At 67.5% G+C, this 56,462-nt stretch carries 55 protein-coding genes, 1 pseudogene and 1 riboswitch (2 of these 57 cut by a window edge); of the genes and pseudogenes, 15 read left to right on the plus strand and 41 right to left on the minus strand.

Annotated elements, in window-relative coordinates:
• The 3 genes in view from ACLBYA_RS12920 to ACLBYA_RS12930 are tightly spaced (at most 12 nt apart) and all read left to right on the plus strand, a layout consistent with a single transcriptional unit that may run on beyond the window.
• Positions 1 to 107: the 3' portion of an ABC transporter permease gene (locus ACLBYA_RS12920; protein ID WP_447709806.1), read on the plus strand. Its footprint begins 832 nt before the window's first position; the window shows 107 of its 939 coding nt (coding positions 833–939); its start codon lies off the left edge, out of view; its stop codon occupies positions 105 to 107.
• 2 nt (positions 108 to 109) lie between these two features.
• A complete protein-coding gene (locus ACLBYA_RS12925; RefSeq protein WP_447709903.1) occupies positions 110 to 1,099 on the plus strand; it encodes an ABC transporter permease in 990 nt (329 codons plus the stop codon).
• 12 nt (positions 1,100 to 1,111) lie between these two features.
• Positions 1,112 to 2,878 carry an ABC transporter substrate-binding protein gene (locus tag ACLBYA_RS12930; protein WP_447709807.1) on the plus strand — a complete coding sequence of 589 codons (1,767 nt, stop codon included), beginning with the start codon at positions 1,112 to 1,114 and terminating at the stop codon, positions 2,876 to 2,878.
• A gap of 12 nt (positions 2,879 to 2,890) precedes the next feature.
• On the opposite strand, the gene ACLBYA_RS12935 is transcribed toward ACLBYA_RS12930, so the two are convergent.
• From ACLBYA_RS12935 to lepA, 8 genes and pseudogenes are all read right to left on the minus strand, one after another.
• The gene (locus tag ACLBYA_RS12935) at positions 2,891 to 3,430 is read right to left on the minus strand and encodes a class I SAM-dependent methyltransferase (protein WP_447709808.1); all 540 of its coding nucleotides are present in this window, start codon (positions 3,428 to 3,430) and stop codon (positions 2,891 to 2,893) included.
• 115 nt (positions 3,431 to 3,545) lie between these two features.
• Positions 3,546 to 4,766: an acyl-CoA dehydrogenase family protein gene (locus ACLBYA_RS12940; protein ID WP_447709809.1), complete on the minus strand. Its 1,221-nt coding sequence runs from the start codon at positions 4,764 to 4,766 to the stop codon at positions 3,546 to 3,548.
• A gap of 10 nt (positions 4,767 to 4,776) precedes the next feature.
• Entirely contained in the window at positions 4,777 to 5,736 is a 960-nt protein-coding gene (locus ACLBYA_RS12945; RefSeq protein WP_447709810.1) for a GNAT family N-acetyltransferase, read from the minus strand.
• A gap of 8 nt (positions 5,737 to 5,744) precedes the next feature.
• Positions 5,745 to 7,292 carry an APC family permease gene (locus tag ACLBYA_RS12950; protein WP_447709811.1) on the minus strand — a complete coding sequence of 516 codons (1,548 nt, stop codon included), beginning with the start codon at positions 7,290 to 7,292 and terminating at the stop codon, positions 5,745 to 5,747.
• Positions 7,293 to 7,396: 104 nt separating this feature from the next.
• Positions 7,397 to 8,782, minus strand: a complete 1,386-nt coding sequence (locus ACLBYA_RS12955) for an LLM class flavin-dependent oxidoreductase (protein ID WP_447709812.1) — start codon at positions 8,780 to 8,782, stop codon at positions 7,397 to 7,399.
• Complete coding sequence (locus ACLBYA_RS12960) at positions 8,779 to 10,071, minus strand: NtaA/DmoA family FMN-dependent monooxygenase (protein ID WP_447709813.1); 1,293 nt, start codon at positions 10,069 to 10,071, stop codon at positions 8,779 to 8,781. The genes ACLBYA_RS12955 and ACLBYA_RS12960 overlap by 4 nt, the downstream gene beginning before the upstream one ends.
• 87 nt (positions 10,072 to 10,158) lie before the next feature.
• Positions 10,159 to 10,872, minus strand: a complete 714-nt coding sequence (locus ACLBYA_RS12965; RefSeq protein ID WP_447709904.1) for a sensor domain-containing protein — start codon at positions 10,870 to 10,872, stop codon at positions 10,159 to 10,161.
• Positions 10,873 to 10,925: 53 nt separating this feature from the next.
• Positions 10,926 to 12,846: pseudogene (gene lepA / locus ACLBYA_RS12970) on the minus strand (translation elongation factor 4).
• Positions 12,847 to 12,867: 21 nt separating this feature from the next.
• Here lepA and ACLBYA_RS12975 point away from each other — a divergent pair.
• A complete protein-coding gene (locus tag ACLBYA_RS12975) occupies positions 12,868 to 13,443 on the plus strand; it encodes a type II toxin-antitoxin system PemK/MazF family toxin (RefSeq protein ID WP_447709814.1) in 576 nt (191 codons plus the stop codon).
• Positions 13,444 to 13,449: 6 nt separating this feature from the next.
• On the opposite strand, the gene ACLBYA_RS12980 is transcribed toward ACLBYA_RS12975, so the two are convergent.
• Together ACLBYA_RS12980 and ACLBYA_RS12985 are read right to left on the minus strand one after the other, a co-directional pair.
• Complete coding sequence (locus ACLBYA_RS12980) at positions 13,450 to 14,544, minus strand: LLM class flavin-dependent oxidoreductase (RefSeq protein WP_447709815.1); 1,095 nt, start codon at positions 14,542 to 14,544, stop codon at positions 13,450 to 13,452.
• Positions 14,541 to 15,650 (minus strand): LLM class flavin-dependent oxidoreductase, encoded by a 1,110-nt coding sequence (locus ACLBYA_RS12985; protein ID WP_447709816.1) that lies wholly within the window; start codon positions 15,648 to 15,650, stop codon positions 14,541 to 14,543. The genes ACLBYA_RS12980 and ACLBYA_RS12985 overlap by 4 nt, the downstream gene beginning before the upstream one ends.
• A 227-nt stretch (positions 15,651 to 15,877) precedes the next feature.
• On the opposite strand from ACLBYA_RS12985, the gene ACLBYA_RS12990 reads away from it, so the two are divergent.
• From ACLBYA_RS12990 to ACLBYA_RS13005, 4 genes are read left to right on the plus strand one after another with little or no spacing between them, the layout of a single operon-like run.
• Entirely contained in the window at positions 15,878 to 16,879 is a 1,002-nt protein-coding gene (locus ACLBYA_RS12990) for a methionine ABC transporter ATP-binding protein (RefSeq protein WP_447709817.1), read from the plus strand.
• On the plus strand, positions 16,876 to 17,559 hold the full coding sequence (locus tag ACLBYA_RS12995; RefSeq protein WP_447709818.1) for a methionine ABC transporter permease: 684 nt from the start codon (positions 16,876 to 16,878) through the stop codon (positions 17,557 to 17,559). Before ACLBYA_RS12990 ends, ACLBYA_RS12995 begins: the two co-directional genes overlap by 4 nt.
• Before the next feature lie 15 nt (positions 17,560 to 17,574).
• The gene (locus tag ACLBYA_RS13000) at positions 17,575 to 18,498 is read left to right on the plus strand and encodes a MetQ/NlpA family ABC transporter substrate-binding protein (RefSeq protein WP_447709819.1); all 924 of its coding nucleotides are present in this window, start codon (positions 17,575 to 17,577) and stop codon (positions 18,496 to 18,498) included.
• Positions 18,495 to 19,904: an NtaA/DmoA family FMN-dependent monooxygenase gene (locus tag ACLBYA_RS13005; protein ID WP_447709820.1), complete on the plus strand. Its 1,410-nt coding sequence runs from the start codon at positions 18,495 to 18,497 to the stop codon at positions 19,902 to 19,904. The genes ACLBYA_RS13000 and ACLBYA_RS13005 overlap by 4 nt, the downstream gene beginning before the upstream one ends.
• A 1-nt stretch (position 19,905) precedes the next feature.
• Here the strand turns inward: ACLBYA_RS13005 and ACLBYA_RS13010 are convergent, their stop codons facing one another.
• From ACLBYA_RS13010 to ACLBYA_RS13035, 6 genes are all read right to left on the minus strand, one after another.
• A complete protein-coding gene (locus tag ACLBYA_RS13010) occupies positions 19,906 to 20,664 on the minus strand; it encodes an ABC transporter ATP-binding protein (RefSeq protein WP_447709821.1) in 759 nt (252 codons plus the stop codon).
• Positions 20,661 to 21,680: a FecCD family ABC transporter permease gene (locus tag ACLBYA_RS13015; protein WP_447709822.1), complete on the minus strand. Its 1,020-nt coding sequence runs from the start codon at positions 21,678 to 21,680 to the stop codon at positions 20,661 to 20,663. Before ACLBYA_RS13015 ends, ACLBYA_RS13010 begins: the two co-directional genes overlap by 4 nt.
• A gap of 2 nt (positions 21,681 to 21,682) precedes the next feature.
• Positions 21,683 to 22,687 carry an ABC transporter substrate-binding protein gene (locus tag ACLBYA_RS13020; protein WP_447709823.1) on the minus strand — a complete coding sequence of 335 codons (1,005 nt, stop codon included), beginning with the start codon at positions 22,685 to 22,687 and terminating at the stop codon, positions 21,683 to 21,685.
• Positions 22,684 to 23,679 (minus strand): ABC transporter substrate-binding protein, encoded by a 996-nt coding sequence (locus tag ACLBYA_RS13025; protein ID WP_447709905.1) that lies wholly within the window; start codon positions 23,677 to 23,679, stop codon positions 22,684 to 22,686. Before ACLBYA_RS13025 ends, ACLBYA_RS13020 begins: the two co-directional genes overlap by 4 nt.
• 60 nt (positions 23,680 to 23,739) lie before the next feature.
• A riboswitch (cobalamin riboswitch) is annotated at positions 23,740 to 23,870 on the minus strand.
• Entirely contained in the window at positions 23,848 to 24,453 is a 606-nt protein-coding gene (locus ACLBYA_RS13030; protein WP_447709824.1) for a GNAT family N-acetyltransferase, read from the minus strand. Its footprint overlaps the riboswitch before it by 23 nt.
• 11 nt (positions 24,454 to 24,464) lie before the next feature.
• Positions 24,465 to 24,893 carry a CBS domain-containing protein gene (locus ACLBYA_RS13035; RefSeq protein ID WP_447709825.1) on the minus strand — a complete coding sequence of 143 codons (429 nt, stop codon included), beginning with the start codon at positions 24,891 to 24,893 and terminating at the stop codon, positions 24,465 to 24,467.
• Positions 24,894 to 25,003: 110 nt separating this feature from the next.
• On the opposite strand from ACLBYA_RS13035, the gene ACLBYA_RS13040 reads away from it, so the two are divergent.
• The gene (locus ACLBYA_RS13040) at positions 25,004 to 25,864 is read left to right on the plus strand and encodes a ribonuclease Z (RefSeq protein WP_447709826.1); all 861 of its coding nucleotides are present in this window, start codon (positions 25,004 to 25,006) and stop codon (positions 25,862 to 25,864) included.
• Here the strand turns inward: ACLBYA_RS13040 and ACLBYA_RS13045 are convergent.
• Genes ACLBYA_RS13045 through ACLBYA_RS13055 form a run of 3 tightly spaced genes read right to left on the minus strand, consistent with a single transcriptional unit; the run spans position 25,848 to position 29,329 of the window.
• Positions 25,848 to 26,687, minus strand: coding sequence for a transglutaminase family protein (locus ACLBYA_RS13045; RefSeq protein WP_447709827.1), 840 nt, complete (start codon positions 26,685 to 26,687; stop codon positions 25,848 to 25,850). The genes ACLBYA_RS13040 and ACLBYA_RS13045 overlap by 17 nt on opposite strands.
• Entirely contained in the window at positions 26,688 to 27,665 is a 978-nt protein-coding gene (locus tag ACLBYA_RS13050) for an alpha-E domain-containing protein (protein ID WP_447709828.1), read from the minus strand.
• Positions 27,665 to 29,329 carry a circularly permuted type 2 ATP-grasp protein gene (locus ACLBYA_RS13055; protein ID WP_447709906.1) on the minus strand — a complete coding sequence of 555 codons (1,665 nt, stop codon included), beginning with the start codon at positions 29,327 to 29,329 and terminating at the stop codon, positions 27,665 to 27,667. The genes ACLBYA_RS13050 and ACLBYA_RS13055 overlap by 1 nt, the downstream gene beginning before the upstream one ends.
• Before the next feature lie 185 nt (positions 29,330 to 29,514).
• Between ACLBYA_RS13055 and rpsT the strand changes: the two genes are divergently transcribed.
• On the plus strand, positions 29,515 to 29,775 hold the full coding sequence (gene rpsT, locus ACLBYA_RS13060; RefSeq protein WP_447709829.1) for a 30S ribosomal protein S20: 261 nt from the start codon (positions 29,515 to 29,517) through the stop codon (positions 29,773 to 29,775).
• Between the two features lie 89 nt (positions 29,776 to 29,864).
• On the opposite strand, the gene holA is transcribed toward rpsT, so the two are convergent.
• The 6 genes from holA to ACLBYA_RS13090 form a co-directional block, all read right to left on the minus strand.
• The gene (gene holA, locus ACLBYA_RS13065) at positions 29,865 to 30,809 is read right to left on the minus strand and encodes a DNA polymerase III subunit delta (RefSeq protein ID WP_447709907.1); all 945 of its coding nucleotides are present in this window, start codon (positions 30,807 to 30,809) and stop codon (positions 29,865 to 29,867) included.
• 24 nt (positions 30,810 to 30,833) lie between these two features.
• The gene (locus ACLBYA_RS13070) at positions 30,834 to 32,339 is read right to left on the minus strand and encodes a ComEC/Rec2 family competence protein (RefSeq protein WP_447709830.1); all 1,506 of its coding nucleotides are present in this window, start codon (positions 32,337 to 32,339) and stop codon (positions 30,834 to 30,836) included.
• Positions 32,336 to 33,145: a ComEA family DNA-binding protein gene (locus ACLBYA_RS13075; RefSeq protein ID WP_447709831.1), complete on the minus strand. Its 810-nt coding sequence runs from the start codon at positions 33,143 to 33,145 to the stop codon at positions 32,336 to 32,338. Before ACLBYA_RS13075 ends, ACLBYA_RS13070 begins: the two co-directional genes overlap by 4 nt.
• A 90-nt stretch (positions 33,146 to 33,235) precedes the next feature.
• The gene (locus tag ACLBYA_RS13080; RefSeq protein WP_447709832.1) at positions 33,236 to 33,523 is read right to left on the minus strand and encodes a DUF6841 family protein; all 288 of its coding nucleotides are present in this window, start codon (positions 33,521 to 33,523) and stop codon (positions 33,236 to 33,238) included.
• A complete protein-coding gene (locus ACLBYA_RS13085) occupies positions 33,498 to 33,665 on the minus strand; it encodes a hypothetical protein (protein WP_447709833.1) in 168 nt (55 codons plus the stop codon). The genes ACLBYA_RS13080 and ACLBYA_RS13085 overlap by 26 nt, the downstream gene beginning before the upstream one ends.
• The gene (locus ACLBYA_RS13090) at positions 33,662 to 34,330 is read right to left on the minus strand and encodes a TetR/AcrR family transcriptional regulator (protein WP_447709834.1); all 669 of its coding nucleotides are present in this window, start codon (positions 34,328 to 34,330) and stop codon (positions 33,662 to 33,664) included. The genes ACLBYA_RS13085 and ACLBYA_RS13090 overlap by 4 nt, the downstream gene beginning before the upstream one ends.
• A 76-nt stretch (positions 34,331 to 34,406) precedes the next feature.
• Here ACLBYA_RS13090 and ACLBYA_RS13095 point away from each other — a divergent pair, with 76 nt between their 5' ends.
• Positions 34,407 to 35,486, plus strand: coding sequence for an NAD(P)H-dependent amine dehydrogenase family protein (locus ACLBYA_RS13095; RefSeq protein WP_447709835.1), 1,080 nt, complete (start codon positions 34,407 to 34,409; stop codon positions 35,484 to 35,486).
• Here ACLBYA_RS13095 and ACLBYA_RS13100 read toward each other — a convergent pair.
• The 8 genes from ACLBYA_RS13100 to ACLBYA_RS13135 are packed head-to-tail and all read right to left on the minus strand — an operon-like array spanning position 35,470 to position 42,331.
• On the minus strand, positions 35,470 to 36,306 hold the full coding sequence (locus ACLBYA_RS13100) for a DegV family protein (protein WP_447709836.1): 837 nt from the start codon (positions 36,304 to 36,306) through the stop codon (positions 35,470 to 35,472). The two genes, ACLBYA_RS13095 and ACLBYA_RS13100, sit on opposite strands and share 17 nt — an antisense overlap.
• Positions 36,303 to 37,046: a diglucosylglycerate octanoyltransferase gene (octT, locus tag ACLBYA_RS13105; protein ID WP_447709837.1), complete on the minus strand. Its 744-nt coding sequence runs from the start codon at positions 37,044 to 37,046 to the stop codon at positions 36,303 to 36,305. Before octT ends, ACLBYA_RS13100 begins: the two co-directional genes overlap by 4 nt.
• Positions 37,036 to 37,692, minus strand: coding sequence for a glucosyl-3-phosphoglycerate phosphatase (gene gpgP / locus ACLBYA_RS13110; RefSeq protein ID WP_447709838.1), 657 nt, complete (start codon positions 37,690 to 37,692; stop codon positions 37,036 to 37,038). Before gpgP ends, octT begins: the two co-directional genes overlap by 11 nt.
• On the minus strand, positions 37,689 to 38,057 hold the full coding sequence (gene rsfS / locus ACLBYA_RS13115) for a ribosome silencing factor (protein WP_447709839.1): 369 nt from the start codon (positions 38,055 to 38,057) through the stop codon (positions 37,689 to 37,691). The genes gpgP and rsfS overlap by 4 nt, the downstream gene beginning before the upstream one ends.
• Complete coding sequence (gene nadD / locus ACLBYA_RS13120; protein ID WP_447709908.1) at positions 38,054 to 38,668, minus strand: nicotinate-nucleotide adenylyltransferase; 615 nt, start codon at positions 38,666 to 38,668, stop codon at positions 38,054 to 38,056. The genes rsfS and nadD overlap by 4 nt, the downstream gene beginning before the upstream one ends.
• 51 nt (positions 38,669 to 38,719) lie before the next feature.
• Positions 38,720 to 40,174: a vWA domain-containing protein gene (locus ACLBYA_RS13125; protein WP_447709909.1), complete on the minus strand. Its 1,455-nt coding sequence runs from the start codon at positions 40,172 to 40,174 to the stop codon at positions 38,720 to 38,722.
• Positions 40,171 to 41,070 (minus strand): AAA family ATPase, encoded by a 900-nt coding sequence (locus ACLBYA_RS13130; RefSeq protein WP_447709840.1) that lies wholly within the window; start codon positions 41,068 to 41,070, stop codon positions 40,171 to 40,173. Before ACLBYA_RS13130 ends, ACLBYA_RS13125 begins: the two co-directional genes overlap by 4 nt.
• 22 nt (positions 41,071 to 41,092) lie before the next feature.
• Positions 41,093 to 42,331 carry a glutamate-5-semialdehyde dehydrogenase gene (locus ACLBYA_RS13135; RefSeq protein ID WP_447709841.1) on the minus strand — a complete coding sequence of 413 codons (1,239 nt, stop codon included), beginning with the start codon at positions 42,329 to 42,331 and terminating at the stop codon, positions 41,093 to 41,095.
• Positions 42,332 to 42,387: 56 nt separating this feature from the next.
• Between ACLBYA_RS13135 and ACLBYA_RS13140 the strand changes: the two genes are divergently transcribed.
• On the plus strand, positions 42,388 to 43,206 hold the full coding sequence (locus tag ACLBYA_RS13140; RefSeq protein ID WP_447709842.1) for a ribokinase: 819 nt from the start codon (positions 42,388 to 42,390) through the stop codon (positions 43,204 to 43,206).
• A 32-nt stretch (positions 43,207 to 43,238) separates the two neighbouring features.
• The gene (locus ACLBYA_RS13145; protein ID WP_447709843.1) at positions 43,239 to 44,051 is read left to right on the plus strand and encodes an enoyl-CoA hydratase/isomerase family protein; all 813 of its coding nucleotides are present in this window, start codon (positions 43,239 to 43,241) and stop codon (positions 44,049 to 44,051) included.
• On the opposite strand, the gene ACLBYA_RS13150 is transcribed toward ACLBYA_RS13145, so the two are convergent.
• The 3 genes from ACLBYA_RS13150 to ACLBYA_RS13160 all read right to left on the minus strand — a co-directional run bounded on the left by ACLBYA_RS13150 (position 44,046) and on the right by ACLBYA_RS13160 (position 49,589).
• On the minus strand, positions 44,046 to 46,511 hold the full coding sequence (locus tag ACLBYA_RS13150; RefSeq protein WP_447709844.1) for a S15 peptidase family protein: 2,466 nt from the start codon (positions 46,509 to 46,511) through the stop codon (positions 44,046 to 44,048). The two genes, ACLBYA_RS13145 and ACLBYA_RS13150, sit on opposite strands and share 6 nt — an antisense overlap.
• A gap of 69 nt (positions 46,512 to 46,580) precedes the next feature.
• Positions 46,581 to 48,629 carry an NAD(+) synthase gene (locus ACLBYA_RS13155; RefSeq protein ID WP_447709845.1) on the minus strand — a complete coding sequence of 683 codons (2,049 nt, stop codon included), beginning with the start codon at positions 48,627 to 48,629 and terminating at the stop codon, positions 46,581 to 46,583.
• Between the two features lie 15 nt (positions 48,630 to 48,644).
• Positions 48,645 to 49,589: a phosphotransferase gene (locus tag ACLBYA_RS13160; protein ID WP_447709846.1), complete on the minus strand. Its 945-nt coding sequence runs from the start codon at positions 49,587 to 49,589 to the stop codon at positions 48,645 to 48,647.
• A gap of 38 nt (positions 49,590 to 49,627) precedes the next feature.
• Here ACLBYA_RS13160 and ACLBYA_RS13165 point away from each other — a divergent pair, with 38 nt between their 5' ends.
• Positions 49,628 to 50,464 carry an SIR2 family NAD-dependent protein deacylase gene (locus tag ACLBYA_RS13165; protein WP_447709847.1) on the plus strand — a complete coding sequence of 279 codons (837 nt, stop codon included), beginning with the start codon at positions 49,628 to 49,630 and terminating at the stop codon, positions 50,462 to 50,464.
• On the opposite strand, the gene ACLBYA_RS13170 is transcribed toward ACLBYA_RS13165, so the two are convergent.
• Positions 50,461 to 51,726, minus strand: a complete 1,266-nt coding sequence (locus ACLBYA_RS13170; RefSeq protein ID WP_447709848.1) for a cytochrome P450 — start codon at positions 51,724 to 51,726, stop codon at positions 50,461 to 50,463. The genes ACLBYA_RS13165 and ACLBYA_RS13170 overlap by 4 nt on opposite strands.
• A 75-nt stretch (positions 51,727 to 51,801) precedes the next feature.
• Between ACLBYA_RS13170 and ACLBYA_RS13175 the strand changes: the two genes are divergently transcribed.
• Positions 51,802 to 52,428 (plus strand): TetR/AcrR family transcriptional regulator, encoded by a 627-nt coding sequence (locus ACLBYA_RS13175; protein WP_447709910.1) that lies wholly within the window; start codon positions 51,802 to 51,804, stop codon positions 52,426 to 52,428.
• 13 nt (positions 52,429 to 52,441) lie between these two features.
• On the opposite strand, the gene ACLBYA_RS13180 is transcribed toward ACLBYA_RS13175, so the two are convergent.
• The 4 genes from ACLBYA_RS13180 to obgE form a co-directional block, all read right to left on the minus strand.
• A complete protein-coding gene (locus tag ACLBYA_RS13180) occupies positions 52,442 to 53,734 on the minus strand; it encodes a protoporphyrinogen/coproporphyrinogen oxidase (protein ID WP_447709849.1) in 1,293 nt (430 codons plus the stop codon).
• A gap of 3 nt (positions 53,735 to 53,737) precedes the next feature.
• The gene (locus ACLBYA_RS13185) at positions 53,738 to 54,361 is read right to left on the minus strand and encodes a PIG-L deacetylase family protein (protein WP_447709850.1); all 624 of its coding nucleotides are present in this window, start codon (positions 54,359 to 54,361) and stop codon (positions 53,738 to 53,740) included.
• Between the two features lie 234 nt (positions 54,362 to 54,595).
• Positions 54,596 to 55,708: a glutamate 5-kinase gene (gene proB, locus ACLBYA_RS13190; protein WP_447709851.1), complete on the minus strand. Its 1,113-nt coding sequence runs from the start codon at positions 55,706 to 55,708 to the stop codon at positions 54,596 to 54,598.
• Positions 55,709 to 55,769: 61 nt separating this feature from the next.
• Positions 55,770 to 56,462, minus strand: the final stretch of a protein-coding gene (obgE, locus tag ACLBYA_RS13195) for a GTPase ObgE (RefSeq protein ID WP_447709852.1). Its footprint extends 747 nt past the window's final position; only the last 693 of its 1,440 coding nucleotides appear in the window; its start codon lies beyond the right edge, outside the window; its stop codon occupies positions 55,770 to 55,772.

Below are 56,462 nucleotides of genomic sequence, written 5' to 3' on the forward strand. Positions count from 1 at the left end.
CGCTGATGCTGATCGCCCCTGCGGCGGCACTGTTCATCACCGTCCTCGGGTTCAACATCCTGAGCACCAGCCTGCGCAGCCGGTTCGACCCGGGATCGGTGGGGTGACGATGCTGCAAACCCACTTTGTCGCCGCCCGGCTGGCCCGGATGGCGCTGACCGTGTTCGCCGTCGTGCTGGTCACCTTCGGCCTGACCAAGGTCGCCTATCAGAATCCCGGCCGGATGCTGGCCCCGGAGAACGCCTCCGAGGAGACCGTCGAAACCATCACCAAGAGCCTGCACCTCGACGAACCCTGGTACGTCCAGTTGTGGCACTACGTGGTGACCGGCCCGGAAATCAAGGGCACCCCCACCGGCCTGCTGAACTGGCCGCCGAGCCTTGGCTATTCCTACCGCGAACAGCGGCCGGTGACCGGCCTGATCCTGGAGAAGCTGCCGGCCACCGTCAGCCTTGCGGTCGGCGCGCTGGTGGCCTGGATCCTGCTGTCGTTGCTGTTCGGTGTGTACGCCGCGCGTAGGCCCGGCGGCTGGTTCGACACCGTCACCTCGGGCATCTCGTACCTGTTCCTGTCGGTCCCGACCTTCGTCACCGGTGTGATCCTGCTCTTCGTCCTCTACTACCAACTGTCGCTGGCCGGGGTGAAGTTCTTCCCGAGCGGCGGCTACGTCGCGCTGACGGAGTCACCGACAGAATGGGCACGACATCTGCTGCTGCCCTGGCTGACGCTGGTGATCGCCCAGGTGGGTCTGTTCCAGCGAGTGGTGCGTGCCTCGGTGCTGGAGGTGGCCGGCAAGGACTACATCCGCACCGCGCGCGCCAAAGGCGTCGGCCCGAACGGCGTGTATTTCAACCACGCGCTGTCGGCGGCGCTCAATCCGATCCTTACCCTCGGAGCCATCGAGTTCGCCACCATCCTCGGCGGCGCGATCATCACCGAGCAGATCTTCGGTCTCGACGGAGTCGGCCGGTTGGCGGTCAGTGCCGCGAACAACGGCGACGCCCCCGTCGTCATCGGCTGCACGTTGCTCGGCGCCGTCATCTTCGTCGTCGCCACCTCGGTCGTCGACATCATCACCCACGCCCGTAGTGGCAAGTAGCAAGGAGCACATATGAGAACTTCGAAGCGGGCGCTCATCGCGCTGGCCGGGACGGCTGCGCTGATCCTGGCGGCCTGCGGCACCGGTCAGGACTCCGCGGCGCCCACCGACCCCACCCAGTTGTCCGGCGGCACACTGAAGGTGGCGTCCGTCGGCGATGTCGACGCCCTCGACCCCCTGATCGCCTACTCCGCCGAGTCGTGGCAGGTCATCCGCGCCACCACCCGCCAGCTGGTCACCTATGCCGGCAATCCGGAGAGCATCGGTGACGACACCGAGGTGGTACCGGACCTGGCACAGAGCTGGGATATCAGCCCCGACCGCAAGACCTATACGTTCCACCTGCGCGACGACGTCAACTTCTCGGGGGCCAGCACCCGACCGATCACCGCGCAGGACTTCGTCTACGCGGTCAAGCGGTTCCCCGATCCCAACGCCCAGGTCAGTGCCATCACCTACTACAACGCGCTGTTCGAGGGCTTCACCGAATACTCCGACGAGTTCGCCAAGGTCCCCACCGGCGACCTGGCCGCGGTGAACCAGTTCATCGACACTCATGACATCAGTGGACTCAAGGCGTTGGACGACAAGACATTACAGCTGACTCTGACCCAGCCTGCCAGCGATATCCTGGACATCCTGACGCTGAACTTCGTCACCCCTCTGCCGCAGGAGGTGGTGTCGAAGTATTTCGCCGACAGCCTGGAGTTCCGCCAGAACTACGTCTCCAGCGGGCCATACTTCATCGAGTCCTACGACCCGGGCAAGCAGTTGACGCTGGCCAAGGTGCCCGACTACAACGCCGAAGGTGATCCGCGAAAGGCCTACGCCGACAAGATCGTCTTCGACACCACGGTCGCCTCGGCCGACGCCGCGAGCCAGCAGCTGCAGACCGGCACCGCCGATATCGGACTCTACGTCCGCGCCTACCCGGCCAACGTCATCGCCCAGTACAAGCAGACCGATCCCGATCACCTGCACAAGTCGGCCAGTGGGTCGGCGATCTTCGTCAGCTGGAACAACCCGGCGGAGCCGAAAACGCCGGCGCAGGAAGCGTTCAAGGACCTCCGAGTCCGCCAGGCCTTCAACTACGCCCTGAACCGGGCCGATGTGGTGCGCGGGCTCGGCGGCCCGGATTCGGCGATCCCCAGCAACGAGATTTTGACGTCGACCATCGTCGGCTACAACGACAAGAACCCCTACCCCACCCCGGACGACAAGGGCGACCCGGACAAGGCGCGCGCGCTGTTGGCCCAGGCGGGCAAGTCGGACCTGACGGTCAATGTCGCCTACCGCACCACCCCGGAGTTCGAGAAGATCGCCACCTCGGTCCAGGCCGCGGCGGAGCGGGCCGGCATCACAGTGCGGCTGACCCCGATCCCCGGTGACGGCTGGGGTGCGTTCAGTTCCTTCCTGGCCGACCAGTCGAAGCTGGATCAGTGGGACCTCGCGATCACCAACTGGACCCCGGACTGGCAGGGCAACAGCGCCCGGATGACGCTCGGCGGCTGGCTGGACTCCGAGTTCGCCCCGGGTGGCACCTGGAATGGTGTGACCTACGACAACCCTGCGCTCAACGCGGCGGTGACGCGGGCGTTCGCCGCCGAGGACCCGACGGCGGATTGGCAGGAGGCCAACAAGATCGCCACCGAGGATCTGGCCTGGTTCCCGCTGATCGAGCGGGTGAAGTCGGTGCCCACATCGGACAGGGTGACCAACTGGACCTGGCAGTCGCTGGGCAACAGCGGCGACATCACCAATATCGCGGTCACCGGGTAGTCCCGAACTGGGTCAGCGGGCAGGCCTGCGTGCCAGCACCCAGGCCTGCCCGCCGCCCTCCCCTGCCGCGATCACATCGAGCTCGGCGAAGGCCAGCTCAAGCTCGCCGGCCGCGGCCCGGAATCGACCAGCCGCGGCGCCGACCTCGCTGAGCACACACACCGCCAGCAGCCCACCGGGCTTGAGCCGGGCCATCATCGGGCCGTACAGGGCAGGGTCACGGAACTTGTGACACAGCAGCACCTCCACGGGATCGCTCGGCGGTAGCCCACCATCGAGATCGAAGGTGTCGAATCGTGCTGTGACGCCGGCTTTTCCGGCCAGTCCGCGAGCCGCGGCGATGGCGGTCGTCGATACGTCGACACCATGTACGCGCAGCCCGCGCCGCGCCAGCCACACCGATGCCGCACCGGTACCGCAGGCGATCTCCAGGGCGGAACCGACGATGGGGAACCGAGCCTCGTGTGCTGCGAACACCGCGGGCAGTGCTGGGGGCGCCGGCACCGTAGCGTTGTACACCGCATCCCAGCGGTCACGGTCCTGCGCGCTCACCGGCCCAGCCTATGCCCACGGACACATCAGGCCCGAACACAATGTCGCCCTGACAACACCGAAGAGCTCTCTGTGGGCATGACGGCGCTGTCAGGGCGACATCAGAACGGACTGGCTAGTTCCCCTGCCCGCCGCGGCCGAGCGCCGCCAAGTTGGAGACCGGGTCCTTGCCATTGATCAGGTAGTCGCCCAGGATGCGGGCTTTGTAGACGCGTGGATTATGGGACGCCAGCGTGCGGGCGTTACGCCAGTGCCGATCCAGTCCGCGCTGTTCGGACACCCCGGAGGCGCCCAGCGCGTCGAAAATCGCCGTGGTGGCGCGCAGCGCGGCGGCGATGATGACAAGCTGCGCCTGGATGACGGCGACCTCGGCGTCGACGAGCCGGCGCGCGGCATTCGCCCCGTCGCTGTGGATGCGATCCAGCGCGGCACCGGCCTGGGACAGCGCCGCCTCGGCGGCGAACGCATCGGCGGAGACCTCCCCGATGACGGCGAGCAGCTGGGCATCCTCGGACGGCACCGGCGTCAAGCCCTGCGGGTAGTTGCGCTTGCGTCCGGTCAGCGCCGACGAACCGTCGCGCAGCGCGGCCCGGATGATGCCGGACAGCGCCGAGAGCATCGCGGTCTGGTAGAAGTGCCCCTGGTACGCAAAGCGTTCCGCGGCAGGGAAGACGTCTCCGGAATCGGCGCGGGCGCTGTCGTAGCGCGCGCTACCACTTGCCGTCGTGCGCTGACCGAACCCGTCCCAGTCGTCGATCAGCGATACCCCCGGGTCGTCGGCCCGCACCAGCGCGGTGAGCAGTTCACCGTCGTCGCCGCGGCCGAGGACATCGAGCCAGTCGGCGTAGAGGCTGCCGGTGGCATAGAACTTTGCGCCGGTGACACGGAAATGGTCATCCTCGGCCGTCACCGTGCTGACCAGGTTGGCCAGGGTGACATTGTTCGCCTCGGTCCAACCGCCGCCGACGAATTGTCCGTCCAGGAACCGGGCGATCCAGACGTCATTGGTCTCCGATACCGGTGCATTGAGCCGGTCCTCGACGAAGGCCAGGTGGTTGCGCCAGATGTGGGCGACGTTGGAGTCGGCGGCGCCGAGGTCGGCCAACAACAGGAAGGTCTGTTGTAGTGAGGCACCGAATCCGCCGCGCGAGAAGGGGATCCGCAAGGTCCCGAACCCCGCCTCGTTGAGCAGCTTGACCTGCTCGTGTGGGAATACCCGGTCCCGTTCGCGTTCGCGATTGCCTTCGGCGATCTTGTCGAAGACGGGTTGGAACCGGGCTCGGAGGTCGTCCAGATCCGCGGTGGGCGTGCTCAGATAGGTTGTGACGGTGCTCATGTGATTCCTGTCAGGAGTCGATGCGGTACGCGGACTGGCGCTCCACAGCCCGGTAGCCGAGCCGTTCGTAGAGCAGGTGCGCATTGCTGCGGTTGTGGATGTCGGTTCCCAGCGACGCCAGCGTCAGGCCGCGGCGCAGGGCGGCCAACCAGACCTTGCGCAGCAGGAACTCGGCGATCCCCCGCTTGCGGTGATCGCTGCGCACCCCGATGTAGTCCGTGTGGGCCGACTGTTCCTGTCGCCCGTTGTCCAGGTAGGTATAGGTGGAGCCCAGCACGTAGCCCACCACCCGACCGTCTCCGGTCACCGCGGCGTTGCTGAAATCCGGTGTGAAAGAACGGCTCGCGATGTGATGGGCGAAGATCTCCGGTGTTTTGGACATGTTGCCGAAGTGCTCGAGGAAGGTGTCGTACTGCAGCTTGCGCACCTGCTCGAGCAGGCCGCGCTGCACCACCTCGGCCCAGGTGAGCAGGGTCAGACCGTCTAGGGTGGCCACCTCCAGTGCGCGAGGATCCTCGGTGATCAACGACTTCCGGGTTCTGATGAACTGACCCTCCGGTCGCGCACCACGCCGGATGAGCGCGTCGATGGCGGACTGCTGGTCGGCGCCGATGAAAGTACGCAGATACGCCCCCGGAAGGGCCACACTTTCGGCCGTGAAGCGGCGCACCGTGTCGGCGACGACACCGTCGAGCACCGAGGCGGGGGCCGCCGGGTCGAAGACGAAATCGGCGACGATCTCGGGTTCTGATCCGTGCGGTTGGTGCAACGCCGAGTATCCGCGCACCAGACCGACCTCGTCCCGAACCACCCATACTGCCTGCGGGAAGGCACCGGCGAGTTGTTCGGCGATATCGCGGGAGTCGGCGGCGAACTTACGTCCGCCGAGACCTCGTGTGGTGGCGAGGAAATCGGCCAGTTGCGGATGGTGCAGTGCGGTCGCGGATTCGACTGTCCATGAATCGGTCACGACGGTCACTACGCCACCGGTTCCTTGTCGCGGCGGGCCTGTGGATCACCGTCGATGTCGGGGTCGGCATCATCCTGGTGTTCGAGCACATCGACGATGCCCTCCTCGACCAGGCGCTGCTGCTCGGACTCCGACAGCGTCTGGATGGTGCCGACCCGCTTGGCCACCTCGGGATCGGTGACCTTGAGGTACCAGTACCAGAGCAGGCCGACCAGCAGGATGCCACCGAAGATGAAGGGCAGGATGTTGAACGGGAACTCGGGCACCGGGTAGAAGTTGCTGAAGATGACGTAACCCAGTGCCAGCGTCGCCGCGGCGGACACGATCAGACGCAGCGGGGTCAGCGCCTTGATCTTGTACAGCCAGATCGGCGTAGCGATCACCACGAGCAGGTAGCTGATCAGAAAGCCCCAGGTGGCCACGTAGCCGCCGTACACCTCGAAAACCAGCCGGCCGGCCGAGCTGATGGTGGCGACCACCGCGAAGATGAATGCGAGCACGCCGATGAAGACGACGCCGACCCACGGGGTGCGGTGCACCGGATGCACTTTGGCGAAGACCTTGGGCAGGGCACCTTCGTGGGCGAAGGTGAACAGCGAGCGCGCGGCCGCGGTGGTGACCGCGGTGACGAACACGATGAACGCGATCGCGACGGCGCCGCTCATCACGTGGTTGATCCACGCAACCCCGGAGGCGTCGGCGAGCTGCGGCAGCACCGCCTCGTCGCCGTTGATGCCGTCGAAGAACAGCACCTGCGGATAGGTCGCGATGATGTAGAGCACGCCGAGCAGCAGCACGACCCGCAGCAACGAACGGGCAATGGTGTTGTGCGCGTCCTTGGCTTCGGCACCCAGCGACGCGACACTCTCGAACCCGGCGTAGGAGCCCACCGCCGACACGGCGGCGATGAAGGTGGCGCTGGTGGTCAGGTGGCCCAGATCCCACTGCTCCCAGTCGATCCGCCAGCCGTAGCTGGCATAAGAGGCGACGATGATGACGAGAATGGTGGCAACCGCGATGATCTCGAAGATCAGCTCGTAACGGGCGGCCAGTGCGGCGCCACGGTAGGGCAGGTAGACACCGATACCGACGATCACGGCGACCAGCAGCAGTTTGAACCAGGTTGCCTGCGAACCGACGCCGAAGGATTCCAGGAAGGAGTCGAGGTAGAGCACCCCACCGAGGGTTCCGGTGACGGCGAAGCCGATATAGCCGACCAGCAGACTGAACCCGGCCGCGTACGCGAAGCCCGGGCCCAGGCCGTTACCGGTGTAGGTGCCCAGTGACCCGGAGGACACCGTGCGCTTGGCCTGGAAGCTGATCGTGGTGGCGATGAGGACGACGATGACCAGACCGATGATCACCGCCCAGGCTGCGCCCTTCCCGGCGGCCAGGAACAGCATGAACGGAACCGATGCCACCGCAACGCTGGGCGCCGCCGCTGCCAACCCCTGAGCGAAGACCCCCCAGAAGCCCAGCGCATCACGTTCGAGTCCTTGATCTTCGGTTTTGGATAACGATCGACCCCCCAGTTCGACCGATTCAGGTGTGGACATGGCGCCCGCCTTCCTACCCTGTGCGGCATGGATTCGCCTGCCGCACAGTCGTTCTAATCTCGAATTGATGTGGTGGTAACAATGCCTGAGAACTGTCTCAGGCGTCAGCTATCGGATCGGCGCGATTCTTTCGCCAACCGGAAGCCGGCGCCGGGATGATCGTCGGGCAGCAACGCGGAGTGCCCGAACAGCCTCTCGCGCAGGGTGGTCGGCCCGCCGGCATCCCGCGCCCGGCCGCGGCGACGCAGTTCCGGGATCAGGTAGTCGGCGACATCGGCGAAGCTGCCGGGTGTGACGTGATAGGCGATGTTGAACCCGTCGACCCCGGTGCGCTCGGCGTAGGCCTCCAGATCGTCGGCCACCGTCTGCGCCGACCCGACGAACAGGGAGCCGCCGAAACCACCGAGCCCGCCGGCGTAGTCGCGCAGGGTGATTCGCTGACGCTCGCTGCCGTTGACGGCAGCCAGGATGGATCGGCTGGCATCGGTGTCGAACTGCTCGATCGGGCGGTCGACTCCGTACTGCGACCAGTCCACACCGCTGAGCGCCGACAACAGCACCAGCCCGGATTCCAGGTCGTGGTACCGGGACAGCTCGGCGGCCTTGGCCTGGGCCGCCGAATCGGTACTGTCGACCACGATTTCCACCGATGTCAGGAACTTGATCGACTCCGGTCTGCGGCCGTGGCCGACGGCACGCCTGCGGATATCGTCGATATTGGCGCGGAGCGCTTCGGGGCGCGGATCGCTGGCGAAGACCAGTTCGGCATTGCGCGCGGCGAACTCGCGGCCCGCCGTGGAGGTGCCCGCCTGGAACAGGACCGGGGTGCGTTGTGGCGAGGGTTCGACCAGATGCGCTCCGGGGACCTGGAAGTACCTGCCCTCATGCGCGATCGCGTGGACCTTGGTCGGGTCGGTGTAGATACCGCGGTCACGATCGGCCTGGACGGCATCGTCCTCCCAGGACCCTTCCCACAGCTTGTAGGCGACCTCCAGGAATTCACCGGCGATGGCGTACCGCTCGTCATGCGGGATCTGGCGGTCGCGGCCGATGATGTTGCGGGCCGCACTGTCCAGCAGCGAGGTCACGATGTTCCAGCCGATCCGGCCACCGGTCAGGTGATCGAGGGTGCTGAATTTACGGGCCAGCAGATACGGGCTCTCGTACGTGGTCGACACGGTGATGCCGAAACCCAGGTGTGTCGTCGCGGCGGCCATCGCCGACACCGCCAGCAGCGGATCGGTGACCGGTGTCTGGACGCCGTGTGCCAGTGCGGCATCGGCATTGCCACCGAACACGTCGAGTTGGCCCACCGCATCGGCGATGAACAGCGCGTCGAAACCGCCGGTATCGAGCAACTGTGCCAGTTCCACCCAGTACCGCAGGTCGGTGTAGCGCGAGGTCTGATCTGCGGGATGACGCCACAGGCCGAAGTTGCCGTGCGAGGGCACCGACATGGTGAAACCCGCCAGGACGAACGGCGAGCTCACAGCGGAACCTCAAGCCCCAGATGCGATCGCAGCGTGCTCCCCGTGTACTCGTGCCGGAACAGGCCGCGCTTGCGCAGCACCGGGACGACCTGCTCGACGAACAACTCCTCCTGCCCGGGCAGACCGCTGTCGCGGAGCACGAACCCATCGGCGGCACCACGGGTGAACCAGTCCTCGATCTCATCGGCGATGCGTTCCGGTGTGCCGACAACCGATGCACCCCAACCGTTGACCGTCTTGTACAGGAATTCGCGGACGGTCGGATTGCCGTCGGTGGCCAATGCCCGATAGCCGGCCAGTGCGGTCTGGTGGGTTTCGGTGCGCTCCGGGAACGCCGAGGCCGGCACCGGGCCGTCGAGGTCGGCGCCCGTCACGTCGACGTCGACCTCCAACAGCCAGCCGGCCTGATATTCGGGGCTGAAGTACCGGTACTCGTCGCGTTCGGCGCGGCGAGCCTCGTCCTCGGTGGAACCGATCACGTAGCGCAGCGACGGGGTGATCAGCGGGGCCGTGGCACGACCGAGTGCGCGTGCCTCGGCGTGGATCTGTCGGTAGAACTCCTTCCCGCGCGCCGCGGTGGCATGGCTGGTGAAGATGACCTCGGCATGGGTGGCCGCGAATGTCCGTCCCGTGGTGGAGGACCCGGCTTGGAAGATGACCGGCTGACCCTGTGACGACCGGGCGGAACCGATCGGACCCTTGATGTCGAAGTAGCGACCGTGGTACTCGGGTACCACGATCTTGCTGACATCGTTGAACACTCCGGTGGCACGGTCGGCGATGATGGTGTCCGCCGACCAGGAGTGCCACAGTTTCTTGACGACCTCGATGGCCTCCTCGGCGATCTGGTAGCGCTCGTCGTGATCGACGACACCGCGGGCACTGAAATTGTCGGCAGCCGCCTGAGCGAAGCTGGTCACCAGATTCCACCCTGCCCGCCCCAGGCTCAGATGGTCCAGTGAAAGAAGTTGCCGAGCAAGGTGATACGGGTGTGCCAACGTTGCCGAGCCGGTGACCACCAGCCCGATCCGCTCGGTGACCGATGACAGTGCCGCGGTGGTGGTCAGTGGTTCGAAGTCCTCGGTGGTCTTGTACGCCCACGTTGCCGGCGGACCGTAGTTGAGGCCGTCGGCGAAGAACAGGGCGTCGAAGGTGCCGGCCTCGGCGATCCTGGCACGGTCGATCAGCCGTCGCCGCACCCCGGCGACGCTGTTGTCGGCGTCAGGGTGCCGCCAAGGTCCCGCCGAGCGGGTGTTGCCGAATGCCAGCAGATGTACTTCACGAGTCACCGAGGGGACGGTACTGACGGCCGGATCGGTTGAAACGGTTTAAACGCGTTGAGACTCAAAGGGAATAGCGTCCGAGGACCTTCCCGGTCACTTCTCTGCGGCGTTCTCCACCATCTTCGCGGCGATCTCGGCTGCTTCGTCACCCGCGCCGTAGCTGCATGCCCAGACCTCGACGGTGACGTTCGAGACGAACGACAGCGCGTGCTGGCACTCCCAGCCGTTCGCGTCATCCTGCGCGGTGATCTGGGTGAGCACCGTGTCGGTGGCGGTCACATCCTGGATCTGCCAGGTGTAGGTGTCGGTGCCGTCGTCGATGCCGATGGAGGTACCGGCACAGTTCTCCCACATCGCCTGCGAGTCGTCGAAGAACTGTTGCGCATCGTCGGCGGACGGGTAGAGCACCGCGGTCTGCTCGACCCAGTGTGCGTTGTCCTCGTCGGGCTCGCGCGACACCTGGTCGCGCACCGCGGTGTATCCGCTGTCCCCGTACACCGGCTGTTCGGCGCCGAAGATCGCCCCGAGGCAGTCCGGGTTGTCGACATCGCGGGAGTGGTCGACCATCTGGTCGAGCTCGCCGCTCACCTCGATGGTGGACGACCCCATGATGTCGTTGATGTCCTCGATGTAGACCAGCACGTCGTCGAGGTCGCCCTCGGCCAGCGGCGGCACATCGAGCTGTGTGGCGTCCGGGTCGCGGACGGCCTGGCCGCTGATGGTGCTGCTGCAGCCGGTCAGCAGCGCGCAGCCGATCGCCACGGCGACAAGGGCATGGCGGGCACGCGGCGATCCGGCGGTCTTCACCGCGTCATTCTGACCGATGCCGTCCGCGAGTGCGCGGTTATCCCCCGCCACGGTCACTTCTTTGCTTTGTCCGCGGCCGCGTCGGTGGACAGCGCGGCGACGAAGGCCTCCTGCGGAACCTCGACGCGCCCGATCGTCTTCATCCGCTTCTTGCCCTCTTTCTGCTTCTCCAGCAGCTTGCGCTTACGGGTGATGTCACCGCCGTAGCACTTGGACAGCACGTCCTTGCGGATGGCCCGGATGTTCTCGCGGGCAATGATTCTCGATCCGATGGCAGCCTGCACGGGCACCTCGAACTGTTGGCGCGGGATGAGTTCCTTGAGCTTGGTGGTCATCTTGTTGCCGTAGGCCGATGCACCGTCCTTGTGGACAATCGCGGAGAACGCGTCGACGGCTTCGCCCTGCAGCAGGATGTCGACCTTGACCAGGTCGGCCTCCTGCTCACCGGCCTCCTCGTAGTCGAGGCTGGCGTAGCCGCGGGTCCGGGACTTCAACGAGTCGAAGAAGTCGAAGATGATCTCGCCGAGCGGCATGATGTAGCGCAGCTCGACCCGCTCCGGGGACAGGTAGTCCATGCCCTGCAGCTCCCCGCGCCGGGCCTGGCACAGCTCCATGATGGTGCCGATGAACTCACTGGGGGCGATCACCGTCGTCTTCACGATCGGCTCGTGCACGGCCCGGACCTTGCCCTCCGGCCAGATCGACGGGTTGGTGACGATCAGCGCTGGAGTCCCGGGCGGTGTTCCGTCTTCTTCCACCCGGTACACGACGTTCGGGGAGGTGGAGATCAGGTCGAGATTGAACTCGCGTTCCAGGCGCTCGCGGGTGATCTCCATGTGCAGCAGGCCAAGGAAGCCGCAGCGGAACCCGAAGCCCAACGCCACCGAGGTCTCCGGCTCGTAGGTCAGTGCCGCATCGTTGAGCTGCAGCTTGTCCAGCGCCTCGCGCAGGTTCGGGTAGTCCGAGCCGTCCACCGGGTACAGCCCCGAGTAGACCATCGGCTTCGGTTCGCGGTAGCCGGTGAGCGCCTCGGTGGCGCCCTTGCGGGCGGTGGTGACGGTGTCGCCGACCTTCGACTGCCGGACGTCCTTCACACCCGTGATGAGGTAACCCACCTCGCCGACGCCCAGGCCGACCGAGGCCTTCGGTTCCGGGGACACGATGCCGACCTCGAGCAGTTCGTGGGTGGCGCCGGTCGACATCATCGCGATCTTCTCGCGCGGGGTGATCTTGCCGTCGACGACGCGGACATAGGTGACCACGCCGCGGTAGATGTCGTAGACCGAGTCGAAGATCATCGCCCGGGTGGGGGCGTCCGGATCGCCGACCGGCGCCGGGACCAGCCGGACCACCTCGTCGAGCAGCTCGGTGACACCGACACCGGTCTTACCGGACACCCGCAGCACATCGGTCGGCTCGCAGCCGATGATGTGCGCGATCTCGGCGGCGTAGCGGTCCGGGTCGGCGGCCGGCAGGTCGATCTTGTTGAGCACCGGGATGATGGTCAGTCCGCGGTCCAGCGCCAGGTACAGGTTGGCCAGTGTCTGCGCCTCGATGCCCTGTGCGGCGTCGACCAGCAGCACCGCACCCTCACAGGCCTCCAGCGCGCGCGACACCTCATAGGTGAAATCAACATGCCCAGGCGTGTCAATCAAATGCAGCACGAACTCTTCGTCGCCCACTTTCCACGGCAACCGCACGTTCTGTGCCTTGATGGTGATCCCGCGTTCGCGCTCGATGTCCATCCGGTCCAGGTACTGGGCGCGCATCGACCGGTCGTCGACGACGCCGGTGAGCTGCAGCATCCGGTCGGCCAGGGTCGATTTGCCGTGGTCGATGTGCGCGATGATGCAGAAGTTCCGGATTTGCGCCGGCGCAGTGAACGTCTTGTCGGCGAAACTACTGATGGGAATCTCCTGGTGACAGCACGATAGGTGGGTCCAGCGTATCGACAGCAGGCGCTCGCTTCACAATCGCAAGACCTATGCTCGTCACATGGCGTCCCAGTGGAAGGCCTTTCAACGCCTGGCGGAGAACATTGTGTTCAAGGAAGCTCCCAAGCTGATCCGCCAGCTGCCCAAGCCCGAGCGGGTCATCCAGTTCGGGCTGGAGGCCCTGGCCGGTGCGGCCGCGCAGCAGCAACAACCCACCGCGATCACGGCCGGCCGGCCGGTCACCAACACCGGGGTGCCGACAGCGCATCGGGCCCGGCGCGTCGAATACTCCCCCGACCTGGACGGACAGGCCGACCCGGGTGAGATCGTCTGGACCTGGGTGGTCTATGAGGACGACCCGACCAGAGGTAAGGACCGCCCGGTGCTCGTCGTCGGGCGCGACCGCAGCACCCTGCTCGGGTTGATGCTGTCCAGCCAGACCCACCACGCCGAGGACGCCGACTGGATCGGTATCGGCACCGGCAACTGGGACTACGACGGCCGCCCGAGCTGGGTGCGGCTGGACCGGGTGCTCGACGTGCCCGAGGACGGCATCCGGCGTGAGGGCGCCATCCTGGACCGCGAACGGTTCGAACTGATCGCCACCCGGCTGCGCGCCGAGTTCTCCTGGAGCTGATCTCCCCTAGACCGGCACGCCCGCCCGCACCAGCGGCAGCACGCCCTGCCCGACATGGCGGATCTCGTCGGCCTGCGGATAACCCGACAAGACGAACTCGCTGATACCCAATTGTTCGTACTCGGCGAACACCCCCGCCACCGTCTCGTAGCTACCGACGGCTGCGGTCCCCGCGCCGTCACGCAACAGGCTGGGACCCGCCCACAGACCGGGATGCACCTCCAGACTGCGCGCGTCGACCAGGTCCCCGGTGGTCAGGGCGGCCATCCGACGCTGCCCCTCCGAACCACTGGACAGATACCGCTCGTGCGCGCGCCGCACCTCGTCGGCATCCAGACCGGCGATCAACTCCGCGGCCCGTTCCCAGGCCTGCGCGTCGGTGGGCCGGGCCACCGTGTGCAATCGCAGGCCGAACCGCAGCGTCCGGCCGCGCCGGGCCGCCGCGGCCCGCACCCGTTCGATCTTCTCGGCCACCTGCTCCGGCGGCTCACCCCACGTCAGGTAGACATCGGCATGCTCGGCGGCCACCTCGATGGCCTCCGGCGAGGAGCCACCGAAATAGATCGTCGGCCGGGTCTGCACCGGGTAGGCGGTGCGTGCCGCCTCGATATCGTAGAACTCGCCGTGGAAGCTGAACTCCGGATTGCTCCATGCGCCGCGCACCACCGCCAGGAACTCCGCGGTGCGCCGGTACCGGGCCGACTTGTCGACGTCGTCGCCGTAGCGGCGCATCTCTGCATCGTCACCGCCGGTGACGATGTTGAGCGCCAACCGATTTCCAGTGAATCGCTGGTACGTGCTGACCTGCTGGACGGCCAGCGTCGGCGACAGCACACCCGGCCGGAAGGCGACCAGGAACTTCAGTCGCTCACTGTGCTGGGCCAGCGCCGCGGTGGCCAGCCAGGAATCCTCACAATGCGATCCGGTGGGCGTGAGCGCCGCCTCGAACCCCAACTCCTCGGCGGTGCGCACCAGGGCGGTCAGATTCTCCAAGGTCGGTTGCAGGTGCGACTGCGACCGTGTCGCGGCGCCGCCCCGGTTGTCGGCGATGGTGGTGGTGTCGCCGTGGGTGGGCAGATACCAGTGGAACTTCGGGGTCATGACGCCTTCGCCTTCTCCAGCAGGTGCTCGACGCGCGGTATCACCTCGGCGGCGAACCGCTCCATCTCGGCCTCAAAGGGCTGGAATGCCAACATGAATGTCTCGATACCGTCGTCGAACCAGTCCACGATGCGCTGCGCGACGGTGTCGTGATCACCGACCAGCCCCGCCGCGGTGCCACCGTTCGGTCCGACATGGGGAAGCGCACTGAGCCGCTGCCACATGGGTGATGCCGGGTCGGTGTCCCGGCTGAACCGGTCGATGGTGTCGCCGGCGCCGGCCTTGTCGGCCGCTTGCAGTTCCCAGTGGTACTGCATCAGTTCGGCGGCTTCCCGGGCGGTCGGCGCGGTTACCACAAAGGCCGCCATCCCGAATCGCAACGGCGCACCGACACGGGGCCGTCGGCGCACATCGGCCAGCAAGGTGCGCGCATCCGAGGGCGATTGACCGTTGAGGAACAGCACATCCGCCTCGGCGGCGGCCAGCGCGCGGGCCTGCTCCGACTCGCCACCGAGGTAGATGCGCGGCCGGTCACCGCTGGGGTGGATGACGAAATCGTCTATCTGGAAATACTTTCCACGCAGCGTGGTGCGCTCGCCGGACAGCAGGCGCCGTACGGCGTGCAGCCATTCGGTGCCGTAGACGTAACGCTCTCCGTGCTCCAGCATGCCGATCCCGGACCGTTCCAGATCCGGTATCCACCAGGCGTTGACGACGTTGACGCCGAACCGTCCCCCACTGATCTCCTGGATGCCTTGGGCCTGTTTGGCCAGGATCGTCGGGTGGATGATGGACGGCTTGACCGCGGCGATGATCTCGATGGACTCGGTCAGCGCCGCCAGCGCGGCCGCCGCGCTCCAGGCGTCGAGCTGATCGAGGTCCTCCCCGAGCGGGTTCATGGTGTGCTGCGCGATGAGCGTCGAGTCGAAGCCGAGCCGTTCGGCCAGCAGGATCTGATCGCGGACCCTTGGCCAGGACGCGTCGACCGGATCCTCGGGATGGCCTAGCGCGGCCATCGTGCCGTGTACATTGGCCCACACCCCGAAACGTGGTCGAATATGAACCAGCTCACCGGTTTTGGCGTGGCTGCCGGGTCGTTGTGACATGACTTCACCGTGGCATATCGCGGCACGGTCCCCACCGCGGGCCCCGTGCCGATTCTCCCCGCGACCAGGCACTTCGCGCCACGCACCGGCTCCCGCGGTGTTGTTCGAATCAGGCAGATCGCTAATCTTCCCCGCCGCGGTCGACGTGCGTAGCTTTACGCCGTCCCCTGACCTGCGGCCACTGCAAGCCCGTACGGCGTGACTCCCTTTCGAACAGAGAGCTTTTCGTGATCGAGATCGAGAACCTGACCAAGAGGTTCGGCGACCGCACCGTGCTCGACGACATTTCACTGTCGGTCGGCAGCGGTGAAATTCTGGCGGTCGTCGGCCCCAGTGGTGCCGGAAAGAGCACATTGTCACGCTGCGTCAGCTTCCTGGAGCGCCCGACCAGCGGCACCGTCCGGGTGGACGGTAAGGACTTCACCAGGCTCGACGGTGCGGAACTGATCGCCGCGCGGCGCAGTGTGGGCGTCATCTTCCAGACCGCACCGCTGCTGCGCCGTCGGACCGTCGCCCAGAACGTCGCTCTGCCGCTGCAGTATCTGCATGCCACGGACACCTCGGTGACCAAGCGGGTCGGCGAACTCCTGGACCGGGTCGGTCTGAGCGACCGGCGCGAGTTCTACCCGAATCAGTTGTCCGGTGGCCAGAAGCAGCGCGTCGGGATCGCCCGGGCATTGGCCCTGGGCCCGTCCAATCTGCTCTCCGACGAGGCCACCTCCGGACTGGATCCGGCCACCACCAAGTCGATCCTCGGCCTGCTCGGCCATCTCCGTGACGAGTTCGGCCTGTCGATCATCCTGATCACCCACGAGATGGAGGTCGTCCGCGAGATCGCCGACTCCGTCGCCCGGATCGACAACGGCCGCATCATCGAGAGTGGTTCGGTCGAGGACATCATCCTGGACCCGAATTCCTCACTGGCCCATGAACTCCTTCCCGACCGGCCCGGCGTGCCGGTGCGCGGCGATGCCGATGTGTGGGAGGTCTCCTACGCGTCCCGCGATGTCCCGCTGGACTGGCTGACGTCGATCCAATCCGCACCCGGGTTGACCGGCGCGCAGGTCAACGTGCTCAGCGCCAGCGTCGAGGCCATCCGGGGCGTGGCGGTGGGGCGCGCAGTGCTCGCCATCTCCCCCGCCGCGCCGATCGGATTCGCCGACCACCTGCGCGACCGCGGACTGCACGTGCGTGCCGTCAGCGCAGCGACCGAAGAGGCCGCGGCGTGAATCTGCTCGCCGCCGAGGACTTCAGCACACCCTGGTCGCGGGTGCCCGAGCTGCTGCTGCCCGCCTACGGCCAGACCTGGGTTATGGTCGGCGTGACGATGGTGCTGGTGGTGCTCATCGGCACGCCGGCCGGGATCGTGCTGCACAACACCTCACCGTTGGGTCTGTTCCCCAACCCGCGAGTGTTCAACGTGCTCAACACGATCGTGAACATCGGCCGGTCCCTGCCGTTCCTCATCCTGATGGCAGCGATCATCCCGGTCACCCGGTTCATCGTGGGCACCACCATCGGCATCGCCGCGGCGATCGTCCCGATGACCGTCGCCGGGGTGCCGTTCTTCGCCCGCCTCGTCCAGAACGCGCTGCGCGAGGTCCGCTCCGACGTCGCCGATATGGGCCTGGTGTCCGGCGGCTCGCACGTCCAGGTCATCAGGTCGGTCCAGCTGTCCGAGGCGCTGCCGGCACTGGCCGGTGCGCTCACCGTCAACACCATCGCGATGATCGAATACTCGGCCATCGCCGGATCCATCGGTGCCGGCGGTGTCGGACACCTGGCAATCACGTACGGCTACAACCGCTTCGACGACAACATCATGATCGCCACGGTGATCGCGCTGATCCTCACCATCCAGTTGGTGCAGTTCACCGGCGACCGTGCCGTCAAAGCCCTCACCCGCTGACCCCGAACAGAAGGAATGACTGTGAGCAACAACCCCGGCGTCGAGATCGAGATCAAACAGCGCAAACGCTGGCCGTGGATCACGGCGGCCGCCGCCGTGGTCGTCGTGGCCGCCGGTGGTATCGCCTACAGCCAGGTGTCCAACCGGGACCAACCGTTCGGCACGGAACTTGAGGTGGCGACGTGGAGCACCGATATCGCCGCGGAGAACCTGCTGGCCTACATCAGCGAGAACGTGGCACCCGACCACGGCATCACCATCAAGCCGGTCCAGATCGACAACATCATCGAGATCAACCGCGCCGTCGACGCCGGCAACGTCGCAGGCAACTTCTTCCAGCATCAGCCGTTCCTGAATGACGCCGTCGCCGCCAACGGGTTCGAATTGACCCTGGCCGCACCAACGTTCACCTGGGATCAGGCCACCTACTCGGACAAGTACGACAGCTGGGACGAGGTGCCCGACGGCGCCGAGATCGCACTGCGCGACGACCCGGCGGGGCAGGCGATCGCGCTGCTCGACCTCGCCGAGGCGGGACAGATCACGCTCAAACCGGGCAAGACCGACCTCACGGGTGTACCGCAGCTGGGTGACATCGAGGCGAACCCCAAGAACTACAAGTTCGTCCAGGTGCCGATCGGTCAGCTCGCGCGCAGCCTCGCCGACGTCGATGCCGTCGTGGTGCACATCTCCGACGTGTACTCCTCCGGTCTCACCGAGCAGCAGATCCTTGACCGGCACCCCGCACCGGTCGGCAGCGAGGGCGGCCTGGTGGTCAGCAACAAGCACCTCGAGGATCCGAACGTACAGAAGCTGATCGCCACCTTCTCGGATCCCAAGATCGCCGAGTACCTGGAGAGCACCGACAACGCGCTGATCCGCGACACCCTGGGGCCGATCGGCGGCGACGCGGGCGAGGGCACCGGGCCGACCTCATGAGCAAACCGCCGCTGTACTACTCGGCGTTTGTGATGAACACCGCCTCCCATGTGCTGCACGGTCTGTGGCGGGCGCCGGAGGCGCAGAACCACAAGTTCAACTCGCTGCGGCACTGGACGTCGCTGGCCGCTCAGGTCGACAAGGCCGGCTACGACCTGCTGTTCTTCGCCGACGTCTTCGGACTGCGGGCGCCGTGGAACGGCAACTGGCGCAAGGCCGCCGAAGGCGGCATCCAGGTCCCCGTCAACGACCCGTCGGTGCTGGCCTCGGCATTGGCGGCGGCGACCGCGAATCTCGGCATCGTGTTCACCAGTTCGATCGTGCAGGACCACCCGTTCAACTTCGCCCGCCGGATGTCCTCACTGGACCACTACACCGACGGTCGGCTCGGGTGGAACATCGTGACGAGCTTCAACGCCAACATGTTCCGCAGTTTCGGGCACGAAGGCACCCTCGCCCACGACGAGCGATACGAGTGGGCCTACGAATACGTCGACGTCACCTACAAGCTGTGGGAGGGCTCCTGGGACGATGACGCGCTGGTGCAGGACAAGGACCGCGGGATCCACTCCGACCCGACCAAAATCCACAAGATCAACCACGTCGGGCCCCGATACCGGGTCGAGGGACCACATTTCACCTCCCCCTCACCGCAACGCACACCGGTGCTGTTCCAGGCCGGATCGTCACCCGCCGGTCAACTCTTCTCGGCCCGCAACGCCGAGGGGGTGTACATCAGCAGCCCGACACCGGCCGACGCGTACAAGCTGACCACCGAGACACGGGCGCTGGCGGTCGAAAACGGCCGCGACGCGGCCGATATCACCTTCGCCCAGGGGCTGTCCTTCGTCATCGGCGACACCCATGCCGAAGCGGTGCGACGCAACGACGAGCTCAAGCGTTACCTCGATCTGGAGGGCATCGCACTTCACGCGCTCGGTGACGCCGGGATCGACGCCGGCAGCCTGCCGCTGGACACTCCCATCAGCCAACTCGGTGAGTTCACCGGCATCAAGAGCTTCATCCGTTGGGCGGCCGAGGTTTCCGGCAACAACGAGCCCACCATCCGCGATATGGCCTGGGTCCTGGAGGGCGCCAACCGCGTCGTCGGCACCCCGAAAGAGATCGCCGATCAGCTCGAGGAGTGGCGCGACGCCGGCGTTGACGGCATCAACGTCTACCACGCCACCGTCCCACAATCCTTCCAAGAGGTCGCCGACCGCCTGTTCCCGACGTTACGGGAGCGCGGCCTGATCGCAGGCGAGAAGTCCGGCACGCTGCGCCAGAAGCTGCTCGGTCGCGGCGATCACCTGCCGGCCAGCCATCCGGCGGCCCGGTACCGCGGCGCATTCACCGACAACTCGCTGGCCGACGAGGAGCCCGAACGCCTGGGCAATACCGCCTGAGTCACCGTCGTGGCGCGAACCGGACGTGCGGGTACCCGTCTTCGGCGGTGATCGTGCACGGCACACCGTAAACCGAGCGCACCAGCGCTTCGGTGAGCACCTGCTCAGGGGTGCCCGCCGCCACAACGGTGCCGCCGGACAACACCACGATCCGGTCACAGAACATCGCGGCCAGATTCAGGTCGTGCAGCGCCACCACGGCGGTGACGTCGAGGCGACGGACCAGCGCCAGAATCTCCAACTGGTGGGCGATGTCGAGATGATTGGTCGGTTCGTCCAGCAGCAGGTGATCGGGGTCCTGGGCCAGCGCCCGGGCGATCTGCACCCGCTGGCGCTCCCCACCCGAGAGCGTGTGCCAATGCCGCTCGGTCATCGACGTCAGCCCGGTGGCGGCCAGCGCCGCCGCCACCACGGCGTCGCCGTCACCGTCCCCGCCGATCATCGAGGTGTGCGGAGTCCGCCCCAGCCGCACCACATCACGCACGGTGATGTGCAGTTCGGTATCGGAGTGCTGGGCCACCATCGCCACCCGCCGCGCCACCGCCCGCCGCGGCATGGCGGCCAGCGGTGCGCCGTCGAGTGCCACCCTGCCCGCACTCGGGCGGTCCACACCGGCGAGCAGCCGCAGCAGCGACGACTTCCCGGACCCGTTGGGCCCCAACAGCCCGACGGTGCTTCCGACCTCGGGTTGCATCGTCACGCCGCCGAGCACCAGCCGGCCCGATCGTGTCCAGCTGACCTGCTCCGCCCGTAGCGTCACGCCGCCGACCCCCTGCGCCGCAACAGGATCAGCGCGAACGCCGGCACGCCGAGCAGCGCCGTCACCACTCCGGTCGGCAGCTCCTGGGGAGCGAACACGGTGCGGGCCAAGGTGTCCACCCACACCATGAAGACGGCTCCGAGGATCGCCACCGACGGCAACAGGCGCAGGTGCCCCGGTCCGACGAGGAATCGCGCGGCGTGCGGTAACACCAGCCCGACAAAGCCGATGGCGCCCGCCGCACTGACCAGTGCCGCGGTGATCACCGCGGTGACCACCAGCAGCACCGCGCGGGCCTGACGCACCGACACCCCCAGCGCGGCGGCGGCATCGTCGCCGAAGGCGAAGGCGTCCATGGCCCGTGCATAGGCCAGACAGCACACCAACCCGGCGCCGACCACGGTCGCGCAGACCGCGACGTCGCTCCAGGACACCCCTGCCAACGAGCCGAGCAACCAGAACAACACACCGCGGGTCTGTTCGGCATCGGCCGAGGACAGCACGATGAACGAGGTCAGCGCCGAGAACAGCTGGGTGGCCGCCACCCCGGCCAGCACCACCCGGTCGGTGCCGCCACCGGCGGCGTAGGCCAGGGCCAGCACCACCGCAAAGGCCAGCACCGCACCGAGGAACGCCCCGCCGGACAGTGTCAGCGTCCCCGCCCCGACACCGAGCACCGCGATCAGCACTGCGCCCGTCGAGGCGCCCGAGGACACCCCCAGCACGAACGGATCGGCCAACGGGTTGCGCAGCAGGGACTGCAGGATCGCCCCGCACAGCGCCAGGCCGGCCCCGCACAGCGCGGCCAGCAGCACCCGCGGCAGGCGTAGTTGCCAGACGATGCCGTCCTGGATGCGCGTCGCCCCCGACGGTCCCGCACCGAGATGCTCGGCCACGATGCCGTAGACGTCGCGCACCGACAACGCGGCGGGCCCGATCGTGATCGCCACCGCCGCCGAGATGACGAGCAGCACCAGGCCGGACAGCCAGAGGGCCAGCAGTGACGGGGTGCGCATCCTCAGCGAGTGAGGCCGAATTCGCGCAGGCCGTCGGCCACCTTCTCGGCGCCGTCGACGGTACGGATCGACGGGTTCAGATCGGCCCCGTTGACCACCACGTAGCGCTTCTGTTGGACGGCCGTCATCCGCGATGTCACCGCATTGCTCTCCAGGAACTCGATCTTGGTGTCCAAACTGTCCCCGTCGATGGTGCGGCGGCTCAGGTCGGCGAGCACCAGCACGTCCGGGTCGCGGTCGGCGACCACCTCCCAGCTGACCTGCGGCCATTCCTCGGTGGTGTCGACGAAGATGTTGCGGGCCCCGACGGTGTCGGTGATCACCCCGGGTGATCCGCAGCAGCCGCCGAAGTACGGGGCGCGCAGGTCGGAGAACCAGTACGCCAGATCGGCGTCGGCGCTGACCCGGCTGGTCTGTATCCGCTGCTCCAGATCCGCGATCAGTTGCTCACCGCGGTCCGAAACATCAAAAATCCGTGCCAGATCCCGGATCTCGGTGTAGATGGCGGCCATGGTGAACGGTTCGGTGCGGGCACCGTCGGCGTTGACCGACACCTTGCCCACGCAGTCGCTGGGCGCCAGATAGGTTGGCACCCCCAGTGATTCGAGCTGGCCACGGTCGGCAACCCCGCCGGGACCCGGCGTCCCGGCGAAGGAGGCCGTCACAAAATCCGGCTCGGCACCGAGCACGGTCTCCAGCGACGGCTGGTTCTCCGCGAGCCGGGGTACCCCGGAGTTGGCCTCGGCGAGATTCTCCCGGATCGGGTCTGTCCAGGTCGCGGTGCCGACCATCCGATCGGCCAGCCCGAGTGACAGCAGGATTTCGGTGGATCCCTGGTTCAGGGACACGGCGCGCTGCGGCGGCGCGTCGACGACGACCTCGCGCCCGCAGTTCTGCACGGTGATCGGAAAGCCCGGTGCGGCAGCATCATCGGTCACGGCGGCGTTCTGTCCGCAGCCCGCCAGCACGACGGTCGCGGCCAGCGCGAGGACGATCCGGCCCCTCATCGGGTCCCCCCGAACCCTGCCGCGATCTTCTCGATGGCGTCGACCTGGCGGATACCGGGATCGAGTTCGGATCCGGTGAGCACCACGTAGCGCTGCTGCTGGACCGCGGTCATGTTGCGGGTCAACGGATCCGACTCCAGGAAGGCTTTTTTGCTGTCCAGCGCGTCACCGTCGATGCGTTTACGGCTGAGGTCGGCCAGCACCAGCACATCGGGATCGCGGTCGGCGACGACCTCCCAACTGACCTCGGGCCAGTCCTCACGGGCGTCGGCGAACACGTTCGTGGCGCCGACCTCAGTGGCGTACAAGCCGGGTGCCGAGCAGCATCCGGCCATGTACGGCGTCCGAAGCCCGGAGAACCAGAACGCCACGGTGGCGTCCTGCTGTGGGACGTCCCGGGCGTCGGCGAGCCGCTGCCGCAACTCGGCGACCAGTTCCTCGCCGCGCTGCTGGACATCGAAAATCTGTGCCAGTTCGGTGATCTCGCGGAACAGCGTGTCCATCCTCAACGGCGCGGTGCGGGTCACCGTCTCACCGTCGACGTCGGCGTCGACGCAGACCGACGGCGACTGGTAGGTCGCAATGCCGAGTTCGGCCAACCGGGCCCGTTCACCGACCACGGCAGGGGTAAAGGTGTGGGCGCTGGCCGAGGTGATCAGATCCGGTTCGGTGTCCAGGACGGTCTCCAGCCCCGGATCGTTGTCGGCCAGTCGTGGCACCCGCTCGTTGTCGGCGGCCAACTCGGGCAGCACCGGATCGAACCATGTCGAGGTGCCGACCATCCGGTCGGCCAGCCCCAGTGACAGCAGGATCTCCGTCGACGCCTGGTACAACGACACGGCGCGTTGCGGAGCCTGCTCGAAGGTGACCTGGACACCGCAGTTGTCCAAGGTGAGTGGATAGTTGGTACGGCCGGGGGTTTCCGCAACGGAGGGCGAGGCTTCGGGCGCCTCAGTCGAGGAGCACGCGGTAAGCACCACCAGCGCAGACATCAGAATGGGCAGGACACTCACGACGTGACTTCCTTCGGTGCAGGGCTCGACCGCGGAGCCGCCAACGATGCGCCGGCGACAGGCATTCGGACTCGAGGCGTGGCCTCTTACCGCTGCGCGTCAGCTCCGGATTCACACCGGATTCCCCTGCCGTCGGTCCGTAGCACCCTACCGCGGGTGCCGCCACATCGGATAAAGGGTGGGTCCGTCGGGCACGGTGACCTCGCCGGTCACCTCGAAACCGAAACGCTCGTAGTAGCCGATGTTGTCCGGGTTGCTGGACTCCAGATACGCGGGGGCGTACTCGGCGTCGCAGCGGTCCAGCCGCGAGCGCATCAGTGCGTGACCGAAGCCACCGCCGCGCACCTGCGGGTCACTGCCGATCACCGCCAAATACCAGTGCGGTTGGGCCGGATGGCACCGCTTCATCAGATCCGACACCGTCATCCCCCTGCGCACCGCGGCGCCGAACGTCATCAGCATCGAGGGTGCGGCGCGCAACTCCTCGGCGGTGGTGTGGCGCCATTGTCCGGGCGGGTCCCAGAGGGCGGCGGCCGTGATACCCGATCCGTTGGTGGCCACCTCCACCCCACCCCGGGTCAGGTGATGATGGCGCGTCAGCGCGGCGAAAAGCTTGTGCAGTTTACGGTGCCGCGCCTGCGGGTCGGGCAGCATCCACGACATCACCGGGTCGTCGGCGAAGGCGCGGCCCAGCACCTGGGACAGTGTGGTGATGTCGGCCCGCGTCGCGGGTCGCACGTCGGCAGCGGTCATGGGTGTCTATTTCAGCCCTGGGTGATGTAGGCCTGCAAGTGCTCCCGGCTGGATTCCAGTTCCTGCATGCGGGTCTTGACCACATCGCCGATGCTGACGATTCCGGCGAGCTTGCCGTCCTGCAGTACCGGGATGTGCCGCACGCGGTGGTGTGTCATCGCCGCGCTGAGGCTGTCGACCGAGTCCTCGGGCGAGCAGAACAGCAGGTGGGTGGTCATGATCTCGCTGACGGGCCGGGTCAGCAGATCGGCACCCAGGTCGTGCAACCGGTGCACGACATCGCGCTCGGACACGATTCCGACCGGACCTTCGTGGCCGACGACGACCATCGCACCGATATTGCGGTTGACCAGACCGGTCAGCAGGTCGGCGACCGATGTCTCCGGACTGATCGTCTCCACCGCCGCCCCCTTGGCCTTCAGCACGTCGGCGATTCGCATGGCACCCTCCCCAAAGATGTGACCTCGAACACATTCCAGGCTACGTCGATGCGGCGCCCGATCGCGCCATTGCAACGAACTGAATCGGACGGAAGCGGTATATCTGAACGATGATCGAGGTCACCCTGCTCGGCACCGGCAGCCCCATCCCCGACCCGGATCGGGCCGGACCGTCGACTCTGGTTCGCGCGGGCGGGCAGGCGCTGCTGGTGGACTGCGGACGTGGGGTGCTACAGCGACTGGCGGCGGCCGGGTCGGGCGCCGGCGCGCTCAGCGCCCTGTTGCTCACCCATCTGCACAGTGACCACATCGCCGACCTCGGGGATGTCCTGATCACCCGGTGGGTCAGCACCTTCACCCCAGATCCGGTGCCCCTGCCGATCATCGGACCGCCGGGCACCGCCGAGGTGGTGGCCGCGACGCTGGCCGCCTTCGCGCACGACATCGGCTATCGGATCGCCCACCATGCCGATCTCACCGGTCCGCCACAGGTCGAGGTGCACGAAGTCACCGAGGGTGTGGTGTGGGATGCCGACGGTGTGCGGGTGCTGACCGCGCCGACCGATCACCGTCCGGTGGCCCCGACCGTGGGCTTCCGGGTCGAACACGCCGGCGCGTCGGTGGTGCTGGCCGGCGACACCGTGCCGTGCGCGTCCCTCGATACGCTGGCCGGTGGCGCAGGAGCGTTGGTGCACACCGTGATTCGCAAGGATCTGATCGACGCCCTACCGCTACAGCGGATCCGCGATATCTGTGACTACCACTCCACGGTCGAACAGGCGGCCGAGACCGCCGCCCGCGCGGGGGTGGGCATCCTGATCCTGACCCATTACGTGCCCGCCATGGCGCCCGGCACCGAAGATCAGTGGCGGGCGCTGGCCGCCGCGCGGTTCGACCGGCAGATCGAACTCGGCGACGACCTGCACCGGGTCCAGGTGCACCCGGGCGTGTGCGTCAAGCCAGCCGGGTGATCTCCACAACCACATCGAGATCGGTCGAGTCCTCACCCGAGTAGATGCCCTTGAGCGGTGTCACGTCCGCATAGTCGCGGCCCACGCCGACGGTGATGTACTGCTCGTTGATCTCGGTGTCGTTGGTGGGGTCGTAGTTCCACCAGCCACCGGTCCAGGCCTGTACCCAGGCGTGACTCTGCCCGTCGATGGTGTCACCGATGGCGGCCTTACGCTTGGGATGCAGGTAACCGGACACGTAGCGGCCCGGAATGCCCATGCTGCGCAACAGGATCAGCGTGAGGTGCGCGAAGTCCTGGCAGACGCCCTTGCCCTCGCGCAGCGCATCCAGGCCCGATGAGTGCACCCCGGTGGTGCCGGGCACGTAGTCGAGTTCACTGTGCACCCAGTTGGCGGCCGCGACCACGGCATCCTGCGGTTCGTGATCCCGGGCGATCCGCTGACCGACACGGTGGATGCGCTTGCTCGCCGGTGTGTAGTCGGTCGGGCTGAGCAGCTCGTCGAACCGGTCGATGACCGCCTCGGCGTGCAGATCCTCCCAGGTCACCGTCTCCTCGGGCATCTCACCGATCTCGGTCTCCACCACCGAGGATGACGTGACCTCCAGCTCGGTGTGCGGAGCGTGCAGATCGAAGGAGGTCACCGCCGTGCCCCAGTAGTCGACGTAACGGTGTGACCTGGTGGCCGGGACCGTCTCGACCCGGTTGAGGATCACGTTCTGCCGGGAATCCGATCGTGGCGTCAGCCGCGCCTCGTTGAACGACGCGGTGACCGGAGACTTGTAGGCGTACCCGGTCGCGTGGACCACCCGCATACGCCACATCTAGATCTCCCCTTCCTCGATGACGACCGCACCATGTTTGCCCGCGTCGGTCCAGGCCACCCACGGTGCGGAGTGAAAGTACTGCATTGCCAACGCCTCACTGACGTCGGCACACGTCTTCTGCAGACCTGCCAGCGTCTCGGCCAGCGACTCCAGCAACACGCCGGGCGGCAGGAACTCCAGCTCGCTGCGCGCGCGGCCGAGCAGGCGTTGCGCTTCGGCCGTCGAACCGACCCTGTTGTGCCTGCCGTTGAGCAGCTCGTCGAGACTGTGCTCGGCCAGCCGCAACGAGTAGAACACCGACCGCGGGAAAAGCCGGTCCAGCAACAGGAATTCGACCACGCGACGCGCGTCGAGCACACCACGGTAGGTGCGCAGGTAGGTGTCGTGTGCGCCGGCCGAGCGCAACACCGTCACCCACGCCGGCGAGGAGGCACTGTCCCCGACCCGGGACAGCAGCAGGCGCACCGTCATGTCGACGCGTTCGATCGCCCGGCCCAGCACCATGAACCGGTAGCCGTCATCACGCGACAATGTCGAGTCCGCCAGCCCGGCGAACATGGCCGCGCGTCCCTCGACATAGCCCAGGAACTCGTGCGGCCCAAGCCTTCTGGCGGCGCGCTCGCGTTCGGCCAGGGCGTTGTAGGTGGTGTTGAGGCACTCCCACATCTCGGTCGAGGTCACCTCGCGGGCGCCGCGGGCGTTCTCCCGGGCTGCCGAGATGGAGTCGACGATCGAGCAGCCGCCCTGGGTGTCGCGGCTGAACGCCACCAGGTCGGTCAGCGACCAGACGTCGAGTGCCTTGTCGGGGGGCTCGATACCGAGAGCCTGCAACAGCACCCGGGAGGTGTGGTCGGGGTCGACGCTGGAGTCCTCCAGCAGCTGGTGCACCGCGACGTCGAGGATGCGGGCGGTGTCATCGGCGCGTTCGACATAGCGGCCGATCCAATACAGCGATTCGGCGTTGCGTGCGAGCATCAGTGCTCTCCCCGTTGCTGTTGCTGCTGATTCTGTTGCTGTTGGTTCTGCTGCTGCGAGTTCGACTCGGCGCGCTCTGCCTTGCTGGTGCGCGCGGCCCGGCCGGGTTTGGGCGGCGGCGCCTTCACCAGCTCGGCGGCGGCCAGTTCGCGGTCGGCCGCCGAGGTCCGCGAGGCCAGCACCCAGGTGTCCTTCGAGCCGCCGCCCTGGCTGGAGTTCACCACCAGCGAGCCCTCCGGCAGCGCGACGCGGGTCAGCCCGCCGGGCAGCACCCACACATCATCACCGTCGTTGACGGCGAACGGCCGCAGGTCGACGTGCCGCGGTGCCAGCTTGTCGCCGATCTTGGTCGGCACCGTGGACAGCTGCACCACGGGCTGGGCGATCCATCCGCGCGGATCGGCGCGGATCTTCTTGGAGATGGTGGCGAGCTCCTTGGGCGAGGCGTCCGGGCCGAACACGATGCCGTAGCCGCCGGAGCCCTCCACCGGCTTGATCACCAGTTCGTCGACGCGGTCGAGCACCTCCTCTCGCTCGTCGTCGAGCCAGCAGCGGAAGGTGTCGACGTTGGCCAGCAGCGGCTTCTCGCCGAGGTAGTACTCGATGATGGTCGGCACATAGGTGTAGACCAGCTTGTCGTCGCCGACCCCGTTGCCGACGGCGCTGGAGATCACCACGTTGCCGGCGCGGGCGGCGTTGAGCACCCCGGCCACCCCGAGCACCGAGTCGGGCTTGAACTGCATCGGGTCCAGGAAGTCGTCGTCGATGCGGCGGTAGATGACGTCGACCTGGCGTTCGCCCTCGGTGGTGCGCATGTAGACGGTGTTGTCGCGGCAGAACAGGTCGCGGCCCTCGACGAGTTCGACACCCATCTGCCGGGCCAGCAGCGAGTGCTCGAAGTAGGCCGAGTTGTACACACCCGGGGTGAGCACCACCACGGTCGGATCGGCCTCGTTGGAGGCGGCGGCCTTGCGCAGTGCCCGCAGCAGGTGCGAGGAGTAGTCGCCGACCGCCCGGACCCGGTGGCTGGCGAACAGGTTCGGGAATACCCGCGCCATGGTGCGGCGGTTCTCCATGACGTAGGACACCCCGGACGGGGAACGCAGGTTGTCCTCCAGCACCCGGAAGGTGCCCTGCGCGTCGCGAACCAGGTCGATACCGGCGACGTGGATGCGGACTCCGTTGGGCGGCACGATGCCGACCGCCTCGCGGTGGAAGTGCTCACAGGAGGTGATGAGGCGGCGCGGGATGACCCCGTCCCGCAGGATCTCCTGCTCTCCGTAGATGTCGTCGAGGTAGAGCTCCAGGGCACGCACCCGCTGGGCGATACCGCGCTCCAGGCGCGACCACTCGGCCGCGGAGATCACCCGCGGGACCAGGTCCAGCGGGAAGGGCCGTTCCTGGCCGGATAGCGAGAAGGTGATGCCCTGGTCGATGAAGGCGCGGCCCAGCGCATCGGTGCGTGCCTCCAACTCGGAGGCATCCGATGGCGACAGTTCAGCGAAGATTCCCTTGTAGGGCGTCCGCACGTTGCCTTCACCGTCGAACATCTCATCGAACGCCGCGCCGTAACTACCGACCTTGTTGTAGCCGTCGAAGATTCCCACGTGGCGTTTCTGCGCTCGCGAGTTGGAACGTGGCGTGCGTACGGTCTCGTTCGGCAGGGTTCGTAGGCTCACCCGTCACATGCTGCCGCAAGTCAGGCATTTCGGCAGGCCAGTCCGGACGCTTTTGGGGGAATGGCACACCCGCTGGTAGCCTGAACAACCGCTGCCCAGCCGCGACCGCTGCGCCGGGCACCCGAGACTTAACTCTGTTCGAAACCGACGGTTGAAAAGGAACTACACGCGTGGCCAACATCAAGTCGCAGGAAAAGCGCATCAAGACCAACGAGCGCGCCCGACTGCGCAACCAGTCGGTCAAGTCGTCGCTGCGTACGGCTGTCCGCGGGCTCCGCGAGGCCATCGAGGCCGGCGACAAGGACAAGGCCGGCGACCTGCTGGTCTCGACCAACCGCCAGCTCGACAAGGCCGCCAGCAAGGGCGTCATCCACAAGAACCAGGCGGCCAACAAGAAGTCCGCGCTGGCGCTGGCCGTCAACAAGCTCTGACACTTCTTCACCGACCCGCGCGTCGACGCCCAGAGCGTCACGCGCGGGTTTTGTGTACCCGGATGTCTGGTCGGCAGCTGAATTGACGCTCACGCGTCGGCAGCCAGCTCGGCGACCTTGCGCACCGCCGACTCCAGGGCATAGTCCGCATCGGCGGCGGCACCCTTGACATCGGCGTTGAGCGCGGCGACGACCCGGATGGCCTCGGCCACCCGATCCCGGGACCACCGGCGCGACTGTTTCTGTGCCTTCTGGATGCGCCACGGCGGCATGCCGAGCTCACCGGCCAGCCGATAGGGGTCGCCCTGCACCGGGCCGACCCGGGCGATGGTGTGCACGGCCTCGGCCAGCGCGTCGGCCAGCACCACATGCGGTTCGCCGGCGTGCATGGCCCAGCGCAGCGCCTCCGCAGCGCCGGAGACGTCGCCGGTCACGGCCTTGTCGGCGATCTCGAAGCCCTTCACGTCGGCCTTGCCGCTGTGATACTGCCGCACCGCAGCGACGTCGACCGGGCCGTCGGTATCGGCCACCAGCTGTGAGCACACCGCGGCGAGTTCGCGGATATCGGAGCCGACGGCATCCAGGATCGCGGTGACGGTGGCATCGTCGACCTTGGTCTTCAGGGTCCGGAATTCCCGGCGCACGAAGTCGGCACGCTCGGCGGGCTTGCTGATCTTGGCGCACGGATGCACCTCGGCACCAAGCTTTTTGAGCTGATCCGCCATCGCCTTGGCGCGCCCACCCCCGGAATGCACGACCACCAGCAGGGTGCCCGGTGGCAGGTCTGCGGCTGCACTGACGATCAGCGCCACCGCATCCTTGCCCGCCTCCCCCGCGGACTCCAGCACCACCACGCGCTCATCGGCGAACAGCGACGGGCTCAGCAGTTCGGCCAGCTCGCTGGTGCTCACCTCGCCGGCACGCAGCCGGTCCACCGGGACATCGGCGGTGCCCGCCTTCTTGCGGGCCGCACGCAGCACATCGGCCACGGCGCGCTCGACGAGCAGTTCCTCGTCGCCGAGAACCAGATGCAGACCTTCGCTCACGACTAGATCGTGTCACGCCAACCCGACAACGCCCGACACGGTCCATGCCAGCAGGCAGCACAGCCCGGCGACACTGGCATAGCGGCCCCATCGCCACCGCCAGGTGCCGACGACCGCGATGGTGAGGACCGTGACGAGCGCCATCCCGGCCACCCCGGAGGGCACCGTCACCGCGGCACCCGGTACCGCCGCGATCCGGCGTGCGACAGCGAGCAGCCACCACAGCTGCGGCCCGGTGAACCGAATCAGCAGTTCCGCGCCCGTCGACCAGCTCACCGACAGCGCCGCGGCGACGGTTCCGATCACAGTGATCGGCGGGATCACCGCGGCCACAAGCAGATTGGCGAGCACCGCGAAGACGCTGAAGCTCCCCGAGATCCCGGCAATCAGGGGTGCGGTGACCGCCTGGGCGGCCCCGGCAATCGCGACCGCGTCGGCCAGCGGTTTGGGCCAGCCGCGGCCCACCAACCGCTGCGACCACACCGGCGCGATCAACACCAGCGCCGCGGTCGCCACCACCGACAGCGCGAATCCGGCATCGACGGCGAGCTGCGGGGCGAACACCATCAGCGCGATCACCGTCGAACACAACACCGGGATCGCCTGACGGCGCCGATGCGACACCACCGCGAACAAGCCGATCGCACCCATCACGGCGGCCCGCAGCACACTGGCCGACGGTTCGACGACGATGACAAAACAGATGAGGACGCCCAGGGCGAGCGCTGCTGCCACCCGCGGGCCCACCAGTGCCGCCGACAACAAGGCCGCGCCGCACACGATGGTGACGTTGGCCCCGGACACCGCCGTCAGATGGGTCAGCCCCGATGTCTTGAAATCCGCCGCCGTGGTCGGTGGGACCGCGGAGGTGTCGCCGAGCACGAGCGCGGGCAGCATCGCGGCCTGATCGGCCGGCAGCACCTGGCGTGCGGCCGTGGCGAACTCGCCCCGGATGCGCCCGGCCAGCCGGCGGACCACGGGTGCCTCCCCCAGATCCGGTGTCCCGGTCGCGGTGATGACCGCGACGGTCAGATCGGCGCGCTGTGGTCGACCGATGCGGGCACGGAAGCTCGCCGGGCGCCCCACGCCCACCCCGGTGAATTCCACCACCGGCGCGAACACCACGACCATGCCCCGCAGCGGGACACCATCGATATCGCGCAGACCGGCACGGAACACCATTCGACCCTGTCCCAGCGAGCGCGGCGACTCCGTCGGGGCGAGCGTCACGACGGCCGTTGCCCCGAACCGGTCCGCGACCGGGTGCCTGCGGACATCGTCAGCGCGGAGTGCGACCGAGATCCCGAATGCCGTCCCCAAGACCGCGACCGCCACCACCATGGCAGGCCCGGCGCGCACCGGGCTCCATCGGGCCAGTGCCGCCGTCACGGCCACCGCCGCCGACACCAGTGCGATCAGCACGGCAGCGGGTGACACGATGCCCACCGCAGTCACCGCCCAGGCCGTCACGGCGGCCGGTACCAGGCGGATGTCGAGGGGGCGTTCCTCGGGGTTCACACATGGACCAGTCCGCGGAGTTTGTCCAGCCGCGCCGGACCGATACCGTCGACCTCGCCCAATTGGTCGACGCTGCCGAACGATCCGTTGGCCTCCCGCCACGACACGATGGCGGCGGCGGTAACCGGTCCGACCCCGGGCAGCGAATCGAGCTGCTCGGCCGTCGCGGTGTTCAGGTTGACCGACCCGGTACCCGCCGGCTCGGCGGCCGGGCCGGCCTGCGGCGCAGGGGTGGCGGTATCACCGGAACGGACCGAGCTGCCGATCGGCGACGGGCTGCCCGGCGGCGCGGCGACACCGACGATGATCTGCTCGCCATCGGCCACCCGCCGGGCCATGTTGAGCCCCATCAGGTCCGCACCCGCCAGGGCACCGCCGGCACCCTCGACGGCGTCCGCGATCCGGTCACCGGCCGTCAGGATGACCAGGCCCGGTTTGTGCACCAGGCCGACCACACTGACCACGACCGGGCCATCCGGTGGGGCCGGCGCCGATGATTCGGCCGTCGAAACCATCTGCACCGGAGGAAGATTGGCGGCGACCACCGGCCGGTCGGGGCTGCGTACGACGGTGAACACCGTCACCAGCACGGCGACCACCCCGACGGCGAGCAGGGCCAACACACCCGCCCGACCGGGATCGGCGCGCAGCGCCGCCAACCGCTCACCCATGGTGCGCGGCCCGGACCCGTCGGGCAGCCAGCGCGCCAACGCCGTATCCGATTCGTCTTCGACTTCGTCGGGATCGGGTGCCGTCTCCCGCCCTACGCGCCGTGCCAGCCGCTGCGCCGGCGATTCGCTGTCCATGCGCCCGACGGTAGGCAGGTGTACCGACTCGACGACCCGGTCAGCGGGTCAGAACACCCCGCTTGTGGATGAATTCGACTTTGTGGACAACTATCCGTGCGACGCGAGCACCGCGATCTGCGCACCCGCCGGTCCGTCGGCCAGCAGGTAGGTGACCGCCACCTGCACCAGCTCGGCGCCGCCGACCTCGTATCGCACGAAGGCGCCACGGTACAGCGCCGAGGACGCGTTCAATTCGGTGACCTCGGCGCTCAGCAACGCAGTGGAGCGATAGCGCTGCGTGCGCAGCCCGTCGACCCGGCCCTGGATGACCGCGGCAACCTGCTCGGCGGTCGTCAGCGCGACGACCCCATCATCGGTGGTGATGGTGAGCGGCACCGCCGGGCGGTTTCAAGGGGTCGAAGCAACAGTGGGTCAGGACGACCGCGGGGCCGCTGCCACCGACCGCGACGTTCAGTTCGATGCCGTCTGCACCGACCTGTGTCGAGTAGACGAATCCGTCGATGGTCTTGGCGCTCATGGGGTCTCCTTCATGTGGTCGGGATGTCCGGAGAAGATTCCGGCAGGTAGCTGCTGCGAGGACTGCGGCGCGGCATGCAGCGACGGCAGCAGGATGTTGTCGACGAGTGACTCCAGGTAGGACTCGCCGGTATCGAGTCCGTTCAACCGTCGCAGCAGCAGGGCCGCACCGGCGACCTCCTCGAAGGGGAAAGGGTGTACCTCATGCGGCAGTTCGCCACGGCGGACGGCGGCGGCGATGACGTCGGCGGGCAACCGCGCCCCGGTGGGGCCGACCGTCCGTTCGATCTCGTCGCACAGATCGGGGTCTTCCAACCCGGCCTGCAACAGCACCAGCGCGGTCTGCCCATCGGGGGACGCCATGGTGGTGATCAGCCGTCGACACAGCGCCAGCAGGTCCCCGCGCAGACTTCCGGTGTCGATTCGGTCGGGTCCGTCACGGCGGGCGGGCACAGCCTTCAGCGCGGCGGTCACCATCTCACGCTTGGTCTTCCAGCGCCGGTACAGCGTCGCCTTGGATGCTCCGGCGCGGCGCGCCACCTCCTCGAAGGTGAGCGCGTCATAGCCGACCTCGGCCAGCAAGGCATACGCGCTGCCGAGGATGTGGGCCTCCCGCGCGTCGTCACGCGGGCGGCCACCGCGGCGGTCCATGTTTAAATACGGCACGTTTCGTATCTTAACTGCGATCAGCAGACCTGCCAAACGGTCACACCGGTGAACACCCTGCGAATAGTGTTCACGCATGGCTGACCCAACCCCCGTCGCTTCGCTCGCCCCCGCGCCCCTTCGCATCATCCAGTGGACCACCGGCAACATCGGCAGACGGTCGCTGCACGCCATCATCGGCCGCGACGACATGGAACTCGTCGGCGTCTTTGCCCACGGCGCGGACAAGGTCGGTGTCGATGCCGCCGACCTGTCCGGTTGGCCCCACCCGACCGGGATCACGGCCACCGATGACATCGAAGCGCTGATCGCCCTGAAACCGGACGCCTGCTGTTACAACCCGTTGTGGCCCAGCGTCGACGAACTCGTCGCGCTACTGGAGTCGGGGATCAACGTCTGCTCCAGCGCGGCCTGGATCACCGGCGGCAAGCAGACACCGGAAGATCTCGACCGCATCCGAAAGGCCTGCGTCACCGGCAGTTCCACCATCTTCGGCAGCGGGGCCCATCCGGGTATTACGAACATGGTCGGCATGGTGCTGTCGGGTTCCTGCGAACGGGTGGACGAGATCCGGATCACCGAATCGGTGGACTGCTCCACGTACGAATCCGCCGGAACCCAGACCGCGATGGGATTCTCGCAGGACCCCGACACCCCGGGCCTGGCCGAGAGTGTGCGTCGCGAAAGCGAGGTGTTCGCCGAATCGGCGGCGATGATGGCCGATGCCATCGGCGCCACCCTGGACCGGATGACCTTCGACGTCACGTTCACGCCCGCGACCGGCGACACCGACCTGGGATTCATGCAGATTCCGAAGGGCACTGTGGGCGGGGTGTACGGGTATCACCGCGGCTGGGTGGGCGAGCGCAACGTCGTCAGCGTCGGATTCAACTGGACCATGGGCGATCACGTGCAACCGCCGAAACCCCTTGAGCACGGCCATGTCATCCAGGTGTTCGGGTTACCCAATATGCGAACCGTGCTGCATTGCCTGCCGCCCAAGGACTGGACCGAACCGGGTTTCATGGGCCTCGGCATGATCTACACCGCGCTGCCGGTCACCAATGCCGTACCGGCCGTTGTCGCCGCGGCACCGGGCATCGCCACCCTCAAGGATCTGCCGCCGGTCACCGGCCGGTTCAGTCCGCGAGGCTGATACACGCCCCGACCGCGCCGGCGCCGACGTGTACGGCCAGCACCGCACCCATATCGGTGACGGTGAGCGATTCCAACTGCGGCAGCCGCGCCGTCAGCGCGGCACCAAGTTCGGCCGCTGCATCATGATTGTCGACGTGGTGGACGCTGATCGACGCCGGCCGCTCGCCCACCACTGCGGCGATCGAATCTACCATGGCGGCATGGGCTTTCGACACGGTACGGACGCGCTGAGCGAGCACCAGCCGGCCGTCGACGTCGAGATGCAGCAGCGGTTTGAGCGCCAGCGCGGTGCCCAACCAGGACGCGCCCTTACCGATCCGGCCGCTGCGCCGCAGGTTGTCCAGCCGGTGCACGACGATGAACACCTGGCCACGCGGGATCGCGGCGCGGGCGGCCGCCTCCACGGCGTCGAGTTCGGCACCGTCGGCGGCTGCACGGGCCGCGGCCTGCGCGACAAACCCCACCCCCATCGCCGCCGAGCGCGAATTGACCACCCGGACAGCCGAACCGAACTCCCGGGCCGCCGCGGCTGCGGTCGAGTAGGTGCTCGACAGCGCCGCGGACAGGTGCACCGCGACCACACCGTCACCGTCGCTGTCGACCAGCGCCTCCCGGTAGGCCGCAGCCAGATCGGCGGGTGACGCCCCCGAGGTGGTCACCTGCCCCCGCTCATGGATGTCATAGGGGATCTCGTCTACGCCGTCACACAGATCCACACCGTCGACAAGCACGTGCAACGGCACCTGCCGGATGGACCATCGATTCAGATCATCGAGGCTCAGTCGCGCCGACGAATCGGTCACCACCTGAACCGTCATGGCAGGAGGCGGCTTTCCGGCTCGTAGGCGCCGGCCTCGGCCAGCCCCTTGAGCATCAGTTCGGCGACGGCGGCATGCGCCTGGAAGTTCCAGTGGATTCCGTCCGGGTTGCCCTGGCCGGCCATCACATACTCGCCGACCGCGGCCTTCAGATCGACCACCGGCACCCGGTGCTCGCCGGCCCACCCGGTGATGGCCTCGACGGTGGCCTCGCGCCAGCGGTGCGAGTTCCCGTAGGTCTCGGCGATGTGCACCGACGGGACGGTGGCCACCACGGGTATTCCGGGTCGGTTGAAATCGATTGCCGCCCTGGTCTGTTCGAGGTACTCCACGCTCAGGTGCGGGGGCAGCGCCGGCCGCGCGATCGGCGACAGCCGGGGCTGCAACCAGCCGTAGCCGTCGCGCGCCCAGCGGCGCAGGAACGGTGGGCGCACATAGCGGATCAACTCACGCAACGCCGTCGGCAGCGGCGAGGGCAACGAATCCATGCCGCAGGTGGCGAAGATGACCGCGCCCGCCCGCGGCAGCGCCGCCCACGATCGTGGGTCCTGGGTGGCCGCCCACCAGACATCGCGACAGGTCCAGCCGATGCGGCCGATCAGTTCGACATCCCAGCCGAGTTGTGCAGCAACGATATTGGGCCAGATCCGCGGATCGTCGGCGGGCAGGCCGCCGGTCGGGCCGTAGTAGGACAGCGAGTCGCAGAAGACGAGCAGCGTCTTGCGCCCCTCAGAGGACATCGTTGGCCACCTGCGCCGAGGCATTCCAGACGTCCAGGCGCCACTTGACGGCCTCGTTGACGATATGGCCGGACAGCTGCGCCCAGCTGGCGTTGCCCATCCCGCCGAGCACCGGCCAATTGTCCACCGGCAGATCCAGCAGCGCGCCAGTGAGCGCGGCGATCAGTCCGCCGTGGGCCACCAGCACCACAGGACGGTCGAAACTATCGACACCCCAATCTGTTTCGGACGCAAGCAGCTCCTCGACCAGCGGTACGCTGCGGGCGGCGACGTCGACTCGACTCTCCCCGCCGTGCGGTGCCCAGCGCGCGTCATCGCGCCATGCCAGCCGGGCGCCGGGGGCCTGGGCGTCCACGTCGATATGGGTCAGGCCCTGCCAATCCCCCAGATGCGTCTCACGGAGCCGCTGATCGACCCGCACCGGCACCCCCGAACGCTCACCGAGCGCGGTGGCGGTGTCCAGTGCCCGGCGTAGATCCGAGGACACAATGGCCACCGGCTGCCGTTTGGCCAGCACCTCGGCCGCGGCCGCCGCCTGATCGCGGCCCAGGTCGGTCAGATCGGTGTCCAGCTGGCCCTGCATCCGGCTGCCGGCATTCCATTCGGTCTGCCCGTGGCGCAACAGGACGAGGCGACGCACGGTCACGCTGGACCCTCCAACTCGACGGGCACCGTCGGGCAGTCACGCCAGAGCCGTTCCAGCGCATAGAACTCGCGTTCCTCGGTGTGCTGGATGTGCACCACGATGTCCACATAGTCCAGCAGGGTCCAGCGCCCCTCCCGGGTGCCCTCGCGACGGGCCGGCTTGTGCCCGGCCTCGCGCATCTTGTCCTCGATCTCATCCACGATCGCGTTGACCTGCCGCTCGTTGGACGCCGAGGCGATCACGAAGCAGTCCGTGATGACCAGCTGTTCGGACACGTCGATGACGACCACGTCATCGGCGAGTTTGTCGGCGGCCGCATGGGCCGCCACGGTGGCCATCTGGACTGCTTCTGTCGTTGCCGTCACGACCGGGCCTCCTGGGCGGTTGAGGTGTACAGATTGCGCTTGGACACGTATTGGACGACGCCGTCGGGCACCAGGTACCAGATGGGCCGCGACTGCTGTGCGCGCAGCCGGCAGTCACTCGACGAGATGGCCAGCGCGGGGACCTCGACGAGGGTCAGCGCATCGGGGGGCAGTTCCTTCATGGCTTCGGCGATGTGTTCGCCGTCCAGTTCGTAGCCGGGCCGGCTCACCCCGACGAAGCGGGCCAGGGAGAACAGCTCCTCCCAGTTCTGCCAGGACAGGATCGAGGCCAGCGCGTCGGCGCCGGTGATGAAGTGCAGGTCCGCGTCGGGGTGCTGGGCGGCCAGGTCGCGCAGGGTGTCCTTGGTGTAGGTGGCGCCACCGCGGTCGATGTCGACGCGGCTGACCGAGAACCGTGGGTTGGCCGCGGTCGCGATGACCGTCATCAGATAGCGGTCCTCGGCGGCGGTGACGTGCCGGTCGCGCTTCTGCCAGGGCTGCCCGGTGGGGACGAAGATCACCTCGTCGAGGTCGAACTGGTCGGCGACCTCGCTGGCCGCCACCAGGTGACCGTGATGTACGGGGTCGAACGTCCCACCCATCACTCCCAACCTGCGCCGTGTAGCCACGAACAGGCAGCTTACGGCAGCGACCGGTGACGCTCAGACGGGCAGCAGCGCGTCGATCACCGAGGCCAGCTGTTTGGCCGACCGGCACTCGTGCATCGGGATCAGGTCCACATACCGCGGCACCGCCGAGTCGCCGCTGCCCCACAGATGCCGGGGCTCGGGATTGAGCCAGTGTGCGTGCCGGCTGGCGTTGACCATCCGGGTCAACAGGTCGGTCTCGGGGTTGCGGTAGTTGTTACGCCCGTCGCCCAGGATCAGCAATGACGACCGCGGCGACAGCACGTTGGGGAAGTTCTGGGTGAACGAGACGAAGGCGTGCCCGTAATCGGAGTGCCCGTCGCGGGTGTAGACGCCGGCCTCCCGGGTGATGCGCTGCACCGCGACGGCCAGGTCGGCCTCCGGCCCGAACATATCGGTGACCTCGTCGGTGGTGTCGATGAAGGCGAACACCCGCACCCGGGAGAACTGCTGGCGCAGCGCGGACACCAGCATCAGGGTGAAGTGGCTGAATCCGGCCACCGAACCGGACACATCACAGAGCACCACGAGCTCCGGGCGTGCCGGATGCGGCTTCTTGAGCACCACATCGATGGGCACCCCGCCGGTCGACATCGATTTGCGCAACGTCTTGCGCAGGTCGATCTCACCGTTGCGGGCCCGGCGCCGCCGCGCGGCCAGCCGGGTCGCCAGGGTGCGGGCCAGCGGTTGGACGGTCTTGCGCATCTGGCGCAGCTGATCACCGGAGGCGCGAAGGAACTCGACGTTCTCGGCCAGCTGCGGCACCCCGTACATCTGGACGTGCTCACGGCCCAACTGCTCGGCGGTGCGCCGCTTGGTCTCCGCCTCCACCATCCGGCGCAGCTGCGAGATGCGCTGGGCCGCCATGGCTTTGGCGATCTCCTCCTGGGTCGGGGTGGGTTCCTCGCCGTACGGGGCGAGCAGTCCGGCCAGTAGTCGGCCCTCCAACTCGTCGAGCGCCATCGCCTTGAGCGCCTGATACGACGAGTACGACGGCCCGCGGCTGGAGTTGTATCGCCCGTACGCCTCGACGATGCGGGCGATCATGGCCGCCAGCCGGTCGTCGAAGTTCTCCAACTCGGCTTCCGAGCCCAGCATGTCGATCAGTGCGTTGCGCATCGCCTCGACATCCGCGGGTGGCATGGCCTGCGGTTCACCCGGTGTGCGTTTGTCGTCCGCCTCGTCGTCGATGACGGTCCGGTCCCCCAGCGCCACCGGCCACCACAGGTCGAACATGGCGTCATAGGTCTCGCGGTGATCCGGGCGCCGCAGCACCGCGCACGCCAGGCCCTCCTTGAGCGCTGAACGGTCGCCAAGTCCGAGCACGTTCATCACCCGGCCGGCGTCGACGGTCTCCGACGGACCCACCGCGATGCCGACCCCGCGCAGCGCCTCGACGAATTCCACCAGGTGTCCGGGGATTCCGTGCGGGGCCAGCGGTTGCGGCGGGCGGGTGCGTCGGGACATCAGTTCAGCCTCAGCTCTCCCGCCGCCTTCTTCTGGTCGGACTGATGCTTGAGCACCACACCCAGCGTCGCTGCGATCAGCTCGTCATCGATGGTGTCCATGCCCAGCGCCAGCACCGTGCGGCCCCAGTCGATGGTCTCGGCGACCGACGGCAGCTTCTTGAGCTGCATCCCGCGCAGCACCCCGATGATGCGCACCAGTTCGGCGGCAATGGTGTCGGGCAGCTCCGGAACCCGCGACAGCAGGATGCGGCGTTCCAGTTCGGCGTCCGGGAAGTCGATGTGCAGGAACAGGCAGCGCCGCTTGAGCGCCTCGGACAGTTCCCGGGTGGCGTTGGAGGTCAGCACCACGAACGGGGCGCGTTGCGCCTTGATGGTGCCCAGTTCCGGCACCGTCACCGCGAAATCGGAGAGCACTTCCAGCAGCAGGCCCTCGATCTCGATATCGGCCTTGTCGGTCTCGTCGATCAACAGCACCGTCGGGTCGGTGCGCCGGATCGCGGTCAGCAGCGGACGGCTGAGCAGGAACTCCTCGCTGAACACGTCATCGCGGGTCTGATCCCAGTCTTCGGCGGCGGCGCCGCCATTTCGGCCTGTGCCCGACTGGATCCGCAGGATCTGCTTGGCGTGGTTCCACTCGTAGAGCGCCCGCGATTCGTCGACGCCCTCGTAGCACTGCAACCGGACCAGTTCGCTGCCGGTGGTCTGCGCGACGGCGCGGGCAAGTTCGGTCTTGCCGACACCGGCGGGTCCCTCGACCAGCAGCGGCTTACCGAGCCGGTCGGCCAGGAAAACGGCCGTGGCGGTGGCCTTGTCGGGCAGGTAACCGGTTTCGGCGAGCCGTTTGGCGACATCGTCGATATCGGCGAACAGCGGAGCCGGGCGGGCGGGAAGACTCACATGCACTCTTTTCGCAAAGGTGTCAGGCCGGCCGGGTCTGGCCGTCACCCCACACGATCCATTTGGTCGAGGTCAGTTCGGGCAGCCCCATCGGGCCGCGGGCGTGCAGTTTCTGGGTGGAGATGCCGATCTCGGCGCCGAACCCGAACTGCTCACCGTCGGTGAATGCGGTGGAGGCGTTGACCATCACCGCGGCGGCGTCCACCTGGCCGGTGAACCGTTGTGCGGCAGCCAGTTCGGTGGTGACGATGGCCTCGGTGTGGCCGGTGCCGTATTCATTGACGTGACTGATGGCGCCGTCGACTCCATCGACGATCTGCACCGCGATGTCCATCGACAGGAATTCCGCGCGCAGTTCTTCCTCGCTGGGGTCCAGATGCACCGTCACACCGGCGTCCTGCAGCGCGGTCACCAGTCGCGGCAGCGCGGTATCGGCGACGGCGCGGTCGACCAGCAGGGTCTCGGCGGCATTGCAGACGCTGGGCCGACGGGTCTTGGCGTTCAACAGGATCCGCTCGGCCACATCCAGATCGGCTGCGGCGTGCACGAATACGTGACAGTTGCCGACGCCCGTCTCGATGGTCGGCACCGTCGCGTCGCGCACCACGGCGTCGATCAGGCCGGCCCCGCCGCGCGGGATCACCACGTCGACCAGACCGCGGGCCTGGATCAGGTGGGTGACGCTGGCCCGGTCCTCGCTGGGCAGCAGCTGCACCGCGTCGGCGGGCACCCCCTCGGCGACCAGCGCCTCACGCAGGGCCCGCACCAACGCTGCGTTGGAACGGGCCGCCGACGAGCTGCCCCGCAGCAGTACCGCGTTACCGGACTTCAGCGTCAGACCGAAGGCGTCGACGGTGACGTTGGGCCGGCCCTCGTAGACGATGCCGACCACACCGAGCGGCACCCGCTGCTGGCGCAGCTGCAGGCCGTTGGGCAGGGTCGATCCGCGCAGCACCTCACCGATCGGGTCGGGCAGCCCGGCGACCTGACGCAGGCCGGCGGCGATCCCGTCTACCCGCTGCGGGTTCAGCGCGAGGCGGTCCAGCATGGCCTCGGCGGTGCCGGCTGCCCGGGCCGCCTCGAGATCCTCGGCATTGGCAGCCAGGATCTCGTGGACCTGGGCCAGCACGGTGTCGGCGGCGGCGTGCAGCACCCGGTTCTTCTCGGCGGTGCTCATGGTGGCCAGCGCGCGGGACGCGGTACGGGCGGCGGCCGCCGCCTCGTGCACCTGCCGTCGCAAATCAAGCACGGGAACGCTCATTGAGCCAGCGTATCGGGCATCCGCCGATCCGGAACGGTCGGGGTTACGGTAGGGCTGTGGCACGGGTATGTGTGGTGGGCAGCGTGAACATGGACATCGTCTTCACCGTCGATACGCTGCCCGGCCCGGGCGCCACCGTGCTGGCGTCCTCGCTGGCGCATTCTCCCGGCGGTAAGGGCGGCAATCAGGCCATCGCGTCGGCCCGCGCCGGAGCCGACACCACCATGATCGCCGCGGTCGGCGAGGACGACGCCGGCGCGTCATTGGTGGCGCACCTCGCGCGCAACGGTGTCGACGTCGCCGGGGTCACCCGGCTGCCGATGCCCAGCGGCACCGCAGGCATCGTCGTCGATGCAGAGGCCGAGAACGTGATCGTTGTCGCGCCGGGCGCCAACGCCCACCTGTTCGTCGATACCCTGCCCGCCGCCGATGTGCTGTTGCTGCAGCTGGAGATTCCGCTGCCCACTGCGTTGGCGGCAGCCCGGATCGCCCGTGCCGCCGGCACGCTGGTGATGCTCAATGCGTCCCCGCTGTCCGCCGATACCGAGCTGTCCGAGCTCGCCGAGGTCACCGACGTCGTGATCGTCAACGAGACCGAAGCACGGCTGTGGCGCTGGCCGGTGGCCGATGTGGTGACCACCCTGGGTGCTCGCGGCGCCCGGCACGGCGAGGTTACGGTGCCCGCCCCGAGCGTGGAGCCGGTGGATACCACCGGTGCCGGTGACGTGTTCGCCGGGGTGCTGGCCGCCGGCTGGCTGGCCGGCCCCGAGCGGGCGCTGCGCCGGGCCTGCGCCGCGGGTGCGTTGGCCACCCTGGTCCCCGGAGCCGGGGACTGCGCGCCGACCGCCGAGGCGATCGACGACGTCTTGAACTGAAAGATCAACAGTTGTCGTTATAGTCACCCACCATGACGGCACGACCGCCCGACGGCGACTGGCTCGGCACCCCGTTCCTGAAGTTCGAGCGCGACGGTCCGTTCGCGGTGGTGACGCTGGACCGGCCGCAGGCGCGCAACGCGATGACCCCGGCCATGTACTTCGGGATCCGCTATGCGGTCAGCCATGTCGAGACCGACCCCGACCTGGCCGGCCTGCTGATCACCGGCACCGGCGACGTGTTCGCGCCCGGCGGCGATCTGGGCGGCGGCGACGGTTCCGACGACTGGATGAAGTGGGGTGCGGCGCTGTCGATGGACGTCACCCCGTTCGAGACGCTGCGCCAGTCGGTCAAACCGGTGGTGTCGGCGGTCAACGGCCTGGCCCAGGGCGGTGGCCTGCAGATCGCGCTGTGCAGCGATATGGCGGTGGTCAGCGACCGCGCCACGTTCCGGGTTCCGGAGCTGTTCCGCGGCATCGCCGATACCTACTACAGCCAGATGCTGGCCCGGCTGATCGGCCCGGTCCGCACCCGGGATCTGATGTTCACCGGCCGGGTGCTCACCGCGGCCGAGGCGTTGGACTGGGGCATGGTGTCGCGGGTGGTTCCCCACGACGAGCTGATCACCGAGTCGAAAGAGGTGCTGGCCCAGGTGTGCCGGACCGCGCCCGGTGCGCGGTCGGTGGTCAAGTCCAGCCTGGACAACTATCTCGGCCTGTTCGACCGCATCGGCATGAAGGCCAGCTACAGCGGGCCCGAGGCGCGGCAGGGTTTCGTCGCGTTCAAGGAGCGCCGCTCGCCGGACTGGGTGCACCCGGACCTGCGTACCGAGGGCCGGCTATGACACCCCGGCCAGCGCCCCGACGCGGTTGCCCATCATCAATGGGATGACGTCGGTGGCGATCGGCAGATCCAGCGAGACGTCCTCGATCCGGATGACGCCATACGCGGTGCCGTTGGCGAATGACGTTGCCGAATCCGTGATTTGGAGTACCAGGTCGTCACCCGGATTGAGCGTGTAGGCCAGCGCCTCCATATCGACGCTCACGGTGTGCCGGCCGCCGTCGAGTCGGACCGGGATGGGTGAGGCGATGTTACCGACCACCAGATTGGTGTTGCGGTCCACGATCTGCGCGAAGACGTGCCTGCTGGTGCCCAGGCCGGAATAGCTGAACGTCAGCTTCGGCGTACCGACGATATAGGTGGTGTCCACCGGATCGGGAACGGGCACGTTCACAGCTTGTCGGGCCGGTGCCGCCAAGGTCAGCCCGAGTGGGAAGGTCCACTTGTTCTGCGGGCCCGACCCGCCCAGCAGCGGCGCGATGATCAGATGACCACCGCCACCGGAGACGACGAGCGGGTCCGGATCGTTGAATCCCGGATCGATCGGCAGGTCGTCGGTGGCATACCAGTTGCCCAGCTGATCAACCCAGGTGAACTTCGGGCCGTCGACCGGCGGCGGTGTCCCGACGGTCTTGTTCTTGACGTAGGTGTCGAGCCAGTTCATCGTCTCGCTGACCAGGAAGGCGCTCTGATCATCGGCGTCACCGGGGTTCAGACAGTCGCCGTGGCCGCCGCAGTACCAGATCATCTTCACCGGCACGCCGTCGGCGATCGCGGCGGCGTTGAGCATCGCCTGCTGCAGCGGGAACAGGGTGTCGACGGTGCCCTGCATGAACAGTGTTGGCGCCGTGATGTTCCCGACGACGGTGGACGGGCTGTTGCGTTGCAGGAAGTCCTGCTGCCCGCCGGTGAGGAACCCGGTGATCGCGCCGGTGATGATGCCGGCGTAGATCTCCGGGTCCAGCCGGGACTCCTGCACCACGAGCGCCAACAGCAGCAGCGACGCCCAGGACGTCTTGAAACTGTTCTGCGGGTACAGCGCACCGGTCAGCGAGTTCCAGGCGATCCCCGGCACGATCGCGTCGATGCGGGTGTCGATCCCCGCCGAGGACAGCTGGATACCGCCGCCGTAGGAACCGCCGACCATACCCACCAACGGATTGGTCCGGCCGGTGGTGCCGGGATCGAAAGCCGTGCCGGCCTGCTGGGACACCCAGGAGATGATGGCCGAGACATCGCGGGCCTCGAACAGTTCCGAATCCAGGTGCATCCGGCCGCCCGAGGCGAATTCGCCGCGCGGATCCCAGGTCACCACGTTGTACTCGGGACGCAATGTCGCCAGCCCGGGCACCAGGCCCAGCACGGTCGTCAGCTGGGTGGGATCGGTGTAGCCGCGGGTCGCCAGGCTGGGCCCGTTCAGGATGGTCGGGGCGGTCTGTCCGGCGGTCAGGCCGATCTTCGGGAAGTAGTTGACGCTGATGCGGGTGCCGTCGAAGGAGGTGATGTCGGTGGTGAAGGCGATCGGGTCGCCGCCGAGGTACTGGTCCATCACAATCCGGATATCGGTGCGCTGTGCAGTACCGATGATCGGGGTCAGCAAGGTTCCCACGATCGGAACCTGGTGCAGGCGAACGACGATCGGTGCGACGAAGTACTTGAGGATGGGGATGGTCTCAAGGAACTGTACGAATCCGGACTTCTGCATGGTGAGCACCCGGAACTGGTCGTAGCCCCACGGCTGGAACTGCGTCGAGTTGGGTAGGAAGGTGAAGCTGCCGGTGGCATTGTCGAAGGTGACCTTGCCGCCGGTCGCGGGCTTGCCGATCACCGCATACGAGTTCTTGGGATCGGTGGCGCCGTTGGTTGCGGTGATGACGCCGTCGACAACGCCGACGGTCGGTGCGTAGCCTCCCGCCGATTCGGCCGCGAGGTCGCGGCGACTCGCGGTGGGCAGCGCCGGCGGGGTCGGCAACTGCAGCGGCGCATCCTGACCGTCGGCGGGCCCTGCGGTGTCGACCGGGTCGACGACCGCGTTGAGCCGGACAGGCTCGGGGTCGTCGATCCGGTCGATCACCGGATCCTGTTGCCGGACCGCCGTTTCCGCGTCGGCCTCAGCATCGGCTTGCTCATCGTCGCGCTCACGCGCCGTGACGGCGCGCACTGAGAGCCTGGTGGCCCCGGCGGCGGCATCGTCGTCCTCGTTCTCGGGCTCCGAGTCACGGGAGCTCTTCGGAACCGCCGACTGCCGGTCACCGTCGTCATCGGGCGCGGTGCCCTCAGGACCCGATGTGGCCGCACTCCCGGCACCGGTCGAGGAGCCCTCCGACGAGGATGACGAGGAGCTCGGTGCGCCGGTGTCCTCGTCCGCCCAGGCCGCTCCTGCGCCGGCGAACACCGCGACCCCGACACCCAGCGCGACCGCGAGGCCGCCCACCCGACCGACGAATCTGGCAGCGCCCATCATCGACTCCTGACACACCCGTAAATTCCGATAGGCTCCGAAGCTACTCGCCCATCGGGACGGGCGCGGTCAGTTCTCCGGGATGTCGCGTTCGATGGCCTCCAACCAGATCCGCGCCGACATATCCGACGGTGCGCGCCAGTCGCCGCGCGGGGACAACGACCCACCCGAGGACACCTTCGGACCGTTGGGCAGCGCGGACCGCTTGAACTGGGAGAACGAGTAGAACCGCTGCGCAAACACCGTCAGCCAGCGCCGAATCTCGCCCAACGGGTACTGCGGCCGCTTGTCCAGCGGATAGCCCAGCGGCCAGTGACCGCGCTCGGCATCATGCCAGGCATGCCAGGCCAGGAAGGCGACCTTGGCCGGGCCGAATCCGTGCCGAAGCACCTGGAACAACGAGAAGTCCTGCAGCGCATAGGGACCCACCTTGGCCTCGCTGCTCTGTACCTGCTTCCCGTCGGCCGACGGGACGAGTTCCGGGGTGATCTCGGTGTCCAGCACCGACTGCAACACCTCGTCCACCTCGTCGGTGAACTGGCCCGACGAGATGACCCACCGGATCAGGTGCTGGATCAGGGTTTTCGGCACCCCGCCGTTGACGTTGTAATGCGACATCTGGTCGCCGACACCGTAGGTGGACCAGCCCAGCGCCAACTCCGACAGATCCCCGGTCCCGAGCACGATGCCGCCGTGCTGGTTGGCCAGCCGGAACAGATAGTCGGTGCGTAGGCCGGCCTGGACGTTCTCGAAGGTGACGTCGTAGACCTTCTCACCGCGACCGAAGGGATGGTCCATCTCGGTGAGCATCAACTCGGCGGTCTGCCGGATGTCGATCTCGCTGAACGTCACACCCAGGGCCTTGCTCAACGCCATGGCGTTGCCCTTGGTGTGGTCGCTGGTCGCGAAACCCGGCAGGGTGTAGGCGAGGATATCGCTGCGTGGACGGCCCTCCCGGTCCATCGCGCGGGCCGCGACGATCAGCGCATGGGTGGAGTCCAGGCCGCCGGACACCCCGATGACCACCTTCGGATAGTTCAGCGCGCGCAGCCGCTGTTCCAGGCCGGATACCTGGATGTTGTACGCCTCATAACAATCCTGTTGCAGCCGAGCGGGATCCGAGGGAACGAACGGAAACCGCTCGACCCGTCGGAGCAGTCCGATGTCGCCGGACGGCGGATCGACGGTGAACTCGACGCGGCGGAAGTCCTGACCGCCGCGCTCACGCGCTTCATGTTGTGCATTGTCGTCGAAACTACCCATCCGCAACCGCTCGGCACGCAGCAGCGATACGTCCACATCGGCGGTGCTGCGCCGCTCCCCTTTCGGGAAACGTTCCGACTCGGCGAGCAGGGCACCGTTCTCGTAGATCATCGTCTGGCCGTCCCAGGCCAGGTCGGTCGTCGACTCACCCTCCCCCGCCGCCGCATACACGTAGGCGGCCAGGCAGCGTGCCGACGCCGACCGGGCCAGCAGCTTGCGATCGTCGGCGCGGCCGATGGTGATGGGGCTACCCGACAGGTTGGCCAGCACCGTGGCCCCGGCCAGTGCCGCGTGCGCACTCGGCGGCACCGGCACCCACATGTCCTCACAGATCTCGACGTGCAGCACAAAATCGGGTCGGTCGGTGGCCTCGAACAGCAGGTCGGGACCGAACGGTACGTCGTGACCGTCGAGCCGAATCGTCCCGCTCTGCCCGTCACCGGAGGCGAGCTGACGTTTCTCGTAGAACTCGCGATAGGTCGGCAGATACGACTTGGGCACCACACCGAGCACGGCACCGCGATGGATCACCACGGCGGTGTTGTAGACGCGATTGCGGTAGCGCAGCGGCGCGCCCACCACCAACACCGGCAGCAGATCCACCGACGCCGCCACCACCGTGGCCAGCGCCTCCTCGACGGCGTCGAGCAGGGTGTCCTGCAGCAGGATGTCCTCGATCGAGTACCCGGACAACGTCAGTTCCGGGAACACCGCCAGCGCGACACCGTCGTCATGCAATTCCCTGACCATCTGCAACACCGATTCGGCGTTCGCAGCGGGGTCTGCCAGCGTCGTGTGGTGCGTGCAGGCGGCGACCCGCACGAATCCATGGCTGTAGGCCGAGTAGAAGTCCACCCGGCCATTCTGGCATCACACCCCGTGGCGCCAGGTCTCGATTGCCTGGCCCAGTCCGTCGGCCAGCACCGGCAGTTGCGGGACGAGCACCGCGCAGCTGACGAATTGCAGGCCCCTCGCGGTGTCCATCAGCTGCTGCACCTCGGGGTCGGTGCGGCGCAGCCCGAAGGCGACGGCGGCCTCGTCGTACTCGGCGACGGACGACGGCCCCATCATCGCCAGATCCCATTCCACCGGACCTGCGCAGACATCCTCGAAATCGGCGAACTTGATTCCGGACCTGGTGCGAATGACATTGTGCGACGGACCATCTCCCTGCACCGGTTGTACGCCGACATGCGGGTACCGCGCGGCGAAGGCGTCCCGGTCACCCAGCACCGGCCACAGCGCCGCGAATTGCGCGCGGGCCCGCTCGATATCGCCGGCGCTCAACAGTTCCGAGGGTTCCAACGCCACGAACATGTCCGGCGCCGCCTCGGTGAAGGGCACCAGGAACGGCAGCTCCCCCGGGTACCCGGCCATCCCGGCGTGCAGTTCGGCGCTCTTGCCGATGGCGACACCCGAATAGGGTTGATGATCATCGGCCACATCGGCGAGCTCCCAGAATGTCATCGGGAAACCCTCGTGGCGCACCGGTGTGCGCGGGACCAGCGGGCTCGGTGGCACCACCGGGACATCCTGGGCGTCCAGCCACGCGACCACATCAAGCTCGCGTTGCTGGCGGACGTGCTGTCGCGCGGGGGTGTAACCCGGAGGCAGCACCACCGGGATGCGGGCCACCACCGGTGCCGGTTCCAGGTGTACGACGACCGAGAACACATCGTGCAGGATCGTCGCGTTATCGACGGTCAGACCCAGTGCCCGACCCGCGTCGAGCGCAGCGTGTGCGGCCCGCGCCGCCCGGTCGGCCAGTTGATCAGGGGAAAGCCACGCCGCCGATCGGGTCGATCTATCAGGCATGAGCTCCACCCTGCCACGAGCCGCCTATCCTCGTTTTCATGGAAGCCCCGGAACTGGTCGCGACCCTGGCCGGGCGCCGCGTCGCGGTGGTGACCGGGGCCGGGATATCCACCGATTCCGGCATCCCGGATTACCGCGGTCCGGATTCCCCACCGAGCAATCCGATGACGATCGCCCAGTTCCGCTCCGATCCGGTGTTCCGGCAGCGCTACTGGGCGCGCAACCACGTGGGTTGGCGGCACATGGACGACACCGTGCCCAACGCCGGGCACCGGGCGTTGGCCCAGCTCGAACACGACGGTGTGCTCACCGGGGTGATCACCCAGAATGTCGACCTGCTGCACACCAAGGCGGGCAGCCGCACGGTGATCGATCTGCACGGCACCTACCGGCAGGTGGTGTGTCTGAACTGCGGCCAGACCATGACCCGGGAGTGGTTGGCCGACGAGCTCGAAGCCCTCAACCCCGGATTCGCCGAACGGGCCGAGCAGGTCGGCGGGATCGCGGTGGCCCCGGATGCCGACGCCGTCATCACCGACACCTCCAGTTTCCGATATCTGGACTGCCCACGGTGCGGCGGCATGCTCAAACCCGATATCGTCTATTTCGGTGAGAGTGTGCCCAAGGAGCGTGTCGGACAAGCCTTCTCGTTGGTCGACGCCGCCGACGCGCTGTTGGTCGCGGGCTCGTCGCTGACGGTCTTCTCCGGCTACCGGTTCGTCCGGCACGCCGCTGCGGCCGGTATGCCGATCGCGATCATCAATCGCGGGCCCACCCGCGGTGACGCACTGGCCACGGTGAAGGTCGACGGCGGCTGTTCGGAACTACTGACACTGTTGGCCGGCGAGCTGCCCGTGGCGATCTCGGCACGCTAGAACGTGCAGGGCAGTGCGCGGATCGCGTGAATGAAATTGCCTGCCACATAGGACGGTTCACCGGCCTGGATATCGGGAATCTGACGAAGTAGTTCGCTGAAGATCGCCCGCAACTGCGCCCGCGCCACATGCGCGCCGAGGCAGAAATGCCGACCGCCGCCACCGAATCCGACATGCGGATTGGGGTGCCGCCCCAGGTCGAGCCGGTGCGGCGTGTCGAAGACAGTGCTGTCCCAGTTGGCCGACGAGTAGAACATCACCACCTTGTCACCGGTGGTGATCTGCTGCCCGCAGAGCTCATAATCCGATGCCGCGGTGCGCCGGAAGGTCATCACCGGGGAGGCCCAGCGGACGAACTCTTCCACCGCCGTACCGATCCGATCGTCGAAATCGGCCTGAAGCCAAGCACGTTGGGCCGAGTCCTCGGTCAGTGCCAGCAGCGCGTGGCTGGTCGTCTGGCGTGTGGTGTCATTGCCGGCCACCGCCAACAGCACAAAGAAAGCCGCCACCTCGGGATCGGTCAACCGGGAGCCCTCGACCTCGGCCTGCACCAGCGCGCTGAACAGGTCGTCGCCCGGGTTCTCGCGACGCTCGGCGGCCAACGCCAGTGCCACCTGGTGTAGGTACATCTGGTTGGTGACCAATACCTCCAACGGATTCCGTCCGTCGAGATACACCGGGTCACCCCAGGAGACCAGCGCATCGGCGGCGGCAGCCACCTGGTGACGTTCGGATTCGGGGATGCCGACCATGTCCGACAGCGTCCGGATGGGCAGCTCCTTGGCACACAGGTCGACAAAATCCGCCCCACTGCCCGCCGCCCGCAGCTCGGCGACGATATCGGCGGCATTGGCCTTGATGGAATCCTCGATACGGCGCACCTGCCGCGGCGTGAACGCCGAGTGCACCACTTTGCGGATCAGGGTGTGCCGGGGCGGATCCATGGCCAGGAACGACTGCGAGGCCTCCAGCAACTCCTGCGGGACGTTCTCGAACAAGACCCCCTGCCCGGACAGGAAGACCTCGCTGTTGCGACTGACCTCGACGACATCGGCATGCCGGGTGACCGCCCAGTAGCCACGATCCGTCGCATCCGGCATCAACGAGTCCTCGACCGGCGGGTGCCAGCTCACCGGACGCTCGGCTCGCAACTGGGCGAACGAGGTTTCACGGTCAGCCGCGGTGGTGGCCCAGAACGCCCGCGACGACAGATCGATGGGGTCGTAGGCGCGGTCCAGCGGTGTGATCGGTGACACAGTCATGCGTTTGACAATAAGCCTAGACAGCCTGTCTAGGCAAGGTGCGACATGGCCCGATACGCTGGACCCATGGCATCGGTGACTCGGACGACCCGCAAGCCGCAGGTGAACCGTCGCGAACGCCGCGAACAGATCGAACGACAGCTGCTCGACGCGACCGACCGCCTGATGGCCGACGGCGCCAGTTTCACCGAGCTCAGTGTGGACCGGCTGTCCACCGAGGCCGGTATCTCGCGGGCGAGCTTCTACATCTACTTCGAGGACAAGGGCGATCTGCTGCGGCGGCTGGCCCGGCAGGTCTTCGGGGACCTGACCGATGACGCCGCGCAGTGGTGGACGGTGGCCAGCCGTCGCAACCCTGCCGACATCCACGCCGCGATGACGCGCCTGATCGCCAGCTACCGCCATCATCAACCGGTGCTGATCGCTTTGAACGAAATGGCCGCCTATGACGACCAGGTCGGCGAGACCTATTCCGAACTGCTGACCGGTATCGCCGCCCAGTTCACCGAGGTGATCGAGGCCGGCCAGGCCGACGGGTCGATCCGCTCCGGGCTGCTGGCCGGGCCAACCGCCAGCAGTCTGGTCTGGATGGTGGAACGGGTCTGCCAGCAGAATCTGCCCACCCAGCCGGCGAGTTATGACACCGAACTGGCCGCCGCGCTGACCGAGATCATCCGGGGTGCTCTGTATTTGGAGGGGTGAACCAGTTGGAGGGCTAGAACCGCTCCGGGTGCCAGTACACATCCTCCGGACTGCCGGACACGGCATGATCGACCGCTTGGCGGCCCTGCATGTAGCCGTAGTCCTGGTTCGAGGATTCGTAGCGCCAGCCGCCGAACCGACCGCGGCTGTAGATACCCTGTGCGAGAAGATGATCGTCGGCCTCGCGCAGCAGCTCGTCACGCCCCAGGGTGGGCACCGGATAGCCGAGCTCCAGCGTTGTGACGAACCGGCTGACCACCTGATCCGGGTCCGCGCCGAGCCGGTGCAGCGACGCCACCACACCGGCCACCGCGTCCGGTGCCGAGACCGCCGAGTCGGCGAAAATCGGTACCTCGCAGAGGATGTTCCACCGTCCCGGGCCGGCGTTGGCCGCATCGTAATTGCTCAACATGGTGGCCCGATACCAGGGCACCGAGTCGTGCGGGCAGTACACCCACGTCTTGTCCGCCAGTGACGGCGGCGGCTCACCCCGGTATCCGATTCCGACGGCATGCAGGCGGCTGGCTTGCAACGAACCCGTCCGGTCGGACCAGCCGACCCAGTCGAGTGTGGTCGTCACCGGCGCGGTGGTGATGCAGTACTGGTAGGACACCGTGCTGCCGTCGTCGAGGGTGGCGGTGCGGGCCGACGCGTCCAGCGCCAACACTGTCGTGTTGAGCCGCACCGAATCCGGCGCCATCAGGCGATCGTGCACGCCCCGCCACAGCGCACCGGTTCCACCCACCGGATAAGGGAATGTCGACGCGGGTGCGGTCATCGTCCCGGCGAGTGCCAGCACCGGCACGTTACGGGCGTCGCTACCGCTACGCAGCGAGGTCCACTCGTCGTCGATCTGATCGAGCGGCAACGTCCACATCTTGCGGTTGTATGGCTCGAAGAATTCGTCGTAGAGCCGTTGCCCGAAGTTGTTGCGGTAGTAGTCGGCGAGGTGGCGCACCGGCGCATCGGGGCTCAGGTCGGCCGGGATCTCGTCGAGTTGCTGCTGCACCGGGGTCGGCACCAGGCTTGCCGGACCGTCACCACGCAACCACACCCAACCGTTGCGGGCCACGTGGTTCAGCGCGATACCGCTGGCGACCACCGCATCATCGAACTCGGGGAAATGGCTGTGCAGCACGTGACCGCCGAGGTCCCAGGTGAAGCCCGCGTCATCGGTGACCGAAGCCGACATGCCGCCAAGCTGATCACGCGCGTCGACCACCAGATGATCGATCCCGAGTTCGGTGAGTCGGACTGCGGCGCCGATCCCGGTGGTGCCGGCGCCGATCACGAGAAAGGTTGGCACCGGCTAGAAGTCGACGACCTGGCGGATCGGTTCGAAACCCTCGGCGAACGGGCGCCGGCACAGGAACCCGTAGTGCTCGGCGGAACTGCGCACCCAGGATGCGCTGACCTTCTCACTGGCCTCGGCCTGCGAGACGTGGCACATCAGTGCTTCGATCTTCTTGTCCAGGGAATCCGAGATGTCGATGAACGCAGTGGGATTGAAGCCCACCGCGGACGGACCGCCGTAGGCCATGATGGTCGACACCCAGCGGGCCGCGCCCATGGTGCACCGCGAGACCACGCGGTGATCCTGGTGGCTGTCGTTGGCCATGTGGGTGTAGACCACCGTCGCCGAGACCTGTTCGATGGCGTCCTCGATCAGGTGCACGAGTTCGAACTCCTGCAGGGACACCCGGCAGTCCAGAAAGCCCTCGCCCCAGATCAGGCGGTCGATGCCGAGAACCTCGATGGCGGCGGTCTGTTCGGCGACGCGTTGCGCCGACCGGCCCGGTCCTTCTTCGCCGCGGGTGACAACGAGCATCGTGACGCGGTCACCGGCAGCAACGTGCTTGGCGAGTGCGCCACCGCAACCCAATTCGATATCGTCGGGGTGCGCCCCCACCGCGAGAACCGAACGACGTGTCATGCCCCCAGCTTTCAGTTTGCTGACACCTGATTTTGATGGAGCATACCTCGTCATTAGACCGCATGTCGGCATTAGCTCAACCGACGATCATCCGGCGTCGGTAGCGGCAGATTCTGTCAAACGGCAAATTCAGACCGAAAGCCCTAGCAAACATTGCTATTGACGCGAACGTTATCTGAAAACAGCATTAGCTACCAGCGACGTTTGCTGCGCGGACGCTCGTCCGCACCGGGCTCAGACCGCGACGAGATCGTCGGCATGCACGGCCGGGCGACGTAGTTCCGGCGGCAGATCCGGGGTCGAGCGCCCGATCATGGCGGCGAGTTCGACGGCGTCATAGGCCACCACACCACGTGCGACGGTCGGTCCGTCGGGGCCACGCAGTTCCACCACATCCCCGCCGTGGAATCTGCCCGATACCGCGGTGATCCCGGCGGGCAGCAGTGAGCGCCGGCCCTGGACGACCGCGCGCACCGCACCCTCGTCCAGGGTCAGCACCCCCGTCGCCTCCGCGGCGTAGCGCACCCAGAACCGTCGCGCCGACATCCGCTCCGGGCGCGGCGCGAACACCGTTCCCACCGAGGCGTCACCCAGGGCTGCGCCCGCATCGTCCGCCGCGGCCAGCAGCACCGGGACACCCGCATCGGCGGCCAGTAGCGCCGAGGACAACTTCGAGGCCATGCCACCGGTGCCCAGGCTGCTCCCCCGCCCGGCGACCACACCGTCCAGGTCACCGGTGGCAGCCACCTCCGGGATGAATCGGGCCGGATTCTCGGCGGTCGCCTTGCGCGGATCGCCATCGTAGAGCCCGTCGATATCCGATAACAGCACCAGCGCATCGGCGCCGACCAACTGCGCCACCAGAGCCGAGAGCCGATCGTTGTCGCCGAATCGGATCTCGTTGGTGGCCACCGTGTCGTTCTCGTTGACGATCGCGACCGCGTGCAGTGCCCGCAGCCGGTCCAAGGTGCGCTGCGCGTTGTTGTGCTGGACCCGCATCGCGATGTCGTGCGCGGTCAGCAACACCTGACCGACGGTGCGGTCGTACCGTGCGAACGCCGTACTCCACGCGTTGACCAGCGCCACCTGACCGACACTCGCGGCGGCCTGTTTGGTCGCCAGATCGGTCGGCCGCTTGCTCAGGCCCAGGGGTTCGATTCCCGCCGCGATGGCACCCGAGGACACGATGACAACATCGGAACCGGCGCGCATCCGGCCCTCGATTGCCTCGACGAGATTGGCCAGCCGACCCGCGTCGAACACCCCGGTGGGAGTGGTCAGCGCCGTGGTGCCGATCTTGACGACGACGCTGCGGGCGGTCCTGACGGCCTCCCGGGTCTGACTCATTCGCCCGCCTCGCAGACTCGGCCGACGAATGCTGGATCATGATTCGCTCCGCGAGCGTCGCTCATTCGCTGCTCTCCCGGCGGGCCTTTCGTGCCGCCTTGCGCTCGTCGGCCGATACCCGCTCGGTCTGCTCGAGTCGGACATCGGTGCCGCGACCGGACATCAGGGTGTCGACACCGGCCGGGGTCTGCGGCTCCCAGTCGAAGGTCACATCGCCGATCGTCACCGCGCAGCCAGGGGTGGCCCCCTGCTTCATCAGCTCGTCCTCGACGCCGAGACGCGCCAACCGGTCACCCAGGTAGCCGACGGCCTCGTCGTTGTCGAAGGCGGTCTGGGCGATCCAGCGTTCCGGCCGCGTGCCGCGCACGATGAAGCCGCCCTGACCGTCGGGCTTGACGGTGAAACCGGTCTCGTCAATCGGCACGGGTCGGATGACCTGACGGCGCGGCGCCACCTCGGGTTGCGCGGCACGGTAGGCCGCGACCATGTCCCACAGCGCGAAGATCAACGGCCGCAAACCGTCCCGGCTGACGGTCGAGATCTCGTGGACCGGCCAACCGTACTTCTCGGCAACCTCGTCGCGGACGAAGTCGGCGAGTTCACGGGCGTCGGGCACGTCGATCTTGTTGAGTACCACCGCCCGTGGCCGGTCGGCCAGGTCACCGAGCGTCGAATCCCCTTGCAGGGTGGGCTGATACGCCGCCAGCTCGGCCTCGAGTGCGTCGATATCGGAGATCGGGTCACGTCCGGGCTC

This window comes from Mycobacterium sp. C31M, assembly GCF_053345865.1.

Bases quoted from the DNA above. Each gene is read 5' to 3' on its own strand.
- ACLBYA_RS13075 (WP_447709831.1), bottom strand. From the start codon at position 33,145: ATGGACAGCGAATCGCCGGCGCAGCGGCTGGCACGGCGCGTAGGGCGG.
- ACLBYA_RS13185 (WP_447709850.1), bottom strand. From the start codon at position 54,361: ATGACACGTCGTTCGGTTCTCGCGGTGGGGGCGCACCCCGACGATATC.
- ACLBYA_RS13150 (WP_447709844.1), bottom strand. From the start codon at position 46,511: ATGGGCGCTGCCAGATTCGTCGGTCGGGTGGGCGGCCTCGCGGTCGCG.
- ACLBYA_RS13165 (WP_447709847.1), top strand. From the start codon at position 49,628: ATGGAAGCCCCGGAACTGGTCGCGACCCTGGCCGGGCGCCGCGTCGCG.
- ACLBYA_RS12930 (WP_447709807.1), top strand. From the start codon at position 1,112: ATGAGAACTTCGAAGCGGGCGCTCATCGCGCTGGCCGGGACGGCTGCG.
- proB (WP_447709851.1), bottom strand. From the start codon at position 55,708: ATGAGTCAGACCCGGGAGGCCGTCAGGACCGCCCGCAGCGTCGTCGTC.
- ACLBYA_RS13045 (WP_447709827.1), bottom strand. From the start codon at position 26,687: ATGTGGCGTATGCGGGTGGTCCACGCGACCGGGTACGCCTACAAGTCT.
- octT (WP_447709837.1), bottom strand. From the start codon at position 37,046: ATGTCCTCTGAGGGGCGCAAGACGCTGCTCGTCTTCTGCGACTCGCTG.
- ACLBYA_RS13095 (WP_447709835.1), top strand. From the start codon at position 34,407: ATGGCTGACCCAACCCCCGTCGCTTCGCTCGCCCCCGCGCCCCTTCGC.
- ACLBYA_RS13160 (WP_447709846.1), bottom strand. From the start codon at position 49,589: ATGCCTGATAGATCGACCCGATCGGCGGCGTGGCTTTCCCCTGATCAA.
- ACLBYA_RS13145 (WP_447709843.1), top strand. From the start codon at position 43,239: ATGACGGCACGACCGCCCGACGGCGACTGGCTCGGCACCCCGTTCCTG.
- ACLBYA_RS12980 (WP_447709815.1), bottom strand. From the start codon at position 14,544: ATGACCCCGAAGTTCCACTGGTATCTGCCCACCCACGGCGACACCACC.
- ACLBYA_RS13135 (WP_447709841.1), bottom strand. From the start codon at position 42,331: ATGAGCGTTCCCGTGCTTGATTTGCGACGGCAGGTGCACGAGGCGGCG.
- ACLBYA_RS12925 (WP_447709903.1), top strand. From the start codon at position 110: ATGCTGCAAACCCACTTTGTCGCCGCCCGGCTGGCCCGGATGGCGCTG.
- ACLBYA_RS13005 (WP_447709820.1), top strand. From the start codon at position 18,495: ATGAGCAAACCGCCGCTGTACTACTCGGCGTTTGTGATGAACACCGCC.
- ACLBYA_RS13000 (WP_447709819.1), top strand. From the start codon at position 17,575: ATGACTGTGAGCAACAACCCCGGCGTCGAGATCGAGATCAAACAGCGC.
- ACLBYA_RS13025 (WP_447709905.1), bottom strand. From the start codon at position 23,679: ATGTCTGCGCTGGTGGTGCTTACCGCGTGCTCCTCGACTGAGGCGCCC.
- ACLBYA_RS12975 (WP_447709814.1), top strand. From the start codon at position 12,868: ATGGCGTCCCAGTGGAAGGCCTTTCAACGCCTGGCGGAGAACATTGTG.
- ACLBYA_RS13020 (WP_447709823.1), bottom strand. From the start codon at position 22,687: ATGAGGGGCCGGATCGTCCTCGCGCTGGCCGCGACCGTCGTGCTGGCG.
- ACLBYA_RS13035 (WP_447709825.1), bottom strand. From the start codon at position 24,893: ATGCGAATCGCCGACGTGCTGAAGGCCAAGGGGGCGGCGGTGGAGACG.
- ACLBYA_RS13170 (WP_447709848.1), bottom strand. From the start codon at position 51,726: ATGACTGTGTCACCGATCACACCGCTGGACCGCGCCTACGACCCCATC.
- ACLBYA_RS13100 (WP_447709836.1), bottom strand. From the start codon at position 36,306: ATGACGGTTCAGGTGGTGACCGATTCGTCGGCGCGACTGAGCCTCGAT.
- ACLBYA_RS13040 (WP_447709826.1), top strand. From the start codon at position 25,004: ATGATCGAGGTCACCCTGCTCGGCACCGGCAGCCCCATCCCCGACCCG.
- ACLBYA_RS12940 (WP_447709809.1), bottom strand. From the start codon at position 4,766: ATGAGCACCGTCACAACCTATCTGAGCACGCCCACCGCGGATCTGGAC.
- ACLBYA_RS13050 (WP_447709828.1), bottom strand. From the start codon at position 27,665: ATGCTCGCACGCAACGCCGAATCGCTGTATTGGATCGGCCGCTATGTC.
- ACLBYA_RS13015 (WP_447709822.1), bottom strand. From the start codon at position 21,680: ATGCGCACCCCGTCACTGCTGGCCCTCTGGCTGTCCGGCCTGGTGCTG.
- ACLBYA_RS13085 (WP_447709833.1), bottom strand. From the start codon at position 33,665: ATGAGCGCCAAGACCATCGACGGATTCGTCTACTCGACACAGGTCGGT.
- ACLBYA_RS12950 (WP_447709811.1), bottom strand. From the start codon at position 7,292: ATGTCCACACCTGAATCGGTCGAACTGGGGGGTCGATCGTTATCCAAA.
- ACLBYA_RS12985 (WP_447709816.1), bottom strand. From the start codon at position 15,650: ATGTCACAACGACCCGGCAGCCACGCCAAAACCGGTGAGCTGGTTCAT.
- ACLBYA_RS13030 (WP_447709824.1), bottom strand. From the start codon at position 24,453: ATGACCGCTGCCGACGTGCGACCCGCGACGCGGGCCGACATCACCACA.